Raw genomic sequence first — 57,544 nt, 5'->3', positions numbered from 1 at the left:
CGGGGGTCGGGAAAACCACCATTGCGCGGTTGCTCGCGCATGAAACGGAGCTGCATTTCGTGCAGATCAGCGCCATTTTCACCGGCGTGCCTGACCTGCGAAAGGTGTTTGAAGCGGCCAAGATCCGGCGCCAGAATGGCCAGGGCACCTTGCTGTTCGTCGATGAAATCCACCGTTTCAACAAGGCCCAGCAGGACGGATTTCTGCCGCATATGGAGGATGGCACGATCCTGCTGGTGGGGGCGACCACGGAAAACCCTTCCTTTGAGCTGAATGCGGCGGTGTTGAGCCGGGCGCAGGTGCTGGTGCTGGAACGCCTGCCCCTGAGCGATCTGGAGCGGCTGGCCCAGCGGGCAGAGCGGGAATTAGGCCAGGCGCTGCCGCTGGACGGGGCTGCGCGCGAGACGCTGCTGGAGATGGCGGACGGCGACGGGCGCGCCCTGCTGAACCTGATTGAACAGGTGGCGGCGTGGAAGATCGAGGGCAAGCTGGACACGGCGGCCCTGTCGGCGCGGTTGATGCGGCGGGCGGCGCAATATGACAAGGGTGGGGATGCGCATTACAACCTGATCTCCGCGCTGCATAAATCGGTGCGCGGGTCAGATCCGGACGCAGCCCTCTACTGGTTTGCGCGGATGCTGGAGGGGGGCGAGGACCCGCGCTACCTGGCCAGGCGGATCACCCGCATGGCGGTGGAGGATATCGGGCTGGCCGACCCGCAGGCACAGGCGATTTGCTTGCAATCGTGGGAAACCTACGAAAGGCTCGGGTCGCCGGAGGGGGAGCTGGCACTGGCGCAGGCGCTGGCCTATCTCGCGCTTGCCCCGAAATCAAACGCCGCCTATGTCGCCTATAAGGGCGCGCGGGCTGCCGCAAAGCAGACCGGGTCGGAGCCGCCGCCGAAACATATCCTGAACGCGCCGACCTCCCTGATGAAGGATCAGGGCTACGGGGCGGGGTACGCCTACGATCACGATGCGGAAGACGGGTTTTCCGGCCAGAACTATTTTCCCGAAAAGATGGACCGGCCCACGCTCTATGCTCCCGTCGAGCGGGGGTTCGAGCGCGAGTTGAAAAAGCGCATGGACTATTTTGCAAAGCTGCGCGCCAAGCGCGAAACTTGACAATTGTGCAAGCGTGCGTGACAGACCGCGCATGATGAACACACTGATCATGGTGGCCCTTGGTGGGTCGATAGGCGCGTCGTTACGCTTCCTCTGGGGGGTGTCTGTCTTGCGTCTGGCAGGACCAGGCGACTTCCCTGTTGCGATCATGGTGGCCAATATCGTCGGGTCGTTCCTGATGGGCGCCTTCGTGGTGTTGGCGGCCCAGCGTGGCCTTACGCACCTGAGCCCCTTCGTGATGACCGGGCTGCTGGGCGGCTTCACAACGTTTTCGGCATTTTCGCTGGAAACGGTGACCCTGATCGAGCGTGGCAATATCGGCGGCGCAGGTCTTTACATTGCGCTGTCGGTCGGCCTCTCGGTCGCCGGCCTGATGCTGGGGTTATGGATGATGCGGGGGATGTTGCCGTGAGCCGGGTTCAGGTGCTTACTGTCGCCGATGACGACGCGGACCAGCGACTGGACCGGTGGTTTCGCGGGAAGTTTCCGCAAATCAGTCAAGGCCGGATCGAAAAGCTGTGCCGCAAGGGTGAAATCCGTGTCGATGGCGGGCGGGTCAAGGCGGCGACCCGGCTGGCGGCCGGGCAGCAGGTGCGGGTGCCGCCGCTGCCGGATCAGGCCGCGCCGCCGGTGGAAACGCGCCGCGTATCGGATGCCGACGCCAGGCTGATCCAATCCTGCGTCATCTACCGCGACGATCATGTGATTGCCCTGAACAAACCGGCGGGGTTGCCTACCCAGGGCGGATCAAAGCAGACCCGCCATGTCGACGGTTTGGCGGAGGCGTTGAAGTTCGGTTTCGACGAAAAACCACGTCTGGTTCACCGCCTCGACAAAGACACCTCGGGCGTTTTGTTGCTGGCACGGACACGCCTTGCGGCCCGGGCGCTGACCGCCGCGATGCGCCACCGCGACACGCGCAAGATCTACTGGGCGCTGGTGGCCGGTGTTCCCACGCCTTACCTTGGTGAAATCCGCTATGGGCTGGTCAAGGCCCCCGGTCATGGCAAGGGCGGCGAGGGTGAAAAGATGATCGCGGTCCACCCGCGCGAAGTCGATGACACGCCCGGCGCGAAACGTGCGCATACGCGTTACGCCACGCTTTACCGGGTGGCCTCGCGTGCCGCTTGGGTCGCGATGGAGCCTGTCACCGGCCGGACCCACCAGTTGCGCGCGCATATGGCCGAGATCGGTCACCCGATTATCGGCGATGGCAAATACGGCGGATCGGGGCAGGAGAACATGGGCGACGGCTGGGGCGCGCAACTGGGCGGGATCATTTCAAAAAAGCTGCATCTTCATGCGCGGATGATGCGGTTTGAGCATCCCGAGACACGCGAGATCGTGACCGTAACAGCGCCGATGCCGGACCATATGGTGCACAGCTGGGACACATTCGGCTGGACCGAGGACCTGGCGGCGGAAGATCCCTTCGAGGCGCTTGAATGAGCGCTGATCCGCGGCTGGTTATCTTTGATGTTGATGGCACTCTGGTGGACAGTCAGGGCGACATACTGGCGGCGATGACCTGTGCCTTCGAGGCGGTGGATCTGCCGGCACCGGAGCGTGGCGCGATCCTTGGTATCGTCGGTCTGTCGCTGGATGTCGCGATGGCGCGTCTGGCGCCCGACGCGGATCATGCGCGCATGGTGGAGGCGTACAAGGATGCCTATATCACGTTACGGGCGAGAACCGGGGCGGCGCGGTCCTCGCCGCTTTATCCCGGCGCGCTGGAGACCTTGTCGCGGCTGAACGCGCAGCCCGATGTGCTGTTGGGGGTGGCAACCGGCAAATCCAAACGCGGGCTCGACAAGCTGGTCGAAGCGCATGCCTTGGAGGGGCTGTTCGTCACCCGGCAGGTTGCGGATTTCCACCCCTCGAAACCGCATCCGTCGATGATATTGCAGGCGATGGCCGACGCGGGTGTCGCACCGGTCAATACCGTGATGATCGGGGATACGAGCTTTGATATGGAAATGGCGAATGCCGCGGGGGTTCACGGTCTGGGGGTCAGTTGGGGGTATCACCCGGTCACGGCGTTGAGTGCCGCGCAGCGCATCGTGGCGAGCTTTGATGCGCTGGAAGCGGCGCTTGCGGATTACTGGAGGGCGTCGCGATGAGCGAATGGAAGGCCAAGCGCTTCTGGAAAGCCAGCGAGGTGATCGCGGCGGAGCAGGGGTTTACCGTCACACTGGATTCCCGCCCGGTCAAAACGCCGGGCAAACGCGCGCTGGTGGTGCCCAGCCGGGGATTTGCCGAGGCCATCGCTGCGGAGTGGGAGGCGCAGGAAGACCAGATCGACCCGCGCATGATGCCCTTCACGCGCACCGCGAACGCGGCTCTCGACAAGGTGGCACTGCAACGTGCGGAAGTTGCCGACATGCTTGCCGATTACGGCGACAGCGACCTGCTGTGTTATCGCGCAGAACAGCCCAGGGAACTCGTGGCGCGTCAGGCGGCGCAGTGGGATCCGATGCTGGCATGGGCCCGCACGGCATTGGGTGCGTCCTTGCAGGCGCGTTCGGGCGTGATGCATGTGCCGCAGGATCGAGCGGCTCTGGCGCGCCTGCGGGATCGGGTGCATGCGCTTTCAGACTTCGAACTTGCGGCCTTTCATGACCTCGTCAGCCTGTCCGGATCGCTGATTCTTGGCTTTGCCGCTGCGCAAGATGTGGAAACATCGCGTGCGATTTGGGACATATCCCGTCTCGACGAACTGTGGCAGGCAGAGCAATGGGGGCAGGATGACGAGGCCGAAGCCGCCGCCGCCCTCAAACAAATCGCTTTTGAACACGCAAAAGTGGTTTTTGACCTCTCCAAGCCTCAATTTTAGCGGTAACAGTAACCTGCGCGTCAACTTGCGCTCGTGAGCGCGCGATTTTCATGTGCCTGCCCTTGACGTTTTCGCCTGAATCCGAGCAGTATGACGCCCACTTGGAAGGCAATAACTTCCAATATCGCCTCCGGCCAAAAAAGGGCCGGTCGACCCGTCGAAATCGGCGGAAAATCAGGAAGAGGTAAAAATGAGAAAATCTGTAATCCTTGGCGCGCTGACCGTCGCCGGCCTTTCGGCTGGTGCTGCGGCTGCTGGTACGTTGGACGACGTCAAAGCACGCGGCAAACTCAACTGTGGCGTCACTACCGGTCTGGTGGGCTTTGCGGCTCCCGACGCGAACGGTGAATGGAAGGGCTTTGACGTCGCTGTATGTCGTGCCGTTGCCGCCGCCGTTCTGAATGACCCGACAGCTGTTGAATTCGTGCCAACAACCGGCAAGACACGCTTTACGGCGCTGGCGTCGGGCGAGATTGACATGCTGGCACGTAACACCACATGGACCTTCAGCCGTGACGTGGACCTCAAGTTCACATTTGTCGGTGTGAATTACTATGACGGTCAGGGCTTCATGGTGCCGAAAGCGCTGGGCGTGTCTTCGGCAAAGGATCTTGACGGGGCGACCGTCTGCATCCAGACCGGGACGACAACCGAGCTGAACCTCGCGGATTTCTTCCGCGCGAACAACATCAGCTACGAGCCTGTGCCGATCGAGACAAATGCGGAAGGCCAGCAGCAGTATCTTGCGGGTGCCTGCGACACGTATACGACAGACGCCTCTGGTCTGGCCGCGACACGTGCCACCTTCGAGAACCCGGGCGACCACGTTCTGCTGCCTGAGATCATCTCCAAGGAGCCTCTGGGCCCGCTCGTGCGCCACGGCGACGATGAATGGGGTGACGTTGTGCGCTGGACGCTGAACGCGCTGATCACAGCTGAAGAGCTGGGCGTGACATCGACCAACATCAACGAGATGGCCGCCAACACCAACAACCCCGAAGTGGCGCGTCTGCTGGGCACCGAAGGCACATTGGGCGAAATGCTCGGTCTTGATGCTGAATGGTCCAAGCGTGCGATTGCAGCGGGTGGCAACTACGGTGAAATCTTTGCCAAGAACATCGGCGAAGAAACCCCGATCGGTCTGGCGCGCGGCCTCAACGCGCAGTGGACAAACGGTGGTCTGATCTACTCGCCTCCGTTCCGCTAAGAACCAAACGGCCAAGGGCGCGGGACATCCTGCGCCCTTCGCATTTAACGACCCACAAAACCATAACCCGACCACCGAGGCGCATAAGTGTCCGTTAAAACAAAGGTCGGAACCACGGGGAAAATTTCAATGACGACACTGACGGACCCGCCACGGGAGTCCTTCCGCCTGTCTATGTTAATCAATGACACGCGGTACAGGTCGATGACCTTTCAGGTGATGGCATTTATTCTTCTGTCGCTTTCGGTTGGTTATCTCTACAGCAATCTCGCCGCAAATCTTCAGGCCCAGGGGCTGAGAATTGACTTCTCGTTTCTTGGCGCGCCAGCGGGATATGACATCAACCAGCGTCTGATCGAATATACCAGCCAATCGACAAACGCCCGCGCCGCCATCGTCGGTATTCTGAACACGCTGCTTGTCGCCTTTCTGGCCTGTGTGATGGCGACTGTCTTCGGTGTCTTTGCCGGCGTGCTGCGCCTGTCGAAGAACTGGCTCGTGTCCAAGATCATGGCCTTTTACGTTGAGATTTTCCGCAATATTCCGGTCCTGATCTGGATCCTGATCATCTACGGCATCATGACTGTTTCGATGCCGGGCGCGCGCCCGTTTCTGGGCGAAAACCCGGACCGCGAGATGTTGTTTGGCATGTTTGCCTTCACCAACCGTGGCGTTTATTCCCCCGCGCCGATCTGGGGCGAGGGGTCAATGGTCGTGGTGGCGGTCTTCATCCTGTCCATCATCGGAACTGTTGCCTACCGGCGCTACGCGACCAACCTGCTCTACAAGACAGGCAAGCTGCTGCCGATGGGATGGCCATCGCTGGTGATTTTCTTCGTGCCCACGATCGTCATCTTCTTTCTGATGGGCCAGCCCATCGGGCTTGACCTGCCGGATCCGCTCGCCAACCGATTCAACCTCAAGGGCGGCATTCAGATCGGTGCGCCCCTGATCGCGATCTGGTTTGCCCTGTCGATCTATACCGGTGCCTTCATCGCAGAAAACGTGCGTGCCGGCATACAGGCGGTATCGCGGGGCCAGACCGAGGCGGCCTCCGCGCTTGGCCTGCGGTCCGGTCGCGTGATGAGCCTCGTGGTGCTGCCACAGGCGCTGCGGGTCATCATCCCGCCGTTGATCTCGCAATATCTCAACATCACCAAGAACTCTTCCCTCGCGATTCTGGTGGGCTATGCCGATGTCACCGCGACACTGGGGGGCATCACGCTGAACCAGACCGGACGCGCCATCGAATGCGTGGTGCTGATGATGCTGTTTTACCTGACGATCTCGTTGCTGATCTCGGCGGTGATGAACGTCTACAACAAATCCGTAGCCCTGAAGGAGCGCTGAGCCATGTCGGATACTCATGCACACTCCGTTGCCTTCGTGCGGACACAAGACGTCCCGATGGCCCCTCCGCCCAGCAATGCGGCGGGACCGGCCAAATGGGTGAAGGATAATCTTTTCGCGACACCGCTGAACGGATTGCTGACGCTGGTGGCGCTCTACTTTATCTATGCCATCCTGTCGTCGGCCCTGCCGTGGATATTGGGCGGTATCTGGAATGCTCCCAGCCTCGCGGCCTGTCGCGATATCCTCGACGGCGCTTCGGCGGCCTGTTTTGCGGTTCTGTCCGAACGCTGGAACCAGCTGCTTTTTGGCTTCCAATACCCCGATGACCAGTACTGGCGCCCGGGACTGGCCTTCATCCTGCTGTTCATCGCCGCCGCACCCGTGCTGTTTTTCGATCTGCCGCGTAAGCTGCTGGCGTTCACGGCGATTTACCCGTTTGTCGCCTATTATCTGCTCTGGGGGGGCACGATCTTCGTGCCGATCCTTGCGTTGGTAGGCGTTGCAGGCGGGTTCATGGTGTACCAGCGACTGGTTGCTGGCAGCTTTGCCGCCGGGTTCTTCGGCGGTATTGCGGCGGCCTTCGTCATCTGGATCATCGGCGGCTGGCTGATCCCGGACGATGCATCGGCCAACGCCATGCTTCCGGCGGTGCCCAGCCGGTACATGGGGGGCTTTATGCTCAACATGATGCTGGGGGTGACCTGCGTGTCGCTGTCCGTACCGATTGGCATTGCGCTGGCGCTGGGGCGTCAGTCCAGCATGCCGCTGATCAAGTGGATCTGCGTGATCTTCATCGAGTTCATCCGGGGTGTGCCGCTAATTACCCTGCTTTTCGTAGCGAACGTCATGCTGGCGTATTTCTTCCCGCCCGGGTCCGGTGTGGACCTGTTCCTGCGCGTGGTGATCATGATCACCATGTTCTCGGCCGCCTATATCGCCGAGGTGATCCGGGGCGGCCTCGCGGCCCTGCCGAAGGGGCAGTACGAAGCCGCGGACAGCCTTGGCCTTGATTACCCGCAGGCGATGCGGCTGATCATCCTGCCACAAGCGCTCAAGATCTCCATCCCGGGGATCGTGAACGTGGCTGTGGGTCTTTTCAAGGATACCACGCTGGTCTCGGTCATTTCGATGTTCGACCTTGTTGGCATGATCCGCGGGCCGATCCTTGCATCGACCGAATGGAATGGCGTTTACTGGGAGCTTTTCGGCTTTGCGGCCCTCCTCTTTTTCATCGTCTGCTACGGCATTTCGCAATACTCACAATGGCTGGAACGTCGCCTCGCGACCGACCACCGATAAGGAGGCCTGAATAATGGCTGAACACGCAACTCAAATGCAGGTCTCGGACGAGATCGCCATCACCATCAACAAGATGAACAAGTGGTACGGCACGTTCCACGTGCTGCGCGACATTGACCTGACGGTGAACCGGGGCGAACGGATCGTGATCTGCGGGCCCTCCGGCTCCGGCAAGTCCACGCTGATCCGCTGCATCAACGCGCTCGAAGAGCACCAGCAGGGCACGATCGAGGTGGACGGCACCTTGCTGTCATCGGACCTCAAGAACATCGACAAGATCCGGTCAGAGGTCGGCATGTGCTTTCAGCACTTCAACCTGTTCCCGCATCTGACGATTCTGGAAAACTGCACACTGGCGCCGATCTGGGTACGCAAGACACCCAAGAAGGAAGCCGAAGAAACCGCGATGCATTTCCTTGAGAAGGTGAAGATCCCCGATCAGGCGATGAAGTATCCCGGGCAGCTCTCGGGGGGGCAGCAGCAGCGGGTGGCGATTGCGCGCAGCTTGTGCATGCGCCCGCGCATCATGCTTTTCGACGAACCGACGTCCGCGCTGGACCCGGAGATGATCAAGGAGGTGCTCGACACCATGATCGAGCTCGCCGAAGAAGGTATGACGATGCTGTGCGTGACGCACGAGATGGGTTTTGCCCGCCAGGTGGCGAACCGCGTGATCTTCATGGATGCTGGTCAGATCGTGGAGCAGAACGAACCCGAAGAGTTCTTCAACAATCCGCAGAGCCCGCGTACCCAGCTGTTCCTGAGCCAGATCCTCGGTCACTGACGCGGCAGGGACGCGCCCGGCTTACGACAGGTCGCGCGGGATAATGAAATCAATCGGCTGGCCTTCGTGCCAGCCGATGTCGTTCCAGCCCGCGGCATCGAAGTCGACAACCAGCGTGGCACCGGTAGGGTAATCCATGAACCTTTCGTGATCGACCGGGGCTGTCACCAGCCGGTGCGCCATATCCGCAATGCCGGGATTATGACCCAGCATCAGAACGCATGGCGCCGTGGCGCCGCGCAACACCTCCATCATCTTCTCGGCGTCGGCGAGGTAGAGCGCCCGCGTGAAGGTGATGGCAACGGATTGCGGCAGGTCCAGTCCCGTACATGTTTGCCCTGTCCGCTCGGAAGAGGAACTGAGGACCTGCCCGGGCAGATAGGAACCAGCACGCAGCCACCCGCCCAGAGCCCTGGCAGAGGCCGTCCCACGCTTGTTGAGCGGGCGCTGGTGGTCGGAGAGGCCCTGATGGCTCCAGTCGGATTTCGCGTGGCGCATGAGGATCAGTCGGAGCATGTTGTCATCCTTTGAAAGAGACCATGTGGAAGGCGGACTGCGCCGGGTCGCGGTCGAATGCCTGCGAGACGGGGCACGCGCGCCGCACCTTGCAGCCCCGGGTCATGCAATCCTGACCGGCGGCTGTATCGAGGTAGGCTTTGCACGCGGGAACATCATAGGCATGATCCGCCGAAAGTGCATTCACCGGACAGGCGGTGACGCAGGGTTGGTCGGCACAGCTCAGGCAGGGGCTTACCGCGGTCGCGGCGGGGAGCTCGATTTCAGCGTCAAACCGCAACGCGCCGCGGATCGAGATCATCAATCCGGCGGTATCATGCACCATCATGCCGGTGGGGCTTTTAAAAAACCGGTTGGTGTTGAGTGCCCATCCGATGAAGGGAGCGTAGGGCGGGCCATCGGACGGGTAGACGTCCTTTGCGCCGATCTCGTTTGCAATCCATCCGATCATCCGTTTGGACCATCGGTCCAGCGGATCCGGCGCGCCATCGCGATATTCGGTCGAGGCCGTGAATTTGGGCCAGCAGGTCTTGTCTGCGCCCAGCAGCACCAGGGTGCCGGTGGCATCGTCCGCCTGGTACACGCGCCTGGGATGAAAAGCGCCCATCACGAAAAGCCCCGATGGGGCGGCGAGTTTCTCAATCAGCGAAAATATCATTTTTTTGCGAAGGGCAGGGCAATCGACCAGCCGAGGCGGCTTGGGCGGTCATCCTGCCACTCAAGACCCACCTGCATATCGTCATGTCCGGCGCGGGGCTGGGCGATATAGGTTCCGAACATCTGGTCCCAGATGGACAGGGCAAAGCCGTAATTGCTGTCGTGTTCTTCACGATGCACCGAATGGTGCACGCGGTGCATGTCGGGGGTCACCAGTATCCGCCGCAGCGTGGCATCCAGCCATAGCGGCAAACGTAAATTGGCATGGTTGAACATCGCCGTACCATTCAACACGATTTCGAACAGGATGACGGCGATGGCCGCGGGCCCGAGCAGGTAGACAAGGCCAATTTTGAGAAGCATCGACAAGGCGATTTCAACCGGATGAAACCGAATGGCCGTGGTTACGTCCATGTCCACGTCCGCGTGATGCACGCGGTGCAGGCGCCAGAGCAGCGGTACCTTGTGGGTGATCAGATGCTGTAGCCAGATCGCGAAATCGAGGATCAGCATGGCAACCATGATTTCGAGCCATGCCGGGCCGTTCAGCGCGTTGAACAGGCCCCATCCCTGCACCTGCGCATCAATGGCGGCACCCACGGCGAGAAAGGGCATAGCGATAGCCAAGGCGCGCAGCGTGACCGCGTTCAAGATCGTTATGCCCCAATTGGTCAGCCAGCGGCGGCTTCTTGGCTGGCTGCGAGCCCGGCGCGGTGCAAGGGCCTCCAAAGTTGCCAGAATGGCGAAAAGACCCAGAAACACGGTCAGGCGTATGATGGCTTCGTTTTCCATGGTTCACACTTAGTGCAGTCGGGCCACCGCTCCAAGCGGCAGCGTGACACATCTGCGTCAATCTGCACGAATGATCGACCCCGCCCCGTGTTCGGTGAAAAGTTCCAGCAGGCAGGCATTTGGGGCGCGCCCGTCCAGAATGACAGCCGCGCGCACCCCGCCGTCGATCGCGGCAAGCGCGGTCTCTGTCTTGGGGATCATGCCGCCGGCAATTGTGCCGGACGCCGTCATGTCCCGGATTTGAGTTGCGCTGAGTTCGGTCACGACATCGCCGGCAGCGTTCTTGACGCCCGTAACATCGGTCAACAGCAAAAGCCGGTCGGCTTTCAAAGCTGCGGCCACTGCGCCGGCCGCCGTATCGCCGTTGATGTTGAATGTCTCGCCATTGCTGCCCGAACCCAAGGGGGCGATGACGGGGATGTATTCTTTTTCGGTGAGATCGCGCAGGAGTTGCGGATTGACCTTTTCCGGTGTTCCGACAAAACCCAGAGCCGCGTCTGTCTGCGTGCAGGTGATCAGGCGGGCATCTTTACCGGACAACCCGACGGCCCGCCCGCCCTGTCCATTGATCGCCTGAACGATCCGCTTGTTGACGAGTCCGCTCAGCACCATTTCCACAACATCCATCGTGGCAGCATCGGTGACGCGCTTGCCATTCACGAACTCGGACTTGATCTGCAGCTTGTCGAGCATCCCGTTGATCATCGGGCCGCCGCCGTGCACGATCACCGGATTGACGCCGACCTGCCGCATCAGCACGACGTCGCGCGCAAATTCATCCATCGCCTCGTCGCTGCCCATGGCATGACCGCCCAGTTTGATCACCACGGTCGCATCAGCGTAACGCTGCAAGTAGGGCAGGGCGTTATTCAGAGTACTTGCGGTCGCAATCCAGTCACGGTTCATGTCTTGTTTCTTCATTTTTGGGCGTTCGTTCCCGTGGTTATGAGCGCGCGGATACTTTGGTGCAAGACGTGCCGTTATTCCAGTGTTGCGATGATGGCACGCAACGTCGGGATGCCCCAGCCCTTCTCGCTGGAGGTCACCACGATTTCAGGGAAAGCGGCAGGGTGTTGCGAGAGGGCCTTTCGCACCTGCTCCAGAACTTTGGCGCGGTCGGCGTCCTTGACCTTATCGGCCTTCGTAAGAACCACCTGAAACGTCACGGCGGCGCTGTCTAGCAGGCTGAGGATTTCGTCATCGACCTTCTTGACGCCATGGCGGGCATCGATCAGCACAAAGGCGCGCCGCAGGGTCTGACGCCCTGACAGGTATTGCTTCAGCAGGCGTTGCCATTTCTCGACCACCGGAACCGGTGCGTTTGCGAAGCCATAGCCGGGCAGATCGACCAGGTAATGCGCGTCTCCGGCGGTGAAAAAGTTGATTTCCTGGGTGCGCCCCGGTGTGTTTGAGGCGCGCGCCAAGCCCCTGCGCCCGGTCAGCGCGTTGATCAGGGAGGATTTGCCCACATTCGACCTGCCGGCAAAACACACCTCCAGCCGGTCTGGGGCGGGCAGCCCGGACATCGCGACGACGCCCTTGACGAACTCTGTCTGGCCCGCAAACAGCAGGCGTCCGGCCTCAAGTGTTTGCGGGTCAGGCTCTTCGGCAAGTGGGAAGGGAAGCTGCATTACAGGACCGTCACCGGATCGCCAAGCGCGATTGACCCGCCCTGGATCACTTCTGCCCGGACGCTGAAATCCTGATGATTCCAGTGTTTCAGCGTGCCCAGAATGTCCGCGTCGCGTTCGCCGGTGTCGGGGTTGGCCGTGGTGGCGAGGCAGCGGTCGGTGCGTTCACGGACCCGCAGCACGCTGTCGCCGATCCGAATGTCGCGCCCCATCCAGTCGAACTCGATCCAGGGCAGGTTGCCGTCGAACCAGAGGTTTCCGCGCCAGCGGTGTATAGACAGTTCCCGGCCCAGATGCTGTTCCACCGCGCGGTGAGACGCGAGGTTGCACAGGGTGATGGACGGAAAGTCGCTGTCGGTAAATCCGCGACCGTCCAGACGGAGGATCCGATCCGGCAACGCCCGGTCCTGCGGCACCAGCGGGCTCACCCAGGCGATCAGCCTGTCGCCTTCGGTGTCGGGGTGGAAGGTCAGGTCAGGCCGGTCGGGGTGTTTCAGGCTCAGAGTTTCGGTGGCTTCATCCAGCGTGGAGGAAATCGCGAGCAGTTGCGGTGCCTTTGACCCCCGGCTGAAATTGGCGCATTGCGCCCAGGCACTGCCATCCGCCTTGGAGGCGTCATGCGCCACTGCCCACACCCTGTCCCACGGCATCGCTTCGCCCGTGCGCAGCGCAACGGCGGAGAGCGCTTCCCGGCCATGGCTCTTCAGCGGATGGCGCAGGATGTGAACGATGTTCATCCGTCTGTGTCCGTTTTGGATTTCTTGCTGAAGCTGCTCTTGATGTTGCCGAACACATCCGGTGTATAGCCCTGGCTGCGCATGATCAGGTACTGCTGCGTGAACGTGATGGTGTTATTGGCAATCCAGTAAACGACCAGACCGCTGGCAAAACTGCCCAGCATGAACATGAAGACCCAGGGCATCCATGCAAAGATCATCTGTTGCGTCGGATCGGTGGGAGCGGGGTTCAGTTTCTGCTGCAACCACATCGAGATGCCCAGCAGCAGCGGCAGGATACCGATAAAGATAAGCGCCATGATGGAGCCGGCTTCAGGACCCTGAAACGGCAGCAGGCCAAAGATATTCAGGAGCGATGTCGGATCGGGGGCGCTGAGGTCCTGGAACGGGCCGAAGAACGGGGCATGTCTCAGCTCGATGGTGACGAAAATCACCTTGTAGAGCGAAAAGAAAATCGGGATTTGCAGCAAGATCGGCAGGCAGCCCGCCGCCGGGTTCACCTTTTCCTTCTTGTAGAGCTCCATCATGCCCTGTTGCATTTTCTGACGGTCGTCGCCTGCCTGCTCCTTGAGCTTTTCCATCTGCGGCTGAAGCTCTTTCATCTTCGCCATGGAGACATAGGATTTATACGCCAGCGGGAAGAGAATAGCCTTGATGATCAGTGTCAGGCCGATGATCGCCCACCCCATGTTGCCGATCAGCTTGTTCAGTTCGTGCAGCAACCAGAAGATCGGTTTGGTCAGGAAGAAGAACCAGCCCCAGTCGATGCTGTCGATGAATTTGGGCACGCCGGCGGATTCGTATTGACGTAACATCGCCCATTCCTTGGCGCCTGCGAACACTTGCGTCGTGATCTCGACGGATGCCCCCGCCGCAACCGTTTGGGTCGGCATCCGGGTGACCGCGCGGTAGACGTCGGTGCGGGCGTCATATGTCAGGGCCTGATCAAAAGGCTGTCCGCCCAGCGGAATGAGAATGGCCTGCCAGAAGTGGTCGGTGAACCCGATCCACCCCGCGGCGACGTCTTCCTTGACGATCGCCTGGCGGCCCCACTTGGGGTCCAGCTCGGCTTCTGAAATCTCATCCCAGTCGGTTTCCGCCAGCTCTTCGTCCGCCATGGCGACGGCGCCTTCATGCAGAATGAAGAAGTTTTCCAGATCATCAGGTGTCGTATGCTGCACGATCATGCCGTAGGGCGCCATGCTGACAGGCCCGCTGCCGTTGTTTGTCACGGACTGGGTGAGCGAAAACATGTAGTTCTGATCTACCGCGATGACCCGCGAAAAGACTTGTCCCGCACCATTGTCCCAGGTCAGCGTGATCGGCTGGTTCACCGAAAGCGTATCGCCTTCGGCCAGTGTCCAGTCGGTATCGGGCCCCGGAACCGCCGAAGGATCGATCCCCGCGCCCGCGGCCCAGCCCTGTAGGGCATAGTAGGCATCATTGCTGCCCTGCGGTGACAACATGGTCACAATTGGCGCGCCGGCGTCCAGAGTTGTGCGGTAGTCCTTGAGTTTCAGGTCGTCGATGCGGCCGCCGACCAGCGAAATCGATCCCGTCAGACGGGGTGTCTCAATGGCGACGCGCGGCGCTTCTTCCATGGCTGCATCCGATGCAACCGGCTCTGTGCTGAGTGGTGCGGATGCGGCGTTTTCCGGAGCTGCGGGGATGACGGCGCTTTGTCCATCTGTCGATTGCTGGGCTGGTGGGGTCTCCAAAGCCACGTCCGGTTCAGGGGGCGGAAAAAGAACAAACCACACAAGGATCACGAGGAAACTGAGCGCTGTTGCAAGAATGAGGTTCTTGTTCTGATCGTCCATAGGGACAGCCACCTGATCTGTTTGATATCAGCGTGGGTTCAACAGAGTGCAGGCCAAAAGGTCAAGCGGATTCGGGGAAATTGGCCTTTTTCACACTATCAAAATGCCCTCCGCCACGGGAAAGCCAGCGCAGCTGATGTCGATGTCGGCCGGGTCTAGCGGGCGCGATTTCCGAAAATGCGGGGGACGTCCTGCAACTTGGCATTATGAGCATTGACCCATTTAATGGTTTCATCGAACGGCATCGGTTTGCCGATCCCGAAACCCTGAACATGATCGCAGCCCAATTGGGCGAGCAGCGCGTGTTCACCGGCGCTCTCCACACCTTCCGCCAGCGTTTCCACGCCCAGCCGTTCGGCCATTGTGAGAATGGCGCTGATCATCCGTTGCTGTTCCGGGTCGCGATCGGCTTTCATAACGAAGGACCGGTCGATCTTGATACGGCTGACGGAAAAGCGACGGATTGAAGAAATGGACGCATGGCCTGTGCCGAAATCGTCCAGATCCACCCGGCACCCGAGTTTGCCCAGCCCGTTGATATTGCGGCTGATCACGTCATCGGGCGCGCTGGCGACAACGGTTTCAAGCACTTCCACGGCCAGCCTCTCGGGTTTCAGTTCGAACCGGTCGAGTTCCCATTGCACTTTTTCGACAAGCCTTGGGTTCTTCAGCTCCGGACCCGCGAAATTGACGCCAACCTGCGGCACGTCGATACCCGCGGCATCCCATTCCTTCACCGCCGTCAGCGCGTGATACATCATGACCTCGGCCAGCCGTTCCAGCATGTCTGCCTGTTCGATCGCGGGCAGGAAATCAGCGGGAGAGATTGTCCCTCGTTCGGGATGCTGCCATCTTGCCAGGGCTTCGAAACCGGTCACGCGACCGGTATCCGTTGAAATCTGTGGCTGGAACCAGGGGCGAATGTGACCTTTTTCCAGCGCTGTCGACACTTCCTCGCGAAGCTCCGCGCGGATCTCCGTCTTCCGTTTCATCTCGTCAGAATAGGCGCGAATTGCGTTTGGCCCGTGATTGTGCGCCTCGCGCAGGGCCGTTTCCGCCGCTTCCCCCCAGGCTTTGGGCGTTTTTGCAATGACTTGTGTATGTTGGCAAAAGCCGACGGACGTGGTGATGTACACAGAAGTGCCGTCGATGGAGACGGGTTCTTCCAGGGCTGTCTGTATTCTGCCCGCCATTTGGATGCACAATTCCAGATCCAGCTGCCGAACCGGGGCGAGGCATACGGAAAACCTGTAATCACCGGTCCGCGACACTGCGTCATCATCACGCATCGCAGCGACAAGTCGTTCGCCGGTCCGTGCGACGACGCTGTCTGCTGCGGCTTGGCCGAAGCGGTCCGCCAGATCGGTGAAATCGTCAATTTCAACCTTGAAAACTGCCGACTTGTAGGCGTCATCTCGCGCTTTTTCAAAGGTTTTTTCGACAAAGATGTCAAAGGCATGGCGGTTGATGAGGCCGGAGGCGTCGCGTTCATTCACGGCAAATGCGCGCACACCGGTCCCGCCGCCGATCAGCACGTAGACCAGCGGCATGAGGACCGCGATACCGACGAGGGCCAGATCACCGCCCAGCCAGTAGATGCCGAGACAGGCTGCGGGTAAACACGCCAGAGCGGGAGGGCGCGACAGTACGCGCGCCGCTGACGCGCGGAGGCGGTCCCAGTTCTTCGCGAAAGCCCCTGCCATATCGATTCCTTCTTCACATCGGCACGTGAGATACGTTTGGACGCAAAATAATCAGATAGCAGTGATGCTTAAGTTAACAGTCACAACCAAGAGTGTGCAGGTTTATCTAAAACTTTATCTACTTCAGACTCAGGCCCCGGAAATCGAAGAGTTTCGGGTCCAGCAGATGGGACGGTCTTGCGTTCATCAGGGCGCGGAACATGACCTGTCTGCGCCCGGGGCTGTTCTTTTCCCAGCCGTCAAGAAGTGCCTTGACCTGCTGGCGCTGCAGCCCGTCCTGACTGCCGCAGAGATCACAGGGGATGATCGGGTAGCGCATGGCGCGGGCGAATTTCTCACAATCCTCCTCGGCCACGTGGGCGAGGGGCCGGTAGAGGAACAGGTCGCCTTCCTCGTTGACCAGTTTCGGCGGCATGCTCGCCAGACGACCGCCGTGAAACAGGTTCATGAAGAAGGTTTCGAGGATGTCGTCGCGGTGATGGCCGAGGACAACGGCGCTGCAGCCTTCCTCCCGTGCCAGCCGGTAGAGATGCCCCCGCCGCAGACGCGAGCACAGCGCGCAAAACGTGCGCCCCTGGGGGATCTTGTCCATGACGATGGAATAAGTGTCCTGATATTCGATCCGGTGGGGCACACCCATGCGTTCCAGAAAATCCGGCAGAACGGTCGCCGGAAACCCGGGCTGACCCTGATCGAGATTGCAGGCAAGAATGTCCACGGGCAGCAAACCGCGCCACTTGAGCTCGTAAAGCACGGCCAGCAAGGTGTAGCTGTCCTTGCCGCCGGACAAGCAGACCAGCCAGCGGGCGCCTTGTTCGATCATCCCATATTGCTCGACCGCTTCACGCACATTGCGAACGATCCGTTTGCGCAGCTTCTTGAATTCGGTGGAATCCGGCGCCCCGGCAAAAAGCGGATGAATGTCCTGTTGGTCCAGCATGATGACGTCCTGATCTGACTTTCCGCTTCTATACCGCCCTTGATGGTGAACCAAAAGCCATTGCCGCGCGTAGCCTTTTCAAAGAAGGAAACAAAATATGATCCGGTCGCTGATCTTACTGGCATTTGTGGGTTTTCTCGCAGGGTGTGTCGGAAAGCCTTCGCTGGAGGATGCAAGCCTGTCCTCGGAGGCACTGAACCTCGACGAGTTCTTTGACGGGCGCGTGGTCGCATCTGGCCAGTTTCAGGATGTCTTTGGCACTGTGCGGCGCCGATTTGACGTGGAAATCAACGGGACATGGGACGGGCAGGTCCTGACGCTGGTGGAAGATTTCGTTTACGAGGACAAGAGCACGGAACGGCGTGTCTGGACCCTTCAGAAAACAGGGCCGGACAGCTGGCGCGGCACCGCGCCCGGTGTGATCGGCGACGCGCTGGGTGAAGAAAAAGGAGATACCTTCAATTGGCGTTATCTCATTGATTTGCCGGTTCCGGAAGGTACCCTGCGCGTTCGGTTCGACGACTGGATGTGGAAGCTGAGCGACACGCGGGTTCTCAACCGCGCGTATATGACGAAATATGGTGTCGATATCGGCGAAGTGATCATCATTTTTGAAAAGCGCTAGCGATGGGGCGCTATTCCCCGTGCTTGTCCGGGTCGGGGACCGGATCATAGCCGCTGTGACCCCAGGGGTGGCAGCGACATATGCGTCGAAACGCAAGCCATCCTCCCTTGACCGCGCCATGGCGGTGAAGCGCTTCCAGCGCATACGCACTGCACGTGGGCTGATAGCGGCAGTTGTGGCCGACCCACGGGCTGAACAGCAACCGGTAACCGCGGATCGGCCATGCCAAAATCCGGGCGAGCGGTGTCATGTCACTTTGCCCTGCAGTTTCGCAACGGCGCTCGACAGATCGGCACAGAGTTGATCGAAGGGCAGGGCGGCTGTTGCTTCGCGTCGACCGATGAGCACATAGTCCATGCCGTCCTTCCCCTGTTGGGGCAAAACCTGACGTGCCGCCGCGCGCAAGCGGCGCTTGGCGCGGTTGCGAGCGACCGCATTGCCGACCTTCTTGGAACAGGTGAACCCGACGCGGATCCCCTCCGCCTCGTCTGATTTTCGCTTGCGCATTTGCAGGATGAAACCGGGCATGGCCACCCGCAGGGCGCGCGACGCCCGCTGGAAATCGGCCCGCTTCCTGATGACGTGCAGACGCAAAGAAACCGCCGGAAGCGTATCTCCCCTGGCAGAGGTGCCTGAAGGAGAAGCTTGCGGCGGTGTCATGGTGTACGGACCTGTCAGGGGCGCATTTACGCGCTCAGCGACTTCCGGCCCTGGGCGCGGCGCGCATTGATTATCTTGCGACCGGCCTTTGTGGCCATGCGCGCACGGAACCCATGGCGCCGCTTGCGCACGAGGTTAGAAGGTTGATAGGTGCGTTTCATCGCTCCGTCTCCAATTTTACTGTCCGGAGGCGCGGAATCGCTGCTCGTCCGGTATCATTCGAAGCCCGTGCTCTAATACCCCCCGCGCGGCAAGTCAAACCCCGCGCGTGCAATATTACGACAGTTTGCAATATTTTCCGGGCAATCCGCTGGTACTTCGTCAACATGTTTCATTTACCCGCGCAATTCCATACCGCGGATGCCGAAACCGTCACGCCTGATCAAGCGCCCGTGATAACCCTATCGCTGCCCGCCGCAAACGGTCATCTAGCATTTGAATTGAAACCCGTAGCCTGAAAGGCAACAGTAATGTCAGATATGACTGAAGACCCGAAAACCGGCCTGATGCGCAATCTGCCGTTGCTGCTCATACTGGCAGTTGCCGCCGTGGGGGCCATCACCTTGCGCGATTACATCAGTTTTGACGCCTTGCGGGACAATCGCGAGGCGTTGATTGCCTTTCGGAACAATAACTTTCTGCTCACCGTGCTGGGATTCGTGCTGGCGTATGTTGTCATTGTCGGGTTCTCTTTGCCGGGCGCGCTGATCGCGACCCTGACGGGCGGTTTCCTGTTTGGTACTCTTGCCGGGTCACTTTTCAGCGTGACGGGGGCAACGCTTGGGGCGGTGATCATCTTTCTGGCCGCGCGTCATGGTTTGGGGGATCGGCTGAAGGCGCGGATGGATGCCTCGGAGGGCAGCATCAACAAAATCAAACGCGGGCTGGACAACAATCAGTGGTCGATGCTCTTTTTCATCCGCCTCGTCCCCGTGGTGCCCTTTTTCGTTGCCAATCTGATCCCTGCATTCCTGGCCGTGCCGCTGTACCGTTTTGTCATTTCAACATTTCTGGGGATCATTCCGGGCTCTCTGGTGTATTCCTCGGTAGGAGCGGGTCTGGGGGAAGTTTTCGCGCGCGGAGACACACCCAACGTCGGGCTGATATTTGAGCCGCACATCCTGCTGCCGATCCTCGGGCTGAGCGCGCTCGCGCTGTTGCCCGTTATCCTCAAAGCCGTGACCGGCAAGAAAGACCTGATGAAGTGACGCACCTGAAGACCGATATCCTGATAATTGGCGCGGGTTCCGGCGGCTTGTCGGTTGCGGCGGGTGCTGTGCAGATGGGCGCGGATGTCGTGTTGCTTGAAGGGCACAAGATGGGCGGCGATTGCCTCAACTACGGCTGTGTTCCATCCAAGGCGCTGATCGCCAGCGGCAAGACCGCACACCGCCAAAGGCATGCCGCGGCTTTTGGTGTCGCTGACGCGGCCGGCACGGCCGACTATGCGGCCGCCAAGGATCATGTTGCGGATGTCATCGCCCAAATCGCGCCAGTGGACAGCGAGGAACGGTTTGAAGGGTTGGGGGTCAATGTGATCCGGGAATTCGGCCATTTCATTTCGCCAAACCAAGTGAAGGCCGGCGATACTGTGATCACCGCGCGCCGGATCGTGATTGCAACCGGATCATCGCCGCTGGTGCCCCCTATCCCCGGGTTGGACAAGGTGCCGTTCGTGACCAATGAGACGCTTTTTGATCTGCGGGAAAAACCGGAACACCTGCTGATCATCGGCGGTGGGCCGATTGGCGTTGAAATGGCGCAGGCGCATCGGCGTCTTGGCAGCAAGGTGACCGTCATCGAAGGCGCAAAGGCGCTGGGAAAGGACGACCCGGAACTGGCAAAAGTGGTGCTGGACAGTCTGCGCGAGGAAGGTGTGGTGATCGAAGAGAACGCCGTGGCCTGCCAGATCGGGGGCAAGCCGGGTGCTATCGACGTGACCACCGAGGATGGGCGGTCGATCAGCGGTTCGCATCTGCTGATGGCTGTCGGGCGCAAGACCAATACGGACAGCCTCAACCTCGACGCGGCAGGCATCAGAGCGACCGACAAAGGTATCAAGGTTGATGACGCCCTGCGCACGACCAATCGGCGCGTCTACGCCATTGGCGATGCCGCCGGCGGTCTCCAGTTTACGCATGTGGCGGGGTATCATGCGGGTGTGATCATCCGAGCGCTGCTGTTTGCCCTGCCCTCGAAAGCCAAGACCGCGCATATTCCCTGGGTGACATATACCGATCCGGAACTGGCCCAGGTTGGTCTGACCGAGGCGCAGGCGAGGAAAGAACATGGGGACAAACTGGAAGTGGTCCGCTTCCCTTACGCGCATAACGACCGCGCCATTGCCGAGCGGCAGACAAAGGGGTTCATAAAGGTCATGGTGGTCAGGGCCCGGCCCGTGGGTGTCTCCATTGTCGGGTATCAGGCGGGTGAACTGATCAACCTTTGGGCGCTTGCCCTGGCCAACAAGATGAAAATGAGCCAGATCGCCGCGATGGTCGCACCCTATCCGACAATTGGCGAGGTCAACAAGCGCGCCGCGGGGGCATACTTCAGCCCGCGGCTTTTCGAAAGTCCGGTGGTCAAGCGGATCGTGGGGCTTGTCCAACGCTTCGTGCCGTGAAAACCTGCAGGTGACATGATTAATTCGCTTTCAGGACGCCTGCTTGTTTTGACCACCATCTTCGTGATGCTGGCGGAAGTTCTGATATTTGTTCCCTCCATTGCCCGTTTCCGCGAAGACTATCTGATGAACCGGCTGGAACGCGCGCAGATCGCCTCTCTCGCCTTATTGGCAGATGATATGATCGACCGGGAGCTTGAGGCGGAATTGCTCGAAAACGCAGGTGTTTTCAACGTGGTGTTACGGCGCGATCAGGTGCGGCAGCTGATGCTGGCCTCCGAGCTGCCGCAGCCGATTTCGAAGACATACGACATGCGCGACAACAGTGCTGCCATCCTGATCCGGGATGCGCTGACGCGATTTGTCTCGCCGGAGAACGAAGTGATCCGCGTGATCGGTGCGCCGGTCCGCGAGGCCGGGTTGCTGATCGAGATCACGATGGAAACGACGCCGCTGCGCGAGGCGATGATAGACTACGGCATTCGCATCCTGATCCTGTCGGCGGTCATCTCCATCTTCACGGCATTCCTGTTGTTTATAGCAATGCGCGCGCTGCTGTTGAAGCCGATCAAGCGGGTTGTCGGGCATATGCAGAATTACGCCGCCGCCCCCGAGGACGCGCGCCGCATCATCACGCCGTCCGCCGGTGTCACGGAGCTGCGCGAGGCTGAGGACGCCTTGCAGAAACTGGAGACCGATCTGACGCAGGCGCTGCGCCAGAAAGAACGCCTTGCGCAGCTTGGGAGTGCTGTCAGCAAGATCAGCCATGATTTGCGCAACATTCTGACCTCGGCGCAGCTTTTCACCGACCGTATCGAGATGAGCGAGGATCCGACGGTCAAACGCATGGCGCCAAAGCTTGTCGGATCGATCACCCGCGCCGTGCACTTGTGCGAAAGCACGCTCGCCTTCGGCAAAGCGGAAGAGCCGAGCCCCACCCTTACAATGCTGCCATTGTCCGATCTGATCGACGAGGTCATCGACAGCGAGCGTCTTGCCGTCGCGGACGCCGATATCAGTTTTTCGTGTGACGTGGCCATCGGGATGGTTGTCCGCGCCGATCCGGAGCAGTTGTACAGGGTGCTCGCAAATCTCATTCGCAATGCGCGCCAGGCGCTTGTGGCGGTGGGTCAGCCGGGCGAAATCTGCGTGGATGCCCACGAGGATGAGGAAGCGTGGTGGATCCATGTCACCGATACCGGCCCGGGGCTTCCCGCCAAGGCGCAGGAGCATCTATTCACGCCCTTCCAAGGCGGCGCCCGCAAGGGTGGATCGGGGCTGGGTCTGGCGATTTCCGCGGAATTGGTCAAGGGTCACGGCGGCACATTGGAGCTGGCGCATACGGGGCCGGAGGGCACGCGGTTCAGTATCTGCCTGCCAAAAGGTGACGGCACCATGCGCGCGGGCATTGCTTCGGTGCAGCCAATTCAGGCGGCCGATCCGTGACCTGAGACGGCCGATGGATCAGGCACCGCCTGCATGCCAACGCGGTTTTGCGCCTTCGCACCGGCGTCGAAAATTTTCCGCCGAATGTGCTTGCATAACAGCGCGCGCGGCACTAAACCCCGGCGTCAGTGGACCGATAGCTCAGCTGGATAGAGTACTTGACTACGAATCAAGGGGTCGGGGGTTCGAATCCTCCTCGGTCCGCCACTACCCCATATTATTGATTTTGAACTTGTCGCTTTGAGCGACTTTTTTTCGTTGTATGGTAAGATTTAAGTCGCTTTTTGCATTGCCTTGAGTTTCTTTTGGTTGTGTCAATATTCGTTCTTTGAGTGGCAGATAATGTGGTATTTTTGAAATGGCGCTATCCGGCAAACTGACAAAGAAACTGGTCGAGAATCTAGGCGCTGGGCGGCATGGGGATGGCAACGGGCTTCATCTGGTGGTCGATCCGTCCGGTGCGCGGCGCTGGATTGTGCGCGTGGTGGTCAAAGGCCAGAAGAATAAAAAGGGCGCACCGTTGCGCACGGACTTTGGCTTGGGTGGCGCTGATATCGTCACAATAAACCAAGCGCGGGAACGGGCGCTGGAATATCGGCGCATGGCAAAGCAGGGCCTGAACCCGCGCTTCAATGCCAAACGAGAAATCCCAACCTTCGAAGAATTTGCCAAACAGGTCCATATCGACCGAATGCCCACGTGGAAGAACGCCAAGCACGGTCAGCAGTGGATTAACACGCTGCGCGATTATGCCTTTCCCAAGATTGGCCGCATGCCAATTGATAGCATCGACCAGCCAGAAGTGGTGATGTGCGTGGCCCCGATCTGGACCGACAAGCACGAAACTGCAAAGCGTCTGGCGCAGCGGATCAAAACGGTGCTGGATGTGGCACGGTCGAAAGGGTTCCGCGATGGCGAGAACCCGGTCACGGCGATCAAGGACGCTGGCGCTCTGCCCAAGGTGAAGAAGAAGGTCAAGCACCACAAAGCGATGCACTGGCGCGATGTGCCTGCCTTCTATGCCGATTTGAAGACCCAAAATGGGATGGCGGCAAACGCGCTCAGGTTCACGTGCCTGACCGGATCACGCACGGGCGAAGTCCTGGGCATACAATGGGACGAGGTTGATTTGGAAAAGCGCATCTGGACCTGTCCGGCGGACCGCATGAAAACGGGCGAGGAGCACCGGGTCCCGCTCACAGATGAAATGCTGTCGATCATTGAGCCGCTGCAAGCGATACAGTCGAAATACGTGTTTGAAGGCCAGAAACGGCACCAGCCGCTGTCCAACATGTCGATGCTGATGCTCTTGCGCCGCATGAAAGTAGAGGGCATGACGGTCCATGGTTTCCGCTCGACGTTCAGGGATTGGGCTTCCGAGGTTGCCAACGTGCCGCGTGAGGTCGCTGAAAAGAGCCTTGCGCACCAAGTCGGGTCAGATGTGGAACGCGCTTATGCGCGGTCTGATCTGTTGGACAAAAGACGGGTGTTGATGGACCGGTGGTCATCGTTCGTCGGCGGTGTGCCAAACACAACAATGGTGCGCACTGATGTTCTCCAAAAAAGGATTGTATACCTCTCGCAGCGCTCTGGAGCGAATTTGAGCAAAAGAACCTGGAATGGTGCCAACGCCGGGCCTGCGCATTTTATCGGTCGGATGGCTTTACCGATTTTGACGTCTTTGGATCTCCGCTGGATTTATGCGAAGACCTTTTCTTGAGCTCGATCGCAAATTTTGAGCTGGCGCTGCTGGCCTCCTCCGGAGATGTGTTCGAGACACCTTCAAAGCTCCCCAATTCAAATGCCAGCATATTCACGAAAGCTACCGTATTTGAGAGCATGGCGATTGTGCATGATCCTGATGAAGCTGGTCCGGATAATGAATGGTTGTATCAAATGGGTTCTACCCGGTTCCAGTATTGGGCACATATGGAAGCTAGTTTTTCCAGTTGTGGTGATAGGTTCTGCTCGGATGCTCGTTGTGACGATGAAGGTGGCAACGGGGGCGTGATGCCGTTTTATACGCTGCCCTATTGCTTTGAGCGTGGCACATATCTTGTTCCCAAAAAGCTACCGCCCTGGACGGTGGATATGATTGAGACCTCGTTTGCTCGAGCCTTGTCCGGCCCTTTACTCGGAAGCTCAATATGTTTGTCAAATGTCGATGCAGGCAAATGGCGCCGCAGGGTGACTAGCGAATATTTGGAAACCCTTTTTGTTCGGTTGATGGATGGGGGTAGTAACGTCGAGGAGACCGATAGCACTCCCAAATCGGGACGTCCCAAAAAGGTTACAGCCGTCGCGAAGGCTTATGCCGAGCAGGGCTTAATTGGGAGTGACTTGTCCTGGAAAGCGAAACACACCTTGCTCGAGGAACACCTGGGCATGGAGTTCGGCAAAGCCACCTTGAAAGCAGCGGCAAAGCTAGCAGAACAAACTAAAAGCCAGAAGCGGCAGCTTTGATCGGCCAGTTTATCTGTTTACAGGCAAAATAATAAGGTCAAAAACTCGGTCAAAATCCCCTCAGCCTATTGTTGACCTTTTTACCCCCTCCCGTCCTCCAAAAACTGATGCTTGGGGAATGCCATCTTGAAGCGCTGAAAGGCATTGAAGCATGGCAAACCTTTTTGAACAAAACCGAACCTATGTGCTCGGCGACACTGAACTTGATCTGATCGGAGATCGCGAAAAACTAGCTCAGTGGCGGCACAAGAGTATGGGCCCGCCTTACTACAAACTTGGCCGGAAAATCGTTTACTTGGGTGCTGATCTGAACGCTTGGGCTGAAGCGCATAAAACAGATCCGAGTAAAGCTGGTAAGTCCTAGTGCGGCGTGGGTCACATAGATCTCATGGGCCAGCCCTCACTTGGGCAACCCCATGACTTGGTCCTAAGGATTTTTTAGTGGTGAGCCGTTCGTATAAGGGCATACGGGCCAAGAAAAACCGCGTGTATTCGGTCGAGGACTTGATGCGGCTTTACAAGGTCTCTGCAAACACAGTTTCAAACTGGGTGAGGGCGGGTCTAAGGCCGTCTGACACGAGCAAACCCTACGTGTTCTTGGGCGCGGTTGTGACAAACTTTCACAAAGAACGCCGCGCGAGGTCGAGGAAAAACCTTAGGGCAGGCGAGTTCAAATGCGGGGGATGCAAGCTCGCCGTTTTTCCGGACCTTGATACCGTTTTCGAACGCAAACTAGAAAACGGTAAAGTGATGCTTTTCGCTGAGTGTCCAGAATGCCCAAGTCGTCCTGTAAAGATCCCAAGCCAACGTGATCTTGCGTTGCTGGCGCAACATCGCAATCCAAAAACGACCGTGGATTGGCAACACGAAGAAATTACGCCAGCTCCCGGTGGTATTGGGATTGATGCGAAAAAGAATGTCCTGGTGACTGGCTCCGAAAACGACCGTGTTGTTTACAAGTGGCAGACTTATGCAGGGCGTTTTGAAGAGCGGACGATAGACCAGCATTTGGCTGCCATCCGTTTTTGTAAAGAAACGACGCACGGGAAACCGTTTGGCCAGTTCACCACAGCGGATGCTGCCAGAATACGCGAAACGCTGAAGCAGTCGCTTCAAGCGCAAGACTACAATAGGAAATCAAAGTCAACGGTGGCGCATACGGCGTCACAACTGGTGGCCTTTTTTAAGTGGCTCCGAAAACAGGACGGCTTCAAACGCTTGCCACAAGATATTTCGGAATACTTCAAGCTTCCAAAATCAGCTTATGCCAAATCGCTTCCCCGGAGGAGTAAGGCTTACCCCTCGCTAAAGGAGGCCGAGGCTTTGATGATGGGCATGCCGTCTAGATCACACATGGATCGGCGTGCACGCGCCATATTTGCCTTGGCATTTATTGGAGCGCTTAGGGCGGATACGCTGGTCTCCTTGAGGATCGAGCACGTCGACATATCTGCTCGGCGGATTATTCAGGACGCCTCTGTCCTGCGCGCAAAGAACGGCAAAAGCCTCAACATATGTTGGTTTCCGGTCCCAGAGAGCTTTGTCGAAGTGGTAACCGAGTGGGTAGCGCTTTTGAGAAGCGAAGGCTTCAAGGACAAGGATCCATTGTTCCCCGATGCCGCTTGGCTAACTGGGTCGAAAGATCCTAAGGCAATGGGCCGCGATATAATACTGCCCATGTCCACTGCTCAGGCGGTCACAGAAGCATTTGCGATAGCGAGCCGTACCAAGTCGGAAAAATACTCGCCGCATTCGGCAAAGCACACGATTGCCGCTGAACGCGACAAACGTTCTCTGACACAAGAGCAGCGAAAAGCTTGGTCGGAAAACATGGGACATGAGACCGAGCAAATTACACAAAGCCATTACGGGAAGCTATCCGAGGATCGTCGCATGCAACTTTTTGAAGAAATCCTGGCGAACAAAGCAATCGAATTTACAACGCTGTCCGACGCTGAAAAGGCAAAGTTGTTTGATGCGATAGTGGATAACGTGTTCGCATAACGAGCAAAGCAGCGCGACCAGGCTATGCAGGCGAGCAACGTAGTATGTGTTAGGGCGTATTCTGTTGAAAAACTCGAGCTTGATCGGGAGGTAAGTCGCTGATTCAATTCGTCCTGTAGGGAGGGATTGGCGATGATGGGACCGAGACAGGAAGCACAGGCAGCGCTGTTCTATGAGTTCTCGCTGGAAGATCACGTCCCTCAAGATCATCTTTTGCGTTCGATTGATCGCTTCGTCGATCTGAGCAGTATTCGGACCCATCTAGGGGAGTTCTACAGCCACACGGGTCGTCCTTCCATCGACCCGGAACTGCTGATCCGTATGCTGCTGGTGGGCTACTGCTTTGGCATCCGTTCCGAACGTCGGCTCTGCGAAGAGGTGCATCTGAACCTGGCGTATCGGTGGTTCTGCCGTCTTGATCTGAACGACCGGGTTCCTGACCATTCGACGTTTTCAAAGAACCGCCATGGCCGTTTCCGTGAGAGCGAGTTGCTACGCCACTTGTTCGAGACGACCGTGGCGCAATGCATCGCTGAAGGTCTAGCCAGCGGCCAGCGCATGGCTGTCGATGCCAGCCTGATCGAGGCTGACGCGAACAAACAATTCTCAGCATCCAAGGACGAATGGGACACCGGGCGCATCGATGTCGAAGTTGCACCACGCGCTGTGAAGGAGTATCTCGACACGCTTGATGAGGCCGCCTTCGGCGCAGCCAGTGATGTAAAGCCCAAGTTCACATCATTCTCTGACCCCGCAAGCCAGTGGACAGCAGCGCGTAAGGGTCCAGCATTCTTTGCCTATTCTGAGAATTATCTCATCGACACGGATCACGGTGTCATCCTTGATGTCGAGGCGACACGGTCGATCCGGCAGGCCGAAGTGGGATCTACCAAGACGATGCTGGAAAGGGTGAAGGCCAGGTTCGATTTGCATCCTGAGCGACTGATCGCTGACACAGCTTATGGCTCGGGCCCGATGCTCGGTTGGTTGGTGGACCGTAAGATCGCGCCACACATTCCAGTCATCGATAAGGCTGGCCGCACTGATGGGACTTGGTCCCGTGCTGACTTCGAGTGGGATGCCGAGAACAATCAGTATATCTGTCCTGAGGGCGAAGCCCTGAAGCAGTTCCGACGGAATTACTCCGATCCCTATCGCGGTCCGACCGGAAAAGGCGTCGCCAAATATCAAGCCCTCAAACATATCTGCCAGGCGTGCCCGTCCAAACCCAAATGCTGCCCCAAGGCCGACTGCCGCAAGATCACCCGTGAAGAACACGAAGATGCCCTACAAGTCGCCCGCAATATTGCCAAAACCAAACAATACGAAATCTCGATGAAGCTCAGGAAGAAGGTCGAGATGCTCTTCGCCCACCTCAAACGCATCCTCGGCTTGGGACGGCTCCGATTACGCGGCCCATGCGGCGCAAACGACGAATTCCTCCTCGCCGCCACCGCCCAGAACCTCCGGAAACTGGCCAAGATCTTTCCTGCACCGCAGCAAACGCGCAAAGCCTGATCAGAAAGGCGCTCGCGCCTCGTTTAGAACCCCACTTTCTGCGCCAGCAACACGTTGTTTTTCCACAGAATCGGCGGAAAGCCGACCTTCGCTGCTCGAGCGATATCGAGTTCAAAGCCTAGCGAAAGCTGACGTTGAACAATAGGGGCGAAAAATTCTCACGAATGAATCCATGTTGTTGAATGCCGTTCTCAATATATAGTGCCGAGGCAACAGCAACCTCCAGCATTTAGAAAAATTCAATATGCGACTTGATCCCGTCCGTCCCAGTAGAGCCGGAGACCAATTTCACTACCTCTGGGCCGCCAGACGTAGTCTGCGCCTTCTGATGCCTGCATCGGATTTGGTCGCAATCGCGATAGAAGGTGTTTCAGACTCTGAAACCAATGAGCTAAACGACGCAAGCGGCGAGGAAGTTATCGATGTGGCTGAGTACTTTGGAAGCGAAGAGCTCTCCAAATGCAACAAAGTCACATATCTCCAACTCAAACATTCTACCCTGAATACAGGAAAGCCTTGGGTTCTAGGGGATCTCAAGAAGACTTTGGTGGGCTTTTACAAAAGATACCACGCGTTCCTTTCGGGCATCGAGGATCAAGAAAAGCAGCTAGTGGAGTTTGTGTTTCTCACAAACCGCCCGGTTGCTAAATGGGTTCACACCTTGTTGGAGAGGGTCAAATCAAGAAAACTTCTGCCGAGCGACACCAAAAAATGGCAGCAGATTAAACGGTACCTTTCGGCTGACGATGAAGCGGCATACGACTTCCTTGGGCATTTCAGTATTGCCGATACGACGGATGGGTATTGGGAACAGCGAAGCATTCTGCACCAAGAATTGACGGGTTATCTTCCTGGTCCAGATCAAGACTCGGCAGACCAACTTCTGCTGTTGGTAACGAAGAAGGCGTTGCCCGAAAGCGCTAGAAATCCCTCCATTAGAAAAGAAGATGTCCTTCGTGCTCTGAAGACCGACGAAGAGCAACTCTTCCCTGCGCCATGTCTTATCGAAGAGGCAGATGAACTGCTTCCTCGAGAGCAAGAGGATGAGTTCGTCGATGCTATTCTGAGTGAGCCCCATGATCCAATCATAATTCACGCTGGTGGCGGCGTCGGAAAAACTGCGATTGCCCGCAGGGTATCGAACCGGCTGCAAGACGAATGTGAAGTCGTGCTGTACGATTGCTTCGGAAACGGCGGATACCGAAGCACAATCAGCCCCAGACATCGGCACGAAGTTGCATGCTGTCAGATAGCCAACGAATTGGCCGCAAGAGGTTTGTGTCACCCACTTATCCCATCAAACCTCGCAAATGCGGCGGATTACTTGAGGGCTTTCAGTCGCCGCCTGACTCAGGCAATGGATGTACTTGCCGTCGATAACGCACACGCCAAAATCGTCATAATGATCGACGCTGCAGACAATGCTCAGATGGCAGCGCAAGAGTGTGATGAACGAACGAGTTTTCCTCGTGATCTATTGAGGCAGAGCCTACCCAAGGGCGTTGTTTTGGTATGTTTGAGCCGATCGCACCGTGTCGCCGAATATCTCGCCCCGCCTCTAGACTGCAAAACGCTGGAACTAGCGCCGTTCTCACAGGCGGAGACAAAACAGTTTCTCAACAAGACCTACCCGAAAGCGTCCGGGCATGATTTGCTAGAATTTCACAGGCTGACTTCCCAAAATCCAAGGGTTCAAGCAACGGCACTTGAAACAACTTCGTCTCTGAGTGAAGCCCTGGAGGCATTGGGTCCCACAGCAACTACGGTTGAAGATACTATCCGCCAGTTGTTCGCTCGATCGATTGCAACACTGAGAGATCAATCGCCCAACGCAGAGTCAGCTCAGATTCAGTTGTTTTGCGAGGCGTTGGCAGCGCTCAGACCGTTTGTTCCAATCAAAGTTCTATCGCTCGCTTCGGGCCTGCCAGAAGACGCAATCAAGAGCTTCGTCGTGGACATCGGTCGCCCTCTACAGATCCGGTCTGATGCTGTTCAGTTCATAGATGAACCTTCCGAGACGTGGTTTCGGGAGACCTACAAACCGAGCCGCCGGGAAATGTCAGATTTTGTCGACAAGGTCATGCCACTTGCGACGAGCAGTAGCTACGTAGCATCAGCCCTACCGCAACTCCTGCTTGAAGCCGGTCGATACAACGACCTAGTGGACATGGTCTTATCAGAGGCCGCGCTTCCTCAAGGCACCCCAGCAGAAATGCGGCAGGCGTCACTCAGCAGACTTCAGTTTGCTCTCAAGGCGGCGCTCCGAGACAAGCGTTTGGCTGATGCAGCGAAGTTGTCATTGAAAGCTGGCATTGAGACGGCAGGGGACGATCGTCAGCAGCAATTGTTTCAAGACAATGTTGATCTGGTGGCGCATTTTCTGTCGGACGATCAAGTACGCGAAATAGCCGCAAACAACGGATTCTCCACTTCTTGGCATGGAGGCCAGCGCGCCTACGAGGCAGCCCTACTTGCAAGCAATGAAGGCACAATCTCGGAAGCGAGAAACACTCTTCGCGTTGCGAAGAGATGGCTGAAAGCATGGGCTGGTCTCGACCCAAAGGCACGTGAAAAGGAGGAGATGTCGGATGGTGACATTGCCGCACTAGCACTCGCTTCATTGAAGGTCGCCGGAGCCGCCGCCTTCGTTGCGGAGCTTGAGGGTTGGACTCCAAAAAGCGTGGCTTATCGTGCGGGACTTATTGTTGCCGAGAAGCTAATTGATCTTGGCTGCTACGAACTCCTCGACGAGATTAGTAAGGCGGCAAAAGATAACCTTTGTATACTGCTGGCAATAACCCGAGCTCAGTCGAAGGTACAGCGGTTCCCGCCGAAGGACGCCGTTCTGCGGGCCTTCAACGGTGTAGTTGCTTCGCCGAAACGTTTGAAAAAATTTGAGAATCAGCATGACTACAGGCAGCCGCTCCTATCAATCGTACGAGATGTAGCACTTGCTGCTGCCCATCACGGCGTCGCCTCCCGTGCAGCTATTGCAACCATGCTCACGAAGTACATTCCTGATCCGTCCAAAACTTACTTCAGCAATTTTTCATCCGAGCCGAAGTCGACCATAATTTCTGCTCAGTGCCTCAGAGCCAAACTAGCTGGCGACAACATCAAGTTGGAAGACTTGGCAAAATCAGAAATTCGAGAAGAACTGGCTAAGGACCGGCAAGTACATAGTAGAGAGGCGCGAGAGTTTCTTGACGAAGTTGGACCAGTGTTTCGGTGGCATATGCTTTGGGCCAGCATCCAGCTTGGTGAAGCAAACACACACCAACTCGACGACCAAATAGGCCTCTGTATCGAAGACTATAACAAGAACCTAGAATACCGAGATCGTGATCGACGCCATATTGCCGGTGAAGTATCGAGACTCTGGGTGCAGGTCCTTTCTCGGATCGATGACCCAGCTCCCTGCATGTCTCGGTTCATCGAGTGGAAAAACGGCTTAAAGCGTCAGTTGTTCACGCCCGACCTGTGTCTGCTCGCACGTGTCTGTTCGAGTTCGAACCCGCTCAAAGGCTATGCGATAGACTTTGCGGTGGAAGCCGCCGAGATCCTCCAGAACGAGCGTATGGAGGCTGAGCAGAAAGTTGAGGGCTTCTGCGAAATAGCCCGCTCTGTCTTTGATCTAAATCCCAGAGAAGCGAATTGCTATTTTGACCAAGCAGTCGAAGTCGCAGGTAGGATAGGACAAGAGCACCTAGACTATTGGAAAGCAATCTTAGAGCTGTCAGAGCAATCAGCGACGGTAGATTCACCCCAATCCGAACTCGCATATCGTGTCTCTCGCGGTGCCGAAGTCGCCTATGAGTACGTCGCTCGCGACAAGTACTTTGACTGGGAAGGTACCGTAGAGGCAATCACTGTGCTCTGTCCTGCATCGTCGCTCGCAATACTTAGCCGCTGGAGAGATCGAGATTTTGGGTGGCAGGAGCGAGTTCTACCGATCGCGTTGTCGAAGCTGGTTGACATGGGGGAAATCAGCCATCTAGGGCAACTATCCACAATCGGATTTGATATTCACTCTCGAACACCCGAGCTGCTTGAGACGGCGCTAGCATCTTGCGAGGGTGAACATCTCCTACGAAGAATCTTTGATGAGACAGTCAAGTATGCCCTAGTCTCGGGCGTTTCATCTTCACATCTCAGCAGCTTTGTCAAAATTGGCCAGTCAAATGGCTGGCCGGTCGAACAGTTGTGCGCACATTTGTCCGTGACAAAGCGTAGGGAAGCAAAATCCGACAATAATAGTGTTTTCGCGGAAGCAGGCGAGAGAAGCGGAGAAAAGGACTGGAACCGTATCTTCTTCGGATTGCAGTTCGATGATCCGGATACCGTCACAATATGTTATCAGCGATTTAGGGATTCCGAACCCCCATACTATTTGTCGACATTTTCTGCTCAGTTTTTCGAACGCATCAGTATCGGGGAAGAGGCCGTCGCACTGAAATCTCTGTTCTTGATGAAAGACATCAGCCTATATGACGTGAAAGGTATATTGGAGGCGCTTCCTGAGGATTGGAAAAAGCTTCAAAGCGCCAGACGAGCGCTAAGAGAAATCATAGAAGAGGTGTGCCGCACCCATTTTTATGAGATAGCAAAGAGTAGATATTACCAACCTTTGCCCTTTGAATTCATTGCCGAAGTGACGGGAATATCGACATCAGAGGTTTTTGCCTTTGTTGTGGACGAAAGTGCGAAGCATCCGGAGCTTTTCGGTTCGCAGCGCTTGTTGACCCTTGTGGGGCTGATAGCAATTCAGATCTCACCGCAAGAAGCACAAGATACCTTGAGCTACGGTTTGACTCTCTTTGAGAAGGAAATGAATGAAAGTGATGGAGATGGGGCATGGAGACCGGAACTGTTCCCACCTTCTGACGCAAAAACTGGTTTGGCTGGTTACTTGTGGTCCAGTTTGGCTAGTCCTGAAGCAACAACCCGATGGCGAGCGGCGCACGTCGTATGTCTATTGGCCAGCTTCGGTGAAACCAAGGTTTTAGGAGCTCTCGGAAGGCTGGCGAATGCCGAACAACCCAACGTTTTCTATGATCTCTCGTTGCCGTTCTACCAACATGCCGCTGAGCAGTGGGTATTGATCGCACTTCGGCGAGCGCTCAATGCCGGCCACAGTATCCCCCAAGAATTGGTAGAGTTCATCCTAGGCTCCTGCTCGCCAGCGGTGACCCATGCAATCATACGCGGGTTCGCCGCTCAATGCGCGTTGTTGTTGAACAAGAACGGTATTGCGACGCTTGATGAGAAAGAGGTTGCTAGGTTGCAGGGAATCAATACGTCCAATTTTGCCCCAGTCTCAAAGCAGGACACGGGTACTGAACTAACGAACCAAAGCAAGCCACTAAATGAAGATGACCGATATTACTTCGGCCTTGACTTGCCTCAATATTGGTTCAGTCCCTTGGGGCGGGTTTTTGGAATTTCGCAGAAGGAAATCGAACGTCGCATTCTGAATGTTATTCGAAACAAATGGAAATCAGCAGCGACCGGGGCTTGGGTTGAAGACCCGCGAGGTAAACGGGGCTATTATCGAGACATGAAAACTCATCACTCCCACGGAAGTTATCCGCGAGTTGAGAGCCTAAGCTTCTATCACGCATATCACGCGATGATGGAGGTCGCTGGTGCTCTGATCAATGAACTTCCAGTACTGGAAAACCCAGACTATGATGATCGACTTGAAGACTGGCTCCAACGACATTGGATCACCCGTTCCGACGGCAAATGGTTGGCTGATCGTCGCGATCCAAAGCCTCCCTCTTGGCCTAATTGGAAAGACACCGAAGAAACAGATGATTGGCCAACTTCGGTATCGAAGGACGTTTTGCTAAGTCAAATAGAGCATCAAGACTTCATTCCGATTTGGGGCAGCTGGAGGGAAGTCTCCGGAGACAGAGAGCAGTTCGTCCGTATATCTTCCGCACTTGTCTCACCAGAGCGGTCAGGATCGCTGGTTCGAGCGTTGCAGACTGCCACTAATCCAATGGATTATCGCATTCCGCCAGCGGGCGATGAACTGGAGATCAATGCGGGGGCGTTCCGGCTCCAAGGCTGGGTCGCGACGAATTCAAGTAGTGAAGGAATTGACGAGTATGACTCGTGGGCTGGGGTCGTCCATTTTCCAAGTATTCGTCCGGCGAGTTGGCTTTGCGATGAGTTCGATCTGTCTTCAGACAGCGAATGTCGTGTCTGGCACAATCGTTCTGATCCAGATGGAGTTCAGTTCAGATCGCTCACATGGGGTAGAAAGGAACGAGAACGGGAATTCCGGACCGCAGAGACGGGCTCTCGTCTCGAGATACAACGTGAAGCGCTCTTGACGTGTTTAGAGCGGCTAGATCGAGAACTTGTTTTTGAAGTTCAGGTTGAACGGGAGTTCAGGAGAGACTCCTATCGAAACCGCGAAAGATCGATAGGGACTTACATGCAACCATACACACTCATTCTAACCATGGGCTCCGATGGAACATTCCGAACAAAATAAGAACATAATCGAACTTGGGAAAAGGATCGTCCAAGAACTGGAGCTCGATCAGAGCTGCGATACGCTAGGGCGCTGGATGGCCCATCATTTGGCCCAGCTAATTGCCGAAGCTGAGCAAGAAACTGAGGACGACGCGAGCGCGGCACAACAGGAATGTAGGACAGCTATCTTTGAGCTATGGGAGCACATACTCTCTGCTCCAACTGCGACCAGACCGTTTCGCGACCTGGAGCCTATCGTTGAGACCATTAGAGCCTTGGATCCTGACGAGCGCGTTTACTTCTATCAGACGCGAGCTCAGGAAGTTGCAGATAGTTCGGGTTTGCCTCAATCAGCAAAGGAATGGCTGAAGCTATCGAGGGGAATTGACTACAGTGCCCGGCTTCTAATCCAGATGTGCTTCGATCGCGTGGCTAATGAGACTTCTGGAAAACTAAAAGAGTGGATCGAACTCGCTTCTGATGCTGGGGCACACGACCTACCAATCGTAAGAGTGATTCATCAACTCGAAGATCAGCGCGCCAGCAGTGAGCGGAGTGTCGAGGAGGAAAGAGAAAAGCTTCGAGAGCGCCTCGAGCGCCTAAACAGCATGGTTCGGTTGTCTGAGTTGCTCGCACGCGACATTCAGCATCAGCTTGATGAACTGAACGGAAGTTAAGCCACTTTCTGTTGGAGGCTATCCGAACCAATCAGCCCCGCCATCTAAAGCGGCCTTTTGCGCTTGCGGCGAACTTCGGTTCTGGTGGGCCGCACCGCAACGCCTGCTTGAGTTAGCGAACTGCAAGTTTGGACCGTCCCAATTGGACAGCGCAGCTTGCTTGCCCCTTTTGCGCGATTGTCAGAATCTCACCCCTTCATTCTCGGACCCACGACACGCGTCGGCAAATCCCTGCTTGCGGGTTGTCCTCGCTTGTGCGCCCGGACCCGTACTACTTTCCCGTCGGCATACCGTCTTTCATGTTCGGCCACCCAATGCTCAGTTGGCGCAGCTCGGCTTGCTGATTGTGCTTGCTCAAAGCGAAGCCTCGCCTTTTGTTCAATCAAATGTCGCTCACCTGCCGGTCCAATTCGAATGGTGACGTGAGACTTGAGAACTTCGGTCATCCAAGCCTTGCCAAACTTCCGCGCTGTCTTGGCCTGAGATGCCGAGAGGCTTGCAACCTCTTGCGACATTAAATCGTCCTCACGCGCAGCAAGTGCAGCGAAGAGCATAAACCCGATTACCATCTCGTATGTGAGGTGACCTTTATGTTCCTCGAAATGTTCTCTCAATGAAGCTTCACTAGGCAATAGCCCTGCTCTCATAAGCCCCGCAAGTACTGTCCGCTGAAGTTGCCAGCTGGCGCTATTAAAGTCAGGTCGACCATCTTGCGATTTCGATATCTCCAGCACAAAGGGCGCATCAAAGAAGATGGTGTCCGTCATTGCTGAGAAAAGACGCACGCTCAGTTTGTCGGAAGAACGATTATCAAAGAGAAACCCTCGCTGATGCCGGTTGCTCAGCTCTTCTTCATCCAGGGTCGTTATTCTTCGAGCACAACGATCTTCCCAGAGTTTGCGGTCGTCGTACTCGATCCAAATGAGGTCACGCGGAAGTTCGATATCGCGCACATAGTCTTGAATGTCGGACTCAGGACGATCCTCCCATGGCATGCCTTGGACATCCATTCTCAACGAGTCGAGATAATTCGCTGCGTTGTGGTCCAGCAAATAGATCCTTGCCGAGGAGAGGTCGCCGAGAACTCCTTGCCAGTACTGACAGATTTCCTCGGACAAGACCAATTGTCCATCAGGACCAAGCATGTCCACTGGCTTCTCGTTTTTGAGATGGTGACCGAACTTTAGAGCGATCGTCTTGTAAAGGATCATTGAGTTTACTCAAAAATTAAAGGGCCTATCTCGGACGGATCGAGTACCGGCAGAGTCATACACAAGACGTGCGAAGCCAGATGCCGGTGCACTGGTTGTCCTAGCCTCCCTGTACTTAACCTCCAGCACAACGGGAAAACGGGAATCGGGAAGCTCAGAGACCAGTTTATCCTGCTTTCCTAAAGTTGGCGTTGTCAGCATTCCAGGACGTCCGCTTTGGGGAAGCTGCATCGCAGCATTGGCCATACTGTGAGTGGCAGCTGTGGGCCGCGGAACCCGGGTTTTGCTCGGCCCGCGATCCCAGTTGCTGCGCAGCATCCGAGGTCCGCAATTTGAGCGTAGAGGCACGGATGCTGCGAGGCGCATCAAATTAAGTGAAGCGTTGGGAGCCGACTTTGCTGCATCTCACGGCAGGTCTAAGAATGTAATGGCAGCCGCTGTGAGCTTATCTGGATCTACTCAGGTGTATTCAGGGCGTTCCCGCTTTTCGTAGAACCAGAAATGTCATCATGCCAAGCGGTGGGAGAGACCTTTGCTCTTCGACCTCTAGGGACGGTTCTTGCAATACCGTCTCCAGTTCGAAATCTGAGTGCCAGCCGATGATATTCGCGAAGGGTGCCGAAAGACGTTCGAGGAAAGCCAACAACCCTTTCTTGCGTACAAAGTGGTTCGTGATCACCACCCGCCCACCAGGTTTCAACACTCTTGCGATCTCTGCCATCACCTTCTCTGGCTCGGGCACAACGGAAAGCACATGCATCGCGGCGATCGTGTCAAAGCTGCAGTCGGGGAAACCCAGCGTCCGGGCATCCATCTGGCGCAACGCGACCACCTGTTTCAGATTCAGGTGCTCTACTTTGTGTTTCGCCTTTGCCAGCATGTCTGTGCTGAAATCAATCCCCGTGACCTGTAGGTCAGATTTGTAATGTTGCAGAGAAAGTCCAGTTCCAACGCCAACCTCAAGCACGGTGCCTTCCAAACCATTCATATATTCGACGGCCCGGCGCCTGCCGAAATTGGTCACTGCCCCAAAGGTCTTGTCATAAATCGGAGCCCAGCGGGCATAAGAGGTCTGAACGGCTTCGATTTCCATTCTACTTCTCCTTTTTGAACATGGCGGGCGTCTCCGCGACGAGACGCCAGATAACCATTCCAATGTATCCAAAACAGATTGCCAAAAGTGTGACCCAGGCAAAAGTCATCATAGCCGCCCCGACAAACGCGAACCCAAGCAAAAAGAACTTTACGTTCCCACGCGATATCCTGACGCTTTTGAACGACCATGTCGGGATACGGCTGATCATTGCCAAGCCTACGGCAACCATGTGAACGCAGATCAGCACATCCGGTAAGAGCGGTGCTTTGGCAAAGGCAAATGATGCGGACATTGGCAACAGTACCAGCAATGCTCCCGCAGGTGACGGGACACCGACAAAGCACTCATCGGATGCGACTTGTTCATCATGGCATTCAGCCTTGCTTCCGACGTTGAAACGCGCCAACCGCAGTACGCAGCAAATTGCGTAGATCAGGACTGATATCCATGCAGCACTGCGCATGTCCTGCAAGGCCCAGAAATAGATGACCAAGGCCGGTGCAATGCCGAAATTGACGAAATCCGCCAATGAATCCAGTTCCGCACCCATTTTGCTGTCGCTGTTCAGCAACCGCGCAATCCTCCCGTCCAGACCATCAAGAACGCATGCGGCCACTATCAGTTGAACCGCCAATACATAATTGCCCTGGACGCCGAACCGGATTGCGGACAACCCCGCGCAGATCGCCGCAATGGTCAGCATGTTTGGGATCAGCTGGATCACAGCGAAATCAGTAATCGACTTGTCGGACTTATCAGCCATTCGTTGTCTCAGGCCCCCAAACGGGATCATTGTCGGTCAGAGCGGCAAGTACGGTTTCGCCCGCCACCATCGTCTGACCGATGCTGACCAGCGGCTCAACATCGCGGGGCAGATACACATCAAGACGTGAGCCGAACCGGATCAGGCCGAACCGTTCACCGGTTTGCATCTGTGCGCCGGCCTTCACAAAACAGACGATCCGTCGCGCAACCAGGCCCGCAATTTGCACAACGGCCATCTCCCGCCCGTCTGGCAAGCGCAGACACAGGCTGTTGCGCTCATTGTCAGCGCTGGCCTTGTCCAGAGAGGCATTAAAGAACTTGCCCGGACGATAAGCCACCGAAGTGATCTCACCTGCGATCGGGCTACGGTTCACATGGCAATTGAACACATTCATGAACACGCTGACACGAGTCAGGGGCGCATCTGCCATACCCAGTTCGGACGGCGGAACCGCTGGCTCGATCAACGATACGACACCATCCGCGGGGCTAACGATGAGCCCGGGCCTGGTTGGACTCACACGTTTCGGATCGCGAAAGAAATAGTAACACCAGATCGTCAGGCCCACACCCATCCATCCCAAAATGGGTGAAAGTAGGAACAGGCCAAGCGTGACAGTGGCAAAAATCGCGACGAACTTGGTGCCTTCGGGGTGCATTGGTTTGATGAATGTTCCAAACATGTTCATAGCAACTTCCCCCGGCGATCACTCAAACAACTGTCATAGGGCGCTCAAGGTCGAGTGCAAGCGCATTTCAATAGCCGTTCCGGACAAGCGCAGGACGAGTTCTCCTCTACGCTCACGATCGGTGGGATAGTTGTCATTGGAACCAGTTCAGGCAAGGTCGGCAATGTCTCGCGAATTGTGAGTTCGTCCTACTTCCGATTTTGCGGCCGCAGCGAACGGCAGGTATGACGGGTCGCACATCAGCATTGGGACCTATGGTTGAGTGACCGCAAAGGGCCGTCCTCACGAACGGCCCTTCAGTCTAGATTTCAATAGCTTCGGCAATGGCCAAGGCATCCTCAAGTTCCACACCAAGGTATCGAACCGTGCTGTCCATCTTGGTGTGGCCGAGGAGGAGTTGAACAGCTCTGAGGTTGCCTGTCTTCTTGTAGATCTGCGTAACCTTTGTTCTCCGCATTGAATGAGTGCCATACGCGCTCGCCTCGAGACCGATCGAAGTCACCCAATCCCGGACGATCCGCGCATATTGACGGGTCGAGATGTGTAGGCGCTCATGGAAGCGGCCGGGCCAAAGGTATTCGGAGCCGACCATGAGTTCGTCTTCCATCCACTTCTCGACAGAAGCGCGGGTCCCTTCGGATATCTCAAATCGCACGGGTTTCTGTGTTTTACTTTGCAGGACAGAGGCGCGCTCCTTGATCTGACCCGATGCCATTACATCGACGACTTTCATCTTCACCAGGTCACAGCCGCGCAGTTTGCTGTCGATCGCCATGTTGAACAAAGCGAGGTCGCGATGGTTATCTGCCAATTCAAGTCTAACTCGGATCGCCCAGACATGCTTCGGTTTTAGGGGTCGCTTCTGGCCAACGATGCGGCCCTTGTTCCAAGCAGGACGAAGTGCGCGAATAGCAGGCAAGTTTGGTGTTTCCATGACTGATCCTCCGATCCGCCATGCCCTCCCACAACGACAACCCGACGTTGACGGGGAAGCATATCACAGGATGCCGCGCTGCATCTGAGGTCCGGAATAAGCCTGAATGCGGAAGTGCCCAAATTCCGCTGCGAGCCCACGCAGCACGACAGCCTGCTGCATCGCAGAGGGGAACGCGGCCATCTAGGCAGCATGCAGCAATTCTGAAGCCATTATCAACACAACGTGGACAAAGCAGAGCTTCATCTTGTGAGCTGTCTTTCTAGTGAGCTTCCAGCCGTTCTGTGAGGAAGTCAACAAACGCTCGGACCTTCAGTGTCCGTCGTCAGGGATTTTATGACAGATGGCGGCGCTCTTCCTCGTGTCCGATGCGTCTTCCTTCGTGACAAGAGCGGCGCTCATCGCTGACGGCGGAAACTCGATCAACAAGTTCTGAGACCTCTCTCGCCAGCCTGGCGGTTTACGGGGCAGTGCCCATGCGCACCAACCCCGCAAATCCGCATTGCGGCCGGCAGTCTTCGCGGTCGGCCCATGAAGAGGCCTGCTTGCGCGAAATCATTATGCGATACCTGGCGAGGCACGACTCTGCTAGAAGTCGAGATTGCCCCGATGATCGCCTGAGCAGACAGGCTTGTCTAACATCGAGCGGCCTGGGCGTTCTCTACCCAGTGTTCGGTTTCGACAGCAAACACATGATCCAGGATTTCGGAATTGACGCGGTCGCGCATCGTGAAAGGGCCCAAGTGACCGGCGCCTGCCACGACTCGGCGCACCACGCGCGGGTTGAGCCTTTCAAGGCAGTCCGCAATAGCCATCGTGTGCGGATGGGTCTGCGCGCCGACCAGAACCGTGATCGGCTGATAGATGGTCGCGATGCGGCCCACGTTATCTTCGTGCAGCAGCGCCTCGAAATCCTTGATGACCTTTGGAATCCAGTCGATCAGGGCATCCTGACGCATTCGGCTTAGGGCAAGCCAGGCGCCGTATCCGCCCCAGAAATCCGTGAAGACTTCGGCGCTGAACGCGCGAAATCTTCTTCGATACTGGCTTGGAGGGAAGCAGCCAGCCTGACAATTTCCGCATGGAGCGTCCTGTCTGCTGCCGTTCCTGCCGACAGGAGGCTGAAAAGTGTCGGCTCGTATAGGCAAAGCGACTGCACGAGTTGCGGAACCGCACAGGCGACATGCAGCGCGACCGCGCCGCCATAGGAATGTCCGACGACATGACCCGGTTCGGCGACTTCTTCGATCAGCTCGATGACATGCGCGGCTTCGTGCTTGAGGCGAAAGGCTTTCGATGCGTCGACATGCCCACGGATTCTCGTTCCCAGAAAGTCGGGCGCGATTAGGGTGACCTTGCCCTTGAAAACCGAGCCCAGGCTGGATCATTGCAATCCGTCCGCGCCAGAGCAATGCAGCGCCACGACCGGCGAGAGCCTCTTGGCCTCGTTTGAAGCGCGCATGTGCGCGCTGTTTGCGTCAATTCATTCATCTCAAATGCCTTTCCGTGATCGCCGGGTGTTCTGGTGTCTTCGCGCCTAAGGCGCAACGCGCTGCGTCAGATCGGTTTCCCGGCGACGGCATGGAACGCGGGCACCGAGATCGCCTTGATAACTTCGGCCCGGATCCTGGCTGAGCAGCGCTGTTCCAAGCGCTGGCGTTCGTCCGACGTCAGTTGGTCGATCTCCCAGCGATAACCGGATCCCATCGCGATGGTCCACCAGTCCCGAGGTGTCGCAAGAGGCTGTCGGTCGGGTGCAGGGTGAACTTCCGGCGAGACATTTGTGGCGGAAGCGATCAGATCTTCGATCGCGTTCCTGCTCGTGAGGCGTTCCCAGGCGCGCAGTGGCTCGGGGATGTCCGGACGCAGAGTGCCGAGTTCCTCCGTAAAGATCGCGGCGCCAGGCTGGAAAGCGTCCTTGCCCCAGAATGTCATGACCAGTCGGCCGCCGGGCTGCAGGACGCGCCAGAGCTCCGTGATTTGCGCCTGAACGTCCTCGACGAAAAAGACCGAGAAGACCGAGATGACAGCGTCAAAGGTCTCTGACGGGAATCTCAGCGAAGTCATGTCCATCCGCTCGAAGCGAATGTTCGACAACCTTTGAGCTTTAGCTTTCATGCGGGCGCGCGTGAGCATTGCCTCCGCAATGTCGATCCCGATCACCGAGCCGGTCGGACCAACGGTCGAGGCAGCGGGCAGAGCCGATGCGCCGGTCCCGCAGCCGACATCTAGAACGCTCTCGCCCGGTCGCAAACTAGCATGGTGAACGGCCCGGCGCCCGTGTCGGTCCCAGAAACTGAGCGGGGCCAGGTCGAAGTGGTCGGCGGCGGACTCGTAGGTTGCGGCGACCCTTGAACGCCTGGGATTGCCGAGTAGTGTCATGAAGAAGATCCTTGTGGGATGGAGGCCCCGCCGGTATCAGGCGGGGCATTAAGTGTCAGCCTTCCGAACCGGTCGCCACAGGGTGATCGTCCGTCGAAGCCCAATCCGCCAACGACCGGTCGCAGATGCCGATGCGAGGCGCGGCGATCGCGCGCACAGGGCTGCAATCCCCCGCCCGCGCAGCTGTGTTTCTGCTTCAGCCCGTTGTCACTGGTAGATCGCCTGCCGATCCCCATTCCGCCCAGGAGCGGTGATAGACGCGCAGACGCGGTACATCGAGCAAGCGCAACGCGAGATAGCTGTGCGACGAGGCAAGCCCGTTCTGGCAATGCATGATGACGTCACTGTTCTGGGTAATGCCATACCCTTCGAAATGCGCAGCCAACGCATCTGCTGTTAGAAAGCGGCCATCCTCGTCGAGGTTCTGCGACCATGGCACATTGATCGCCCAGGGAATGTGTCCTTCGGCGAAGAGCCTGGGCGGACGCACGTCGATCAGAACCGCGCCGGGCTGATCCTTGTGGGCGAGCACATCCTGCGCGGTGGCGTGGCGGCGGGGCGTGAGCGTGACCTCGAAGCGAGCCGGTTTGCCCCCGCCCTGATCGCGCGTGACAGTACCTCCTGCGTTCAGCCAACCTGTCCATCCGCCGTTCAGAACCGAGACCTCGCGGTGGCCGAAATACTCCAGCAACCAGAACATCCGCGCGGCATGGAACCCGCCCCGGTCGTCGTAGAAAACGATACGCTGGTCCTGGGCGATGCCGAGCGCGCCTAGCATCGCCTCGATCTTCGGCACCGGCCGCAAGGCACCCGCCACCGCACCGAATTCGGCGGCGACAGCGTCGGCAGGCAGATGCCGCGCACCTGGGATATGTCCGGCGTCGAAATCTTTCTTGGGACGCAGGTCGATCACGGTGCTGCCGTACACAACCGCCCCCATAGCCTTCATCGTCATGTCCGACAGCAAGCTTTGTGGTTCTTTCAGGAATCGCGGATTCGGGTATCCGTCCGCCAGGGCAAGGCTGACACTGGGAATGCAGGTCGCCGAGACACCCAGCGCGAGCATCAGGATGGAACGGCGTGAGAGAGTGGTGGTCATCTGATCAATCCTTTCGTTCACGCTGGCATCTCGACGAGCCGCAGATAGGGGACCGGGGCCTCCCAGCCGCCCGGAAAGCGGGCGCGCGCCTCGGTGTCGGAGACCGACGAGGCGATCGCCACCTTGTCGCCCTGCTGCCAGTTGGCTGGTGTCGCCAGTTGCTGACGGGCGGTCAGCTGCAGGCTGTCAATGGCGCGCAGGATCTCGTTGAAATCACGCCCCGTCGTCATCGGATAGGACAGCGTCAGCTTGATCTGCTTATCCGGCCCGATCACAAAAAGCGTGCGCGCGGTCGCGTTGTCCATCGCGGTGCGCGCCACCGTTTCGTCTGCCTCCGCGGGCAGCATGTCATAAAGCTTTGCCACCTTCAGATCGACATCACCGATCAGTGGGTAATTGGGCGCATGTCCCGTGGCCGTTCGGATGTCATCGGACCAGCGGCTGTGGTCTTCGACCTTGTCGAGCGACAGCCCGATGATCTTGACACCGCGGCGTTCGAACTCGGGCTTCATGCGGGCCATGACGCCTGCTTCGGTCGTGCAGACGGGGGTAAAATCCTTTGGATGAGAAAAGAGAACGCACCAGGCATCGCCGATCCAATTGTGAAACCAGATCATGCCTTCTGTGGTGTGCGCGGTGAAATTGGGCGCGGTGCTGTTGATCGCCAATGGCATGTCAAATCCTATCGTTAAAGTTTCCGTACGTGCCGGGAACCCCGGCATAGGAAAGATTTACGCAGCGCCATGCGGGCGATCCTGAATGTCTTGTGAAAAAGTTCTGAAACCGTTCAGGCGGACATCAGTTCGCGCTGCAGGCGCCGGAAGCGCGCGCTCTGCCGGACCGGGCGGAAGCCTTCGTCGGCGTCGATGCTGAAAAAGCCGCGCCAGCCGCGCGACAGCAGAAAGTCGATCCGCTCCAGCGCCGAAGAGACATCGCCGAGCCGCGCAAAGCCGAGGGCGCGGTAATACTCCAGCGGGCTGTTTTGATGCGGCAGGCTGTCCAGCACGGCGCCAGCGCCCTGCGCGTCGCCAAGCTGGGCCAGCAGCGGGCCGAGACCGTAGAGGGCGCGCAGGGCCGTAGGGTCGATCTCCAGCTCCGAGCGGATCTTGCGCAGCGCCCGCTCTGCATGGATGCGGGCGCGAGCGGTGTCCTGACGCTCCAGATAGCGTGCGGCCAGAAGATCGCCGGTGGAGCCGGCGGGGTCGAGATCGGCGGCCCGCACCGCCAGAGCTGCGGCACTGCGATGGTTGCCCGCGGCCATGACGTGGATCGCCGCTTCCAAATGCAACTGTGCGTCGCCCCGCGCCAGCGATAGTGCCTTGGCGATCTCGCGCTGTCCGGCGGCTATCCGCCCCACTGCGATCTGTGCCGCACCGGTCGCCAAGTAGCCTTCAGCATGGTCAGGCGCGCGCCGGATCGCCGCCTCCGCCTCGATCAAGACACTGTCGATCAGACCGGCCCCCTCGGACCAGTAGATGTGACGCTTGAGCAGCGCCATGGCGTAAAGCGCCCGGGTTTCGCCATCGTCCGGCGCGAGCGCCACAGCCTGTGAGGCTAGGGCGGTGAAATCCCGCAACGCGCCCTCATAGGCGCGCCCAAGACAGCTTCGCGCCTCCAGACAGAGCGCATATGCTTCAATTGATGGAACTGATCCTTCGGCACGTGTCGTCGTGCCGGACGCTCCGGCCTCGCGCAGCAGCGGCGCGGCCATCCGGTAGCCGCCCCGCGGAATCGTTGCGATCAACTGCCTGTTGTCCAGCTTGCGTCGCAGCTCCGAAACCACCTGCGAGAGGCTTTCATCACTGACCGTGACGTCAAGCCAGACCCGGTCCAGAAGTGTGTCACGGCTGAAGGTCTCGCCCGGCGCTTCGGCGAAAACCTGCACCAGCCTGATGGCCCGGGGCGAGAGAACCACACTCCGGGTGCCGCGCTCTGCTCGCCGCGAAGGCACGTCAATCCGCCATCCGTCCAATACCAAAACCATACCACACCACCTGCGCCCAAGAATTTGTGCAACAGTCCTATGCCGATCGAATATCATATGAATAGGCCGTTGCGGTCAAATACACACAGTTGTGAGGGCATGATATCGGTGTGACGCAGCAGCTCGAGGCACCCCAACGCTCTCGGTACTGCCTATACAGCTTCAAAGTTTACATTATCGAAGCTGGTCGGAGCAGAGGATTGAATTCGAAACCAGCAGTTTTGACATCAACGAAAGCGTGGTTTGTGCCAGCCTTTCTAAACCAGCCAGCAATGACCGTTTCCGCGACATGGGCTGCAACGCAGCGAGAAGCCCTCCGTATTTGCAAAGCGATGCTGCGCCAGCGAAGGTCGAGAATCCTAGGTCGGTTTTGTCACGCTCTTGAGACCTCAGACAGGTTTAAAATCGCGCAGGTGCAGCGAATGGCGGCTATGCGGACTGCGATCGCAGCATCTTGAATAGTTGGCCAATGGCAGCAGTGGGCCGGGGAGAGATTGGAGGCGCTGGAAGCGATGTTTGGGTTGCGCTGCCTCGACAAGTGACGAGTAAGAACTCGTCCAGCTAAACTGCAACTTGAACGGACCGGTGTGACGCGCACTACCGATTTCGGTTGGTATTGCCGCTGGGACCGGCCATAGAGAGCAATGCTCTCTGCATCGTTGAAATCAGTCTTACAGCACGCAAGATACCTCCCACTGTGGTCGGCTCTGACCGCTGTGCGATGGCGCTCCTTTGACTCTCGTTCCGGTGGATTGGGTACAACGTTCAGAGCCGTCATGCGTTGGTTCCCTCCGGCCAGGGGCCGATTTGATCGCGAAGCCAAACGGGTTTTTCCCGATATGAAGCCCTTCACCCGCGCCAAACTCGGCCAAGATATGGGCTGGCATATGGGGAGAACGCTGTTCGAGATCTATCACGATGCTGAATTTCAGACCCAACACCACAAGTTCAGTGCCTCCGGTCCGGGTCTTGTTGCCCTGATAGAGGCTCAAAGGCTTGGCAAGGGAGCCATTGTTGTTTCTGGCCATTTCGGACAATGGGAAGCTGTTCGCGCCGTAATCAAAATGCATGGGCTCGAAAGCGGCGCGGTGTATCGACCGAACAAGAACCGCCACTACGAGCGTCGCATTCGTGCCGGGATCGAGGCAGGCGGGAAGCCTATTTTGGCGACCGGCCGCGTCGGAACAAGAGCCCTTGTGCGTCATTTACGGAATGGCGGCATTATTTCAATCTTGCTGGATGAAAAATATTCAGAAGGTGTCGCGATACCATTTCTTGGTCATGACGCGCTCACATCACTCTCGGCGGCTCAGCTCGCATTGAAATACGATCTGCCCATGATCCCTGCATTTGGCACTCGCATTGGTGATGGAAATACATTCCGCGTCGAGTTCGAAGCCCCAATCCCCCATACCAACAACATCGAAATGACGCGTGCTTTCAACGACAGTTTGTCTACGCGGATCATGGCGAACCCAGAACAGTGGTACTGGATGTTGAAACGCTGGGATGGTGCTTGAACGAGCGCAGTTCGCTAGCCGATCGTCCAAATCACAAGGGTCATTCGCACTCGACCAATGGCCAGTTTGGGGAAGCAGCACTGTAGCCCGCTGAACGACCACCAATGTCGGCAATGGGTCGCCCCTGCAGGCGGCCCAAAAATTTAGATTTCAATGGCTTCCGCGATAGCCAATGCGTCTTCAAGCTCGACGCCGAGATACCGGACCGTGCTATCCATCTTGGTGTGACCAAGCAGTAACTGCACGGCTCGTAGATTTCCCGTCTTTTTATAGATCTGCGTAACCTTGGTGCGACGCATTGAATGGGTGCCATAGGTCGTCGCTTCAAGGCCAATCGAAGTGACCCAGTCGCGCACAATCCGCGCGTACTGACGGGTAGAAATGTGCAGTCGTTCGTGAAAACGCCCTGGCCAAAGATATTCTGACCCGACCATCAATTCGTCTTCCATCCATTTCTCAACTGACGCTCTAGTCCCTTCCGATATCTCAAACCGTACAGGTTTCTGTGTCTTGCTCTGTAGCACCGACGCCCGTTCCTTGATTTGGCCGGATGCCATGACGTCAACGACCTTCATCTTCACGAGATCACACCCGCGAAGCTTGCTGTCGATTGCCATGTTAAACAACGCGAGGTCGCGATGGTTCTCGGCCAGTTCCAGTCGAACTCGGATCGCCCAAACGTGTTTGGGCTTCAGCGGTCGTTTCTGGCCAACGATGCGACCCTTGTTCCAAGCTGGGCGAAGTACGCGAATGGCTGGTAGGTTTGGTGTCTCCATGACTGATCCTCCGATCCGCCACGCCCTCCACAACGTCAACCCGACGTTAACAAGGCACCGTATCACGGTCTTACTGCGCTGCACCCTATGTCCGGATCGAACCCATCCTGCGAGTTCAAGTTTCTCGCGGCCTGCGTTCTTAGCGCGAAAAATGCGGCAAGCTTTTGATTATTGGTGCTGCCTTGCGGCGGACTCACACGCTCCAGACAAAACTGCCTTGTTTCCTTGCCGTATTTACTCAAACAGGGAACCTGCGCGGTCATGGCGCAAGAGCCGCTATGTTGAGACGGTATTCTCCAAATTGGCAGTTAGTTTACTTTAGTCGAGACTCTGCGTCGCCGAAGTCTTACGGTCGCCATCTGAAGCGATGTGATCGTGTGTCTATCAAAGCATGTTCATGGTTCGCTTAATCCCGCAGGGAGCCAAACCATCACAAACCTCATTCAGCTCGTTTATGTGTCACAGCCGTTTGGGTTCGATGAGCCGACACTCGCAGGAATTTTGCTCGATGCCAGACGCTGTAATAAGCGGGATGACGTGACCGGCGCGTTGGTTTGTCGACAGGACATCTATCTTCAACTACTGGAAGGTCCGGAAGCTGCAGTGCGCGCAGCTTACGCACGCATTCGTCAAGATGATCGGCATGCCGGGGTTAGAGAACTCCTGAATCGCAAGATACAAAGTCGATTGTTTGCAAATTGGGCGATGCTTCATGATCCTGCAAAGACTTGGATTTGGACGGAACAAGAAATCGCAGACGCGGCGCTTGATCGCGTGGAGCCAGCAGAAATCATAAAAGTATTCAACGACCTATCGGATCGATCCGGGAAACCGGCTGTGCATTAATGCAACCCCTTCTCGCATCGACACATATGCGAACCAGGATTTGTAAATGGTGGGCGGAATGATGGCGGTGCATTCAGTGCCCGATGCGTTTACCACGTGGGAATGTGATCGCATTGTTGCGGCAATCGCCAAAATGCCTACCGATGAAGCACTGCTTGTGGGTCGCAATCGGGATCACAATTTGCGTAATGCGGAACTCGTTTGGATGGACGATGTCGGAGACCTGAGCTGGGTGATGACCCGATTGATCGAGGTAGTTAGTCATTCTAACAACCAACAGTTTGATTTCGATGTGCGCGAATTTGCGGAGAGCCCGCAAATTGCCAGCTATGATGCGGCCAAAGGGGGCCATTTTGCCTGGCACTCTGACATTGGCAACGGTCCCGCTGCTGGCAAAAGAAAGCTCACACTTGTGCTTCAATTGAGCAATCCGGACACCTACGACGGAGGTGACTTGGAAATCATGCCAAGTGCTCACATCCTCCTGGCCAATCGGGCGCAGGGATCGGTGAGCGTGTTTCCGAGCTTTGCACTGCACCAAGTAACGCCGATCAAGCGAGGCATTCGGCGTTCATTGACCGTCTGGGCGCATGGCCCTCCGTTTCGCTGAAGGCGGCTCCAACCGGCCAAAGTGACAGAACCATCTGCGGTGTTGAGAGCATGGTCAGGTCAGCCAGCATTGCAATCAAGGTGCCAAGCGGTTACATACATAAAACAAAGTTGTGGTATTCTTCGGCAAAAGCGCATCGCTCTGCCAGAGCCAGCTGCAGTCACTATCATTAAAATTCGATTGTCAGATGCCGTAACAGGGATCTGCAGTTTGGGACGGTTGTTGATCACAACCGTAACGCCCACGTGTCAGCACCGTTCGCTTTGGTCGCAGGAGCTCCCGCGATGTGCGGCCGGGCATGGACAACGCACTGTCGATCTAACGACTTCGACACGGCTCTGACAAAATGTCTTGTCAGCGCAACAAAACGTGAGGCGGCACTTTCTCCGTCAAAGGAACCAACATGACTTTTCCTGACTGGACGAAACCCGGCATGTACGGTGCTTTGGGCGGCGCGATTGCGGTTTCCATCATCGGCTTCACATGGGGTGGCTGGACAACAAGCAGCAGCGCCGAAACCATGGCACAGAACATGGCAAATGAAGAAGTGACTTTGGCGATGGTTCCGGTGTGCCTTAACATGTCAGCGGCTGATCCAACACGCGCAGAGAAACTTGCAAACCTCCAGGAACTCTCTGGCTTTGGCCGTCGTAATGCGATGATGGAAACCGGTTGGGCGACCCACCCTGGTTCAGATACGCCAGACCGTGACCTTGCAGACGCTTGCCTCGCGGGGCTTGAGTTGGATGGATCATAAATCAAAAGCATCGCCACAATTGGCTCAAGCAGTTTGCGGGACACCTATGTCGGCGGACGCCCGAATTCTTTGGGTCGTTTTCATGGGGCCCATTTTAGCATTGTTTCTTTTTGCAATGCCCGCCTTTGCCCAAACCATGCCGGAAAATGCCAGCGCAAGGAGCTACGGTGAAGGTTGGCAATGCAACGTCGGGTATCGGCTTGCCGGCGGTATTTGCGCAACCGTTGTGACACCGGAAAATGCATTTGAAACGAACCGCACCTATGGTTCCGGGTGGGAGTGCCATCATGGCTATCGCAAGGTTGATCAAACCGATTGCGTTGCCGTGGTTGTCCCCGATGGTGGGTTTCTCGACCCTTCTGGCGAACGCTGGCACTGCCTGCGCGGATTTTTGAAAGTGGATGATACTTGCCAAGAGATCGTCGTGCCGGAAAACGCCTATCTGGTGGACGCGACCTATGGCTCCGGGTGGAAGTGTAACCGTGGATTTGAGAAGGTGGATGACCTTTGCACTGCCATTGCGGTGCCTATCAACGGCTATTTGAACACGGCGGGATATGGTCGACCTTGGACATGTGAACGTGGTTTCTTTGCAAAGGACGATCGCTGCGAGGCGGTAGTTATCCCAGAGTTTGCGTATTTTGACGATGCAGCCTACGGCGAGGGTTGGAAGTGCCAGAGGGGATATGAAGTCTCCAATTCTGGCTGTGATGTCATCGATATACCTGCAAACGCCCATCTCGACAGGTCGGGAAATCGTTGGGAATGCAACCAGAATTTCCAGAAGTCCAAGGGGCTTTGCGTTCTCAAGAACTAGGCCCACCACATAATGTCTCGACCTCCAGAGTCTCTGGCGAAGGCTTGCTGCCCTCAAAAGGAAAAAATATGAAATCCGAACTTCAAACGGCGAACACCATTCGTCATCCAGTGAGAAGAGCGCAAGCTCCGCCCTTGACCAGTGACACACCAACACAACCATCTTCGCTCACTCAAATCCCAACAGCGGTTGTCTACTGCGAAGGCAACTTCGCTCAGATTGACGGCAAGACGGCCAACGGCCTTGTACGTCACTCAGAGGCCTACAGGATTGTATCGGTCATCGACAGCACCCATAGCGGCGAGAACGCCGGGCGGGTTCTTGATGACGTGATCAACGATATACCAATCCTCGAGAGCCTGAACATCGCTATCGCCCGCGAATCCTCCGTACCTGATACTTTCATCTACGGCATGGCCCCCTCAACGGGGCGGCTTTCGACTGTCGATCGTGGCGTCGTGCTTGATGCGATCGCGCGCGGTATGAACATTGTCAGTGGTCTGCATGAATATCTGAGCGATGATACCGAAATCGCGCGAGCGGCTTCAAACGAACAGGTCACCATCCGAGACATACGCAAACCCAAACCCAGCAAAGACATGCGCTTGTTCGATGGCAGTGTCTCGAACGTCCATGCGCTACGCATCGCTGTTCTGGGGACCGACTGCGCCATAGGAAAACGGACCACTGCGACGGTCTTGGCACGCGCCCTCAACACAAAGGGCATCAAGACTGTACTGGTTGGCACGGGTCAGACGGGCCTGATGCAAGGCGCAAAATATGGCGTGGCCATGGATGCCGTCCCGCCCCAATTCTGCTGCGGCGAACTTGAGGGTGCGATTGTCGCGGCCTCAGTGGCGGAGCAACCCGATGTCATTTTGATCGAGGGCCAGGGTGCGCTCAGCCATCCGGCGTTCTGTACATCGGCCTTCATTCTGCGTGGCAGCCAACCGGACGCCGTCATACTTCAGCACGCACCGAAACGCGCCCATCGCTGCGATTTTCCCAATATGCCAATGCCCACCCCAGCAAGCGAGATTGCTTTGATCGAGGCCTTTTCTGACACCAAGGTCATCGGCATCACGCTCAACCACGAGGGGATGTCGGAAGCCGAGATCACCAACACGATTGTTGCACAATCCGACAAACTTGGCCTGCCTGTGACAGACGCGCTGAGCCGACCAGCCGCACACTTGCTGGCCATGATTGTTGCTGCCTATCCCGGCCTGCAGCAAGGAACGCCCAAGGCCGCGATGTGAGCTGCCCTCGGATAGAAGTTGATCTGCGCAAATTGCGCCACAACACACGAACCGTTGTCGAGCGATTAAAAGGGCGTGGTATTCGCGTGACTGCGGTGACCAAAGCGGTGTGTGGGCATCCAGCCATTGCACAGGCCATGCTTGACGGGGGCGCCGAGGGCTTGGCTGAGGCGCGTTTGAGCAATGTGAAGCGGTTGCGCCAGGCTGGCATGACTTGTCCGATCACCTTGATCAGAACACCAATGTTGAGCCAGGTCGATGACATCATGCAAGTCTGTGAGGCGAGCTACAACACGGAGATATCTGTGATCGCAGCATTGGCGGCTGCTGCACTCCGACAAAACAAGGTTCACGGCGTCATCTTGATGGCCGAAATGGGTGACCTGCGCGAAGGGATCATGCCGCAAGACATTGGATATATAGGACAGCAAGTCGTGGACATGCCCGGTGTGGCGCTGAAAGGCATCGGTGCCAACTTCGCCTGTCTGAGCGGCATGGCCCCTAGCGCGACAAAAATGCAGGCCCTGACTTCGCTTGCCAATAAAGTCGAGGGGCAGTGTGGCCCATTCCTTGAGACGGTATCTGGCGGCAACTCTGCCAACCTGACTTGGGTGTTCGGCTCGCGCGCGACCGGCCGGATTAACGATCTGCGCATTGGCGAAGCCATACTGCTTGGCGTCGATCCGATCACCCAGGAGCAGATTGGTGGTTTGTTTCGAGACACCTTCTCGCTTGTCGCCGAAGTGATCGAAACCGACGCCAAGACAATGAGCCCAAGTATAAGCACCGTACATCACGCACCGGCAATAGTTCGGCTCGTTCCTGCCACCTCAGAAACGACAAGGATCATTCTTGCCCTCGGAAACCAAGACGTGGATGTGGAGGGGCTCTCCATGCCTGCAGGCAGTACACTTATCGGCGCGACAAGCGATCATCTCGTCATTGGCACGACAGAGCAGAAGCTCCGCGTTGGATCGGAAATGCGGTTTCAGATGAACTATAGCGCATTGATGCGCGCCATGGCCGCGCCTGACATTCAAACGAGTCTACACAATGACCGGCCTGGGTCACAGGCAAACGATGCCCATGGCCCAAAGAAACACCTGGCATTGGTTTGACCGACAGCGCTGGGACCCAACAAAGAGAAACCAAAGAGGAAATTATCTTTTGGCAAAACCAACAAAAACAAGCGTGTTCAAGGCTCAATCTCCCAATGCCGAAACACCGTTGGACAAGACAACCCGCGTCGTTCGAAAGATGGTCGAAGAAGAGGCAGAGCAGCGACAAGCCAAGAACGACCGTCTCCGCAAGGCCCGCCTCGAGCGAGAAGCCAACACTCCGACAAAGCCGTCGCGCTAGGGCATAGGACGGGTTCAACCAAGGCGGCCGCATCGCGACAACCCACGTTTCGTCCACGTCTTTCAATCCGCAGGAACGACCGCACACACCTGAAGGAATTTCCCATGACGGACGCCGACAAGAGCACAATATAAATTCACTATATCTGTCAGACATATGTGGAACAGAAGCCCGGGCGTGACGGGCAAGCGAGCCTGAAGATTGGCAAGCAATTTCAGTATTCCACGGCAGCAGAAGCTCAGAATAGAGCGGAACGGGAAGCCCAGTCCGAGGATTGCGCCGATGCCGATGCCTATATGATTAGTGAAGACCCAAACAGCGGCGAAGTCGGATCACCGAGCTTCCTTGTCAGGCTCGGGAATGTCCCGGAAACTGATGATTTCTAGAACTACGCTTCTGGAAAAGTGTGTTCTGAAAGGCGTCCCACCACCATGGGCCGTGCTGCTCCCGCTGCTCAGACGCAGTTCTGCTAAGAGCCCAATCCGGTTTACATGCGTCTTTGCGCCAGACGGTGTCGAGTGTATCGTCGAGGCGTGGAGGGAGCGATAGATGGTCGACACGCGTGATTTCGAGAAGATGGAGCGCGATGGATGGGGCACACCATCAATTGCAAGGAACTATGCCGATGGTTTCGACATGGCCACTCGACTTGTCGCCCGAAAGCTGGCGGATGCTATAAACGCAGGACCGAATACTGAGGTTCTCGATGTATGCACTGGCCACGGTGTGGTTGCAGCAGAGCTCGTCGAGAGAGGTGCGACGGTAACCGGGCTGGATTTCTCGGAAGCCATGATCTCGCTCGCCCGCGATGCTGTTCGCGGGGCGCGGTTCCTTCAAGGCAACGCCATGGACATAGGTTTTCCCGACGCTAGCTTCGGCGCCGTGACAATCGGCTTCGGGGTGCCCCATTTTCCCGACCCTGTCCGCGGCCTGAAAGAGGCAGCCAGAGTTCTGAAACCGGGTGGAGCAATCGCGTTCTCTATTTGGCACGGCAAAGGCTCGGACGGTTCATTCGGCTGGCTATTCGATGCTGTCGGTCGGCTCGCCGATCCGTCGATTACGCTGCCGGAAGGGCCGGATGCGCATGTGCTGGCTGACATCTCTGTCGCGAGGCCATTGGTTGAGGACGCGGGCTTTGCCAACGTCACGCTCATTGAGGTTGCCTCTGAACTGACTGTTCCCAGCCCCGACGCGCTTTTCGATGTCTTTGACGCTGGTGCAGTGCGCGCCGCGTCGCTGCTCCGTCGACAACCCGCTGCGACACGGACTGCCATCCGGAAAGATCTGGCGAAGCGGACTCAAGCAGCAGGGACCATGGGGGCACCGGGTTTTCTTGTTCCAGCTCCGTCTGTCGTCGTATCGGCTGTTCGTTCCTGACGAAGGTCTGCTTGAGTGATCGTTGAGCGATTCAGGTGAACGACAAGTTTGTCCGCTTTTGGTGAGTTCATTTATCAATAAATTCGGCATTGCAGCGAATGGCAGGAAAGAGGGCTGCGACCGCAGAAACTGAACGACACGTCCAAAGTCGGTTGTGGGCCGTATGTTAACGGTTTTGCGTAAGTCGTTTGTCCCAACCGCGCGTCCTTTTGGACACCCCTGCGTCACTATGATTTGTTGCTCTAAGTTGCCTGCTCAAAACGTATTTGTGTTCATAGGCAACACGATCGTCAGTCAGAAAGAAGGACACAGCTCTATCCATCTAAACAACGAGCACTACTAGCTTTAGACGATCAAGGCGACGACAACTCTTGCTATCAACGCAATATCATACTTTCATGCACATGCTAAGTGGCGTCAGGAACGTTCAAGACAAAGATATGGATGCTCAGACCGTTGGTGCCGTAACTAGACAACTGGATTCAGTGATTTTGTGTCCCTAGATTTGAAACAAACAGATATCTTCCCCTTTCACTTTGGGCCTTCTTTCTCGAAGCTAGACCTACTGCTTTTAGTGGTTTTTGCGGTTGTTGGTTATGCCGGTTTCTCCCGCTTCCCATCTTACTCGGTAGCTTTGAAACAAGCAGGTGAACTGAGTGCATGGTGGATTCTGGCCATGTTCACGTGCTTAGTACTTTTGGTGTTTCGAAAAATACGTGGGTGCTACTTAAATCATGGCTCTGCATTCTTGGCTTCGATCCTAATTTCCGCGGCCTTTTCGGTCTTCGGTTTTTTGCTATTGTCCGTTACGGGCCTTATGCAGGGGGCTACATTTGTGGCTAAGTCCGTGGCATCTTTGGGCAGCTTGGCTACTCTTATGCTTACAGTTCAAACTTGGTTTGCATGCAAACCAGACGTGGCACCTCTGAGGAACCAACTTCTCAAACTCAAATCAACAATTGAGGTCGTCCTACAAAAACCCGAACCAAAAGAAGAGGACTTTGATCAGGTGAGTTCCATTTGTCATGAAGTCACCCGTCTTTTGAAGGAACTTGAGACGGAACCAGAACGCATAAAGAAGGCGGTCGATGTTGCGGGTAAGACCTCAACTATTTCGCAAATTGTTTGCGCAATGGAAGCTCCAGGAACTGCGCCTGTTGCCCGTTTGAGAGAAGTTTTCGAGGGGCGTACCATTGCCTAAATTCGATCTCTATTTTCTGGTTACTAGCAGGGAAGAAGCGTCATCGACTTTCCTAGCAACAGTTGAAGACGCCAACGATCGTGTTGCCGAGCTGTTCGAGACTGAAGATGTCAAGGTATACGTAGAACCTCGGCCAATCGAACAGCTTCTGCAGACCAAAATGAAATGGGTCCTGGGCTTCATCCATGAAAAGCGCGTTCTCTTTGAAGGCGAAAATGCAAGAACACGGGATTTTATGAATGCCATTAACGCAAGCAAAAAAGCATTAAAGGAAAGTGAGTTTGCATCCGATTGTGGAGTGTTGTTCGCAGTACTTGCAGAGCAGACGACACTCAAAGCGCAAGGTGCGGTCCTTGCGATGATCGAGGCGTCACTTAGTGGAGACGAGGAAAAAAAGGTAAGGCCTCAAGTCGCCGCCGATCAGACCGAGCTCGAATGGATGCTGAAAACATATCGATTGGAACTCTCCATCAGTGAACGTCTGACCAATTTGGGCATTTTTCAACGATGAGCGCAAAGGACGTAAAGTTTGACACGACCGCCCGTGACAAGTTGCTCAAGGGTGTCAACATCCTGGCTAACGCTGTGAAGGTCACGCTAGGCCCAAAAGGCCGCAACGTCGTGCTGGACAAGAGCTTCGGCGCACCGCGCATCACCAAGGATGGTGTTTCCGTTGCCAAGGAAATCGAACTGGAAGACAAGTTCGAGAACATGGGTGCGCAGATGGTGAAGGAAGTCGCTTCTCGCACCAATGATGAAGCCGGCGACGGCACGACGACCGCGACGGTTCTGGCCCAGGCCATCGTCAAGGAAGGCATGAAGTCGGTTGCTGCGGGCATGAACCCCATGGACCTCAAGCGCGGCATCGACATGGCGACGACCGCCGTGGTGGAAGCCATCAAAGCGGCCTCCCGCGAGGTGAAGGATTCCGATGAGGTATCCCAAGTTGGCACCATATCCGCCA

Annotated in this window: 55 protein-coding genes, 1 tRNA gene and 1 pseudogene (2 of these 57 only partly in view); 33 read left to right on the top strand and 24 right to left on the bottom strand. The window is 56.9% G+C overall.

Annotation, left to right across the window (positions count from 1 at the left end; all coding sequences use genetic code 11):
* The 9 genes from KX928_RS19055 to KX928_RS19015 form a co-directional block, all read left to right on the top strand.
* On the top strand, positions 1-1,124 hold the 3' portion of the coding sequence (locus KX928_RS19055; RefSeq protein ID WP_219505842.1) for a replication-associated recombination protein A. Its footprint begins 184 nt before the window's first position; only the last 1,124 of its 1,308 coding nucleotides appear in the window; its start codon lies beyond the left edge, outside the window; the stop codon is at positions 1,122-1,124.
* 31 nt (positions 1,125-1,155) lie between these two features.
* A complete protein-coding gene (gene crcB / locus KX928_RS19050) occupies positions 1,156-1,536 on the top strand; it encodes a fluoride efflux transporter CrcB (protein ID WP_219505841.1) in 381 nt (126 codons plus the stop codon).
* Positions 1,533-2,573, top strand: a complete 1,041-nt coding sequence (locus KX928_RS19045) for an RluA family pseudouridine synthase (protein WP_219505840.1) — start codon at positions 1,533-1,535, stop codon at positions 2,571-2,573. The genes crcB and KX928_RS19045 overlap by 4 nt, the downstream gene beginning before the upstream one ends.
* Entirely contained in the window at positions 2,570-3,244 is a 675-nt protein-coding gene (locus KX928_RS19040) for an HAD-IA family hydrolase (RefSeq protein ID WP_219505838.1), read from the top strand. Before KX928_RS19045 ends, KX928_RS19040 begins: the two co-directional genes overlap by 4 nt.
* Positions 3,241-3,957 (top strand): ATP12 family chaperone protein, encoded by a 717-nt coding sequence (locus KX928_RS19035; RefSeq protein ID WP_219505837.1) that lies wholly within the window; start codon positions 3,241-3,243, stop codon positions 3,955-3,957. The genes KX928_RS19040 and KX928_RS19035 overlap by 4 nt, the downstream gene beginning before the upstream one ends.
* 190 nt (positions 3,958-4,147) lie before the next feature.
* Entirely contained in the window at positions 4,148-5,164 is a 1,017-nt protein-coding gene (locus tag KX928_RS19030) for an amino acid ABC transporter substrate-binding protein (protein ID WP_219505834.1), read from the top strand.
* A gap of 129 nt (positions 5,165-5,293) precedes the next feature.
* On the top strand, positions 5,294-6,514 hold the full coding sequence (locus tag KX928_RS19025) for an amino acid ABC transporter permease (RefSeq protein WP_219505832.1): 1,221 nt from the start codon (positions 5,294-5,296) through the stop codon (positions 6,512-6,514).
* Positions 6,515-6,517: 3 nt separating this feature from the next.
* Positions 6,518-7,816, top strand: coding sequence for an amino acid ABC transporter permease (locus KX928_RS19020; RefSeq protein WP_219505830.1), 1,299 nt, complete (start codon positions 6,518-6,520; stop codon positions 7,814-7,816).
* A gap of 13 nt (positions 7,817-7,829) precedes the next feature.
* Positions 7,830-8,600 carry an amino acid ABC transporter ATP-binding protein gene (locus KX928_RS19015; protein ID WP_219505828.1) on the top strand — a complete coding sequence of 257 codons (771 nt, stop codon included), beginning with the start codon at positions 7,830-7,832 and terminating at the stop codon, positions 8,598-8,600.
* 21 nt (positions 8,601-8,621) lie between these two features.
* On the opposite strand, the gene KX928_RS19010 is transcribed toward KX928_RS19015, so the two are convergent.
* From KX928_RS19010 to ttcA, 9 genes are all read right to left on the bottom strand, one after another.
* Positions 8,622-9,116, bottom strand: a complete 495-nt coding sequence (locus KX928_RS19010; RefSeq protein WP_219505827.1) for a SixA phosphatase family protein — start codon at positions 9,114-9,116, stop codon at positions 8,622-8,624.
* A 4-nt stretch (positions 9,117-9,120) separates the two neighbouring features.
* A complete protein-coding gene (locus KX928_RS19005; RefSeq protein ID WP_219505825.1) occupies positions 9,121-9,774 on the bottom strand; it encodes a ferredoxin in 654 nt (217 codons plus the stop codon).
* Positions 9,771-10,565 carry a sterol desaturase family protein gene (locus tag KX928_RS19000; RefSeq protein WP_219505823.1) on the bottom strand — a complete coding sequence of 265 codons (795 nt, stop codon included), beginning with the start codon at positions 10,563-10,565 and terminating at the stop codon, positions 9,771-9,773. Before KX928_RS19000 ends, KX928_RS19005 begins: the two co-directional genes overlap by 4 nt.
* Before the next feature lie 57 nt (positions 10,566-10,622).
* On the bottom strand, positions 10,623-11,486 hold the full coding sequence (gene argB / locus KX928_RS18995; RefSeq protein WP_219505821.1) for an acetylglutamate kinase: 864 nt from the start codon (positions 11,484-11,486) through the stop codon (positions 10,623-10,625).
* Positions 11,487-11,545: 59 nt separating this feature from the next.
* On the bottom strand, positions 11,546-12,196 hold the full coding sequence (yihA, locus tag KX928_RS18990) for a ribosome biogenesis GTP-binding protein YihA/YsxC (protein ID WP_219505819.1): 651 nt from the start codon (positions 12,194-12,196) through the stop codon (positions 11,546-11,548).
* Positions 12,196-12,933 carry an MOSC domain-containing protein gene (locus KX928_RS18985; RefSeq protein WP_219505817.1) on the bottom strand — a complete coding sequence of 246 codons (738 nt, stop codon included), beginning with the start codon at positions 12,931-12,933 and terminating at the stop codon, positions 12,196-12,198. The genes yihA and KX928_RS18985 overlap by 1 nt, the downstream gene beginning before the upstream one ends.
* Positions 12,930-14,753 carry a membrane protein insertase YidC gene (gene yidC / locus KX928_RS18980; RefSeq protein WP_219505815.1) on the bottom strand — a complete coding sequence of 608 codons (1,824 nt, stop codon included), beginning with the start codon at positions 14,751-14,753 and terminating at the stop codon, positions 12,930-12,932. The genes KX928_RS18985 and yidC overlap by 4 nt, the downstream gene beginning before the upstream one ends.
* Positions 14,754-14,908: 155 nt before the next feature.
* Positions 14,909-16,456: a putative bifunctional diguanylate cyclase/phosphodiesterase gene (locus tag KX928_RS18975; protein ID WP_219505813.1), complete on the bottom strand. Its 1,548-nt coding sequence runs from the start codon at positions 16,454-16,456 to the stop codon at positions 14,909-14,911.
* Between the two features lie 118 nt (positions 16,457-16,574).
* A complete protein-coding gene (gene ttcA, locus KX928_RS18970; protein WP_219505811.1) occupies positions 16,575-17,396 on the bottom strand; it encodes a tRNA 2-thiocytidine(32) synthetase TtcA in 822 nt (273 codons plus the stop codon).
* A 97-nt stretch (positions 17,397-17,493) separates the two neighbouring features.
* Between ttcA and KX928_RS18965 the strand changes: the two genes are divergently transcribed.
* The gene (locus KX928_RS18965) at positions 17,494-18,021 is read left to right on the top strand and encodes a DUF3833 domain-containing protein (RefSeq protein ID WP_219505810.1); all 528 of its coding nucleotides are present in this window, start codon (positions 17,494-17,496) and stop codon (positions 18,019-18,021) included.
* Positions 18,022-18,031: 10 nt separating this feature from the next.
* Here KX928_RS18965 and yidD read toward each other — a convergent pair whose 3' ends face one another.
* Genes yidD through rpmH form a run of 3 tightly spaced genes read right to left on the bottom strand, consistent with a single transcriptional unit; the run spans position 18,032 to position 18,842 of the window.
* Complete coding sequence (yidD, locus tag KX928_RS18960; RefSeq protein ID WP_219505809.1) at positions 18,032-18,271, bottom strand: membrane protein insertion efficiency factor YidD; 240 nt, start codon at positions 18,269-18,271, stop codon at positions 18,032-18,034.
* Positions 18,268-18,681, bottom strand: coding sequence for a ribonuclease P protein component (rnpA, locus tag KX928_RS18955; RefSeq protein WP_219505808.1), 414 nt, complete (start codon positions 18,679-18,681; stop codon positions 18,268-18,270). The genes yidD and rnpA overlap by 4 nt, the downstream gene beginning before the upstream one ends.
* Positions 18,682-18,707: 26 nt before the next feature.
* Positions 18,708-18,842, bottom strand: a complete 135-nt coding sequence (gene rpmH, locus KX928_RS18950) for a 50S ribosomal protein L34 (protein WP_037911188.1) — start codon at positions 18,840-18,842, stop codon at positions 18,708-18,710.
* Positions 18,843-19,151: 309 nt separating this feature from the next.
* On the opposite strand from rpmH, the gene KX928_RS18945 reads away from it, so the two are divergent.
* The 11 genes from KX928_RS18945 to KX928_RS18895 all read left to right on the top strand — a co-directional run bounded on the left by KX928_RS18945 (position 19,152) and on the right by KX928_RS18895 (position 35,898).
* Positions 19,152-19,889, top strand: coding sequence for a TVP38/TMEM64 family protein (locus KX928_RS18945; RefSeq protein WP_219505807.1), 738 nt, complete (start codon positions 19,152-19,154; stop codon positions 19,887-19,889).
* Positions 19,886-21,304, top strand: a complete 1,419-nt coding sequence (locus KX928_RS18940) for a dihydrolipoyl dehydrogenase family protein (protein ID WP_219505806.1) — start codon at positions 19,886-19,888, stop codon at positions 21,302-21,304. The genes KX928_RS18945 and KX928_RS18940 overlap by 4 nt, the downstream gene beginning before the upstream one ends.
* Positions 21,305-21,319: 15 nt before the next feature.
* Positions 21,320-22,750, top strand: a complete 1,431-nt coding sequence (locus KX928_RS18935) for a sensor histidine kinase (protein WP_219505805.1) — start codon at positions 21,320-21,322, stop codon at positions 22,748-22,750.
* Positions 22,751-22,880: 130 nt separating this feature from the next.
* Positions 22,881-22,957, top strand: a tRNA-Arg gene (locus KX928_RS18930).
* 151 nt (positions 22,958-23,108) lie between these two features.
* Positions 23,109-24,470 carry a tyrosine-type recombinase/integrase gene (locus KX928_RS18925; protein WP_257883941.1) on the top strand — a complete coding sequence of 454 codons (1,362 nt, stop codon included), beginning with the start codon at positions 23,109-23,111 and terminating at the stop codon, positions 24,468-24,470.
* Positions 24,467-25,213, top strand: coding sequence for a hypothetical protein (locus tag KX928_RS18920; RefSeq protein ID WP_219505804.1), 747 nt, complete (start codon positions 24,467-24,469; stop codon positions 25,211-25,213). Before KX928_RS18925 ends, KX928_RS18920 begins: the two co-directional genes overlap by 4 nt.
* A gap of 151 nt (positions 25,214-25,364) precedes the next feature.
* A complete protein-coding gene (locus KX928_RS18915) occupies positions 25,365-25,577 on the top strand; it encodes a MerR family transcriptional regulator (RefSeq protein ID WP_219505803.1) in 213 nt (70 codons plus the stop codon).
* Positions 25,578-25,657: 80 nt separating this feature from the next.
* Positions 25,658-27,217 carry a tyrosine-type recombinase/integrase gene (locus KX928_RS18910; RefSeq protein ID WP_219505801.1) on the top strand — a complete coding sequence of 520 codons (1,560 nt, stop codon included), beginning with the start codon at positions 25,658-25,660 and terminating at the stop codon, positions 27,215-27,217.
* Between the two features lie 132 nt (positions 27,218-27,349).
* Complete coding sequence (locus KX928_RS18905; RefSeq protein WP_219505798.1) at positions 27,350-28,735, top strand: IS1182 family transposase; 1,386 nt, start codon at positions 27,350-27,352, stop codon at positions 28,733-28,735.
* 328 nt (positions 28,736-29,063) lie between these two features.
* Positions 29,064-35,240, top strand: coding sequence for a P-loop NTPase family protein (locus tag KX928_RS18900; protein WP_219505796.1), 6,177 nt, complete (start codon positions 29,064-29,066; stop codon positions 35,238-35,240).
* Positions 35,218-35,898: a hypothetical protein gene (locus tag KX928_RS18895; protein WP_219505793.1), complete on the top strand. Its 681-nt coding sequence runs from the start codon at positions 35,218-35,220 to the stop codon at positions 35,896-35,898. Before KX928_RS18900 ends, KX928_RS18895 begins: the two co-directional genes overlap by 23 nt.
* Positions 35,899-36,086: 188 nt before the next feature.
* Here the strand turns inward: KX928_RS18895 and KX928_RS18890 are convergent, their stop codons facing one another.
* From KX928_RS18890 to KX928_RS18835, 11 genes are all read right to left on the bottom strand, one after another.
* Positions 36,087-37,109 (bottom strand): hypothetical protein, encoded by a 1,023-nt coding sequence (locus KX928_RS18890; protein ID WP_219505792.1) that lies wholly within the window; start codon positions 37,107-37,109, stop codon positions 36,087-36,089.
* A 469-nt stretch (positions 37,110-37,578) separates the two neighbouring features.
* Positions 37,579-38,202, bottom strand: a complete 624-nt coding sequence (locus KX928_RS18885; protein ID WP_219505790.1) for a class I SAM-dependent methyltransferase — start codon at positions 38,200-38,202, stop codon at positions 37,579-37,581.
* A gap of 1 nt (position 38,203) precedes the next feature.
* Positions 38,204-38,968, bottom strand: a complete 765-nt coding sequence (gene pssA, locus KX928_RS18880; RefSeq protein ID WP_219505788.1) for a CDP-diacylglycerol--serine O-phosphatidyltransferase — start codon at positions 38,966-38,968, stop codon at positions 38,204-38,206.
* Complete coding sequence (locus tag KX928_RS18875) at positions 38,961-39,659, bottom strand: phosphatidylserine decarboxylase (RefSeq protein ID WP_219505786.1); 699 nt, start codon at positions 39,657-39,659, stop codon at positions 38,961-38,963. The genes pssA and KX928_RS18875 overlap by 8 nt, the downstream gene beginning before the upstream one ends.
* A 301-nt stretch (positions 39,660-39,960) precedes the next feature.
* Positions 39,961-40,593, bottom strand: coding sequence for a tyrosine-type recombinase/integrase (locus KX928_RS18870; protein WP_219505784.1), 633 nt, complete (start codon positions 40,591-40,593; stop codon positions 39,961-39,963).
* 635 nt (positions 40,594-41,228) lie between these two features.
* The gene (locus KX928_RS18860; protein ID WP_219505782.1) at positions 41,229-41,552 is read right to left on the bottom strand and encodes an alpha/beta fold hydrolase; all 324 of its coding nucleotides are present in this window, start codon (positions 41,550-41,552) and stop codon (positions 41,229-41,231) included.
* Between the two features lie 5 nt (positions 41,553-41,557).
* Positions 41,558-41,911, bottom strand: coding sequence for an alpha/beta fold hydrolase (locus KX928_RS24340; RefSeq protein WP_373274812.1), 354 nt, complete (start codon positions 41,909-41,911; stop codon positions 41,558-41,560).
* Between the two features lie 239 nt (positions 41,912-42,150).
* Positions 42,151-42,975, bottom strand: coding sequence for a class I SAM-dependent methyltransferase (locus KX928_RS18850; protein WP_219505780.1), 825 nt, complete (start codon positions 42,973-42,975; stop codon positions 42,151-42,153).
* 196 nt (positions 42,976-43,171) lie between these two features.
* A complete protein-coding gene (locus KX928_RS18845) occupies positions 43,172-44,074 on the bottom strand; it encodes a sulfurtransferase (protein WP_219505778.1) in 903 nt (300 codons plus the stop codon).
* A gap of 17 nt (positions 44,075-44,091) precedes the next feature.
* Complete coding sequence (locus KX928_RS18840) at positions 44,092-44,748, bottom strand: peroxiredoxin (RefSeq protein WP_219505777.1); 657 nt, start codon at positions 44,746-44,748, stop codon at positions 44,092-44,094.
* Between the two features lie 113 nt (positions 44,749-44,861).
* Entirely contained in the window at positions 44,862-46,058 is a 1,197-nt protein-coding gene (locus KX928_RS18835) for a winged helix-turn-helix domain-containing protein (RefSeq protein WP_219505776.1), read from the bottom strand.
* A gap of 644 nt (positions 46,059-46,702) precedes the next feature.
* Between KX928_RS18835 and KX928_RS18830 the strand changes: the two genes are divergently transcribed.
* Positions 46,703-47,578 carry a lysophospholipid acyltransferase family protein gene (locus KX928_RS18830; protein WP_219505775.1) on the top strand — a complete coding sequence of 292 codons (876 nt, stop codon included), beginning with the start codon at positions 46,703-46,705 and terminating at the stop codon, positions 47,576-47,578.
* A 143-nt stretch (positions 47,579-47,721) separates the two neighbouring features.
* Here KX928_RS18830 and KX928_RS18825 read toward each other — a convergent pair whose 3' ends face one another.
* The gene (locus KX928_RS18825) at positions 47,722-48,354 is read right to left on the bottom strand and encodes a tyrosine-type recombinase/integrase (RefSeq protein WP_219505774.1); all 633 of its coding nucleotides are present in this window, start codon (positions 48,352-48,354) and stop codon (positions 47,722-47,724) included.
* A gap of 369 nt (positions 48,355-48,723) precedes the next feature.
* Between KX928_RS18825 and KX928_RS18820 the strand changes: the two genes are divergently transcribed.
* The 11 genes and pseudogenes from KX928_RS18820 to groEL form a co-directional block, all read left to right on the top strand.
* Positions 48,724-49,200 carry a BLUF domain-containing protein gene (locus tag KX928_RS18820; RefSeq protein WP_308342384.1) on the top strand — a complete coding sequence of 159 codons (477 nt, stop codon included), beginning with the start codon at positions 48,724-48,726 and terminating at the stop codon, positions 49,198-49,200.
* 58 nt (positions 49,201-49,258) lie between these two features.
* Positions 49,259-49,810 carry a 2OG-Fe(II) oxygenase gene (locus KX928_RS18815; RefSeq protein WP_219506007.1) on the top strand — a complete coding sequence of 184 codons (552 nt, stop codon included), beginning with the start codon at positions 49,259-49,261 and terminating at the stop codon, positions 49,808-49,810.
* Positions 49,811-50,213: 403 nt separating this feature from the next.
* Positions 50,214-50,567 carry a hypothetical protein gene (locus tag KX928_RS18810; protein WP_219505773.1) on the top strand — a complete coding sequence of 118 codons (354 nt, stop codon included), beginning with the start codon at positions 50,214-50,216 and terminating at the stop codon, positions 50,565-50,567.
* Positions 50,557-51,384, top strand: a complete 828-nt coding sequence (locus tag KX928_RS18805) for a hypothetical protein (RefSeq protein ID WP_257883939.1) — start codon at positions 50,557-50,559, stop codon at positions 51,382-51,384. The genes KX928_RS18810 and KX928_RS18805 overlap by 11 nt, the downstream gene beginning before the upstream one ends.
* Positions 51,333-52,643, top strand: coding sequence for an N-acetyltransferase DgcN family protein (locus tag KX928_RS18800; RefSeq protein ID WP_257883938.1), 1,311 nt, complete (start codon positions 51,333-51,335; stop codon positions 52,641-52,643). Before KX928_RS18805 ends, KX928_RS18800 begins: the two co-directional genes overlap by 52 nt.
* Positions 52,640-53,761, top strand: coding sequence for an alanine/ornithine racemase family PLP-dependent enzyme (locus KX928_RS18795; RefSeq protein ID WP_219505772.1), 1,122 nt, complete (start codon positions 52,640-52,642; stop codon positions 53,759-53,761). The genes KX928_RS18800 and KX928_RS18795 overlap by 4 nt, the downstream gene beginning before the upstream one ends.
* Positions 53,762-53,810: 49 nt before the next feature.
* On the top strand, positions 53,811-54,002 hold the full coding sequence (locus tag KX928_RS18790) for a hypothetical protein (RefSeq protein WP_219505771.1): 192 nt from the start codon (positions 53,811-53,813) through the stop codon (positions 54,000-54,002).
* A 549-nt stretch (positions 54,003-54,551) separates the two neighbouring features.
* The gene (locus KX928_RS18785; RefSeq protein WP_257883937.1) at positions 54,552-55,379 is read left to right on the top strand and encodes a methyltransferase domain-containing protein; all 828 of its coding nucleotides are present in this window, start codon (positions 54,552-54,554) and stop codon (positions 55,377-55,379) included.
* A gap of 493 nt (positions 55,380-55,872) precedes the next feature.
* A complete protein-coding gene (locus KX928_RS18780) occupies positions 55,873-56,580 on the top strand; it encodes a hypothetical protein (RefSeq protein WP_219505769.1) in 708 nt (235 codons plus the stop codon).
* Complete coding sequence (locus KX928_RS18775) at positions 56,573-57,091, top strand: hypothetical protein (RefSeq protein ID WP_219505767.1); 519 nt, start codon at positions 56,573-56,575, stop codon at positions 57,089-57,091. Before KX928_RS18780 ends, KX928_RS18775 begins: the two co-directional genes overlap by 8 nt.
* A pseudogene (gene groEL, locus KX928_RS24365) lies at positions 57,088-57,544 on the top strand (chaperonin GroEL) (its annotated part continues 605 nt past the right edge of the window); the annotation flags it as partial. The gene KX928_RS18775 and the pseudogene groEL, both read left to right, overlap by 4 nt.

The organism is Roseobacter insulae (assembly GCF_019375555.1).
Taxonomy (GTDB): domain Bacteria; phylum Pseudomonadota; class Alphaproteobacteria; order Rhodobacterales; family Rhodobacteraceae; genus Roseobacter; species Roseobacter insulae.
Note: the sequence above shows the minus strand (reverse complement) of the source record. Positions and strands in the feature narration are given on the sequence as shown.

Excerpts from the sequence above, each read along its gene's own strand:
- crcB (WP_219505841.1), top strand. The coding sequence starts at position 1,156 with ATGATGAACACACTGATCATGGTGGCCCTTGGTGGGTCGATAGGCGCG.
- KX928_RS19040 (WP_219505838.1), top strand. The coding sequence starts at position 2,570 with ATGAGCGCTGATCCGCGGCTGGTTATCTTTGATGTTGATGGCACTCTG.
- KX928_RS19035 (WP_219505837.1), top strand. The coding sequence starts at position 3,241 with ATGAGCGAATGGAAGGCCAAGCGCTTCTGGAAAGCCAGCGAGGTGATC.
- KX928_RS19030 (WP_219505834.1), top strand. The coding sequence starts at position 4,148 with ATGAGAAAATCTGTAATCCTTGGCGCGCTGACCGTCGCCGGCCTTTCG.
- KX928_RS19025 (WP_219505832.1), top strand. The coding sequence starts at position 5,294 with ATGACGACACTGACGGACCCGCCACGGGAGTCCTTCCGCCTGTCTATG.
- KX928_RS19020 (WP_219505830.1), top strand. The coding sequence starts at position 6,518 with ATGTCGGATACTCATGCACACTCCGTTGCCTTCGTGCGGACACAAGAC.
- KX928_RS19015 (WP_219505828.1), top strand. The coding sequence starts at position 7,830 with ATGGCTGAACACGCAACTCAAATGCAGGTCTCGGACGAGATCGCCATC.
- KX928_RS19010 (WP_219505827.1), bottom strand. The coding sequence starts at position 9,116 with ATGCTCCGACTGATCCTCATGCGCCACGCGAAATCCGACTGGAGCCAT.
- KX928_RS19005 (WP_219505825.1), bottom strand. The coding sequence starts at position 9,774 with ATGATATTTTCGCTGATTGAGAAACTCGCCGCCCCATCGGGGCTTTTC.
- KX928_RS19000 (WP_219505823.1), bottom strand. The coding sequence starts at position 10,565 with ATGGAAAACGAAGCCATCATACGCCTGACCGTGTTTCTGGGTCTTTTC.
- argB (WP_219505821.1), bottom strand. The coding sequence starts at position 11,486 with ATGAAGAAACAAGACATGAACCGTGACTGGATTGCGACCGCAAGTACT.
- yihA (WP_219505819.1), bottom strand. The coding sequence starts at position 12,196 with ATGCAGCTTCCCTTCCCACTTGCCGAAGAGCCTGACCCGCAAACACTT.
- KX928_RS18985 (WP_219505817.1), bottom strand. The coding sequence starts at position 12,933 with ATGAACATCGTTCACATCCTGCGCCATCCGCTGAAGAGCCATGGCCGG.
- yidC (WP_219505815.1), bottom strand. The coding sequence starts at position 14,753 with ATGGACGATCAGAACAAGAACCTCATTCTTGCAACAGCGCTCAGTTTC.
- KX928_RS18975 (WP_219505813.1), bottom strand. The coding sequence starts at position 16,456 with ATGGCAGGGGCTTTCGCGAAGAACTGGGACCGCCTCCGCGCGTCAGCG.
- ttcA (WP_219505811.1), bottom strand. The coding sequence starts at position 17,396 with ATGCTGGACCAACAGGACATTCATCCGCTTTTTGCCGGGGCGCCGGAT.
- KX928_RS18965 (WP_219505810.1), top strand. The coding sequence starts at position 17,494 with ATGATCCGGTCGCTGATCTTACTGGCATTTGTGGGTTTTCTCGCAGGG.
- yidD (WP_219505809.1), bottom strand. The coding sequence starts at position 18,271 with ATGACACCGCTCGCCCGGATTTTGGCATGGCCGATCCGCGGTTACCGG.
- rnpA (WP_219505808.1), bottom strand. The coding sequence starts at position 18,681 with ATGACACCGCCGCAAGCTTCTCCTTCAGGCACCTCTGCCAGGGGAGAT.
- rpmH (WP_037911188.1), bottom strand. The coding sequence starts at position 18,842 with ATGAAACGCACCTATCAACCTTCTAACCTCGTGCGCAAGCGGCGCCAT.
- KX928_RS18945 (WP_219505807.1), top strand. The coding sequence starts at position 19,152 with ATGTCAGATATGACTGAAGACCCGAAAACCGGCCTGATGCGCAATCTG.
- KX928_RS18935 (WP_219505805.1), top strand. The coding sequence starts at position 21,320 with ATGATTAATTCGCTTTCAGGACGCCTGCTTGTTTTGACCACCATCTTC.
- KX928_RS18925 (WP_257883941.1), top strand. The coding sequence starts at position 23,109 with ATGGCGCTATCCGGCAAACTGACAAAGAAACTGGTCGAGAATCTAGGC.
- KX928_RS18915 (WP_219505803.1), top strand. The coding sequence starts at position 25,365 with ATGGCAAACCTTTTTGAACAAAACCGAACCTATGTGCTCGGCGACACT.
- KX928_RS18905 (WP_219505798.1), top strand. The coding sequence starts at position 27,350 with ATGATGGGACCGAGACAGGAAGCACAGGCAGCGCTGTTCTATGAGTTC.
- KX928_RS18900 (WP_219505796.1), top strand. The coding sequence starts at position 29,064 with ATGCCTGCATCGGATTTGGTCGCAATCGCGATAGAAGGTGTTTCAGAC.
- KX928_RS18895 (WP_219505793.1), top strand. The coding sequence starts at position 35,218 with ATGGAACATTCCGAACAAAATAAGAACATAATCGAACTTGGGAAAAGG.
- KX928_RS18890 (WP_219505792.1), bottom strand. The coding sequence starts at position 37,109 with ATGATCCTTTACAAGACGATCGCTCTAAAGTTCGGTCACCATCTCAAA.
- KX928_RS18885 (WP_219505790.1), bottom strand. The coding sequence starts at position 38,202 with ATGGAAATCGAAGCCGTTCAGACCTCTTATGCCCGCTGGGCTCCGATT.
- pssA (WP_219505788.1), bottom strand. The coding sequence starts at position 38,968 with ATGGCTGATAAGTCCGACAAGTCGATTACTGATTTCGCTGTGATCCAG.
- KX928_RS18875 (WP_219505786.1), bottom strand. The coding sequence starts at position 39,659 with ATGAACATGTTTGGAACATTCATCAAACCAATGCACCCCGAAGGCACC.
- KX928_RS18870 (WP_219505784.1), bottom strand. The coding sequence starts at position 40,593 with ATGGAAACACCAAACTTGCCTGCTATTCGCGCACTTCGTCCTGCTTGG.
- KX928_RS18860 (WP_219505782.1), bottom strand. The coding sequence starts at position 41,552 with ATGCGTCAGGATGCCCTGATCGACTGGATTCCAAAGGTCATCAAGGAT.
- KX928_RS18850 (WP_219505780.1), bottom strand. The coding sequence starts at position 42,975 with ATGACACTACTCGGCAATCCCAGGCGTTCAAGGGTCGCCGCAACCTAC.
- KX928_RS18845 (WP_219505778.1), bottom strand. The coding sequence starts at position 44,074 with ATGACCACCACTCTCTCACGCCGTTCCATCCTGATGCTCGCGCTGGGT.
- KX928_RS18840 (WP_219505777.1), bottom strand. The coding sequence starts at position 44,748 with ATGCCATTGGCGATCAACAGCACCGCGCCCAATTTCACCGCGCACACC.
- KX928_RS18835 (WP_219505776.1), bottom strand. The coding sequence starts at position 46,058 with ATGGTTTTGGTATTGGACGGATGGCGGATTGACGTGCCTTCGCGGCGA.
- KX928_RS18830 (WP_219505775.1), top strand. The coding sequence starts at position 46,703 with ATGCTCTCTGCATCGTTGAAATCAGTCTTACAGCACGCAAGATACCTC.
- KX928_RS18825 (WP_219505774.1), bottom strand. The coding sequence starts at position 48,354 with ATGGAGACACCAAACCTACCAGCCATTCGCGTACTTCGCCCAGCTTGG.
- KX928_RS18815 (WP_219506007.1), top strand. The coding sequence starts at position 49,259 with ATGATGGCGGTGCATTCAGTGCCCGATGCGTTTACCACGTGGGAATGT.
- KX928_RS18810 (WP_219505773.1), top strand. The coding sequence starts at position 50,214 with ATGACTTTTCCTGACTGGACGAAACCCGGCATGTACGGTGCTTTGGGC.
- KX928_RS18805 (WP_257883939.1), top strand. The coding sequence starts at position 50,557 with ATGGATCATAAATCAAAAGCATCGCCACAATTGGCTCAAGCAGTTTGC.
- KX928_RS18800 (WP_257883938.1), top strand. The coding sequence starts at position 51,333 with ATGCAACCAGAATTTCCAGAAGTCCAAGGGGCTTTGCGTTCTCAAGAA.
- KX928_RS18785 (WP_257883937.1), top strand. The coding sequence starts at position 54,552 with ATGGTCGACACGCGTGATTTCGAGAAGATGGAGCGCGATGGATGGGGC.